The 56,173-nt window shown below is 67.3% G+C and carries 55 protein-coding genes (2 of these 55 only partly in view); 24 read left to right on the top strand and 31 right to left on the bottom strand.

Features of this window, described 5'->3' with window-relative positions; all coding sequences use genetic code 11:
• Positions 1–524, top strand: partial view of a thioredoxin family protein gene (locus tag BV210_RS02285; RefSeq protein ID WP_077205078.1) — the 3' portion only. Its footprint begins 43 nt before the window's first position; 524 of the gene's 567 nt are visible here — the last part of the coding sequence; its start codon lies off the left edge, out of view; it ends in the stop codon at positions 522–524.
• 105 nt (positions 525–629) lie between these two features.
• Here the strand turns inward: BV210_RS02285 and BV210_RS02280 are convergent, their stop codons facing one another.
• Both BV210_RS02280 and BV210_RS02275 read right to left on the bottom strand, forming a co-directional pair.
• Positions 630–929: a hypothetical protein gene (locus tag BV210_RS02280; RefSeq protein WP_077205077.1), complete on the bottom strand. Its 300-nt coding sequence runs from the start codon at positions 927–929 to the stop codon at positions 630–632.
• 15 nt (positions 930–944) lie between these two features.
• Entirely contained in the window at positions 945–1,484 is a 540-nt protein-coding gene (locus tag BV210_RS02275; RefSeq protein ID WP_077205076.1) for a TQO small subunit DoxD, read from the bottom strand.
• A gap of 259 nt (positions 1,485–1,743) precedes the next feature.
• Between BV210_RS02275 and BV210_RS02270 the strand changes: the two genes are divergently transcribed.
• The 3 genes from BV210_RS02270 (at position 1,744) to BV210_RS02260 (ending at position 4,843) form a co-directional block, all read left to right on the top strand.
• Positions 1,744–2,412, top strand: coding sequence for an O-methyltransferase (locus tag BV210_RS02270; protein WP_077205075.1), 669 nt, complete (start codon positions 1,744–1,746; stop codon positions 2,410–2,412).
• A 110-nt stretch (positions 2,413–2,522) separates the two neighbouring features.
• Positions 2,523–3,116 (top strand): chemotaxis protein CheC, encoded by a 594-nt coding sequence (locus BV210_RS02265; RefSeq protein WP_077207939.1) that lies wholly within the window; start codon positions 2,523–2,525, stop codon positions 3,114–3,116.
• A 68-nt stretch (positions 3,117–3,184) separates the two neighbouring features.
• Positions 3,185–4,843: a long-chain fatty acid--CoA ligase gene (locus BV210_RS02260; RefSeq protein ID WP_077205074.1), complete on the top strand. Its 1,659-nt coding sequence runs from the start codon at positions 3,185–3,187 to the stop codon at positions 4,841–4,843.
• Positions 4,844–4,920: 77 nt separating this feature from the next.
• On the opposite strand, the gene BV210_RS02255 is transcribed toward BV210_RS02260, so the two are convergent.
• Positions 4,921–6,651, bottom strand: a complete 1,731-nt coding sequence (locus BV210_RS02255) for a Na+/H+ antiporter NhaC family protein (protein WP_077205073.1) — start codon at positions 6,649–6,651, stop codon at positions 4,921–4,923.
• Between the two features lie 59 nt (positions 6,652–6,710).
• Positions 6,711–7,574, bottom strand: coding sequence for an SDR family NAD(P)-dependent oxidoreductase (locus tag BV210_RS02250; protein ID WP_077205072.1), 864 nt, complete (start codon positions 7,572–7,574; stop codon positions 6,711–6,713).
• Between the two features lie 155 nt (positions 7,575–7,729).
• Between BV210_RS02250 and BV210_RS02245 the strand changes: the two genes are divergently transcribed.
• Positions 7,730–8,932, top strand: coding sequence for an acyl-CoA dehydrogenase family protein (locus BV210_RS02245; RefSeq protein WP_077205071.1), 1,203 nt, complete (start codon positions 7,730–7,732; stop codon positions 8,930–8,932).
• Positions 8,933–8,947: 15 nt separating this feature from the next.
• Here the strand turns inward: BV210_RS02245 and BV210_RS02240 are convergent, their stop codons facing one another.
• The 5 genes from BV210_RS02240 to BV210_RS02220 form a co-directional block, all read right to left on the bottom strand.
• Entirely contained in the window at positions 8,948–9,586 is a 639-nt protein-coding gene (locus tag BV210_RS02240; RefSeq protein ID WP_077205070.1) for a hypothetical protein, read from the bottom strand.
• On the bottom strand, positions 9,583–10,428 hold the full coding sequence (locus BV210_RS02235; protein WP_077205069.1) for an ABC transporter permease subunit: 846 nt from the start codon (positions 10,426–10,428) through the stop codon (positions 9,583–9,585). Before BV210_RS02235 ends, BV210_RS02240 begins: the two co-directional genes overlap by 4 nt.
• Positions 10,425–11,357 (bottom strand): ABC transporter ATP-binding protein, encoded by a 933-nt coding sequence (locus BV210_RS02230; RefSeq protein WP_077205068.1) that lies wholly within the window; start codon positions 11,355–11,357, stop codon positions 10,425–10,427. Before BV210_RS02230 ends, BV210_RS02235 begins: the two co-directional genes overlap by 4 nt.
• 100 nt (positions 11,358–11,457) lie before the next feature.
• Positions 11,458–12,507, bottom strand: a complete 1,050-nt coding sequence (locus BV210_RS02225) for a HAMP domain-containing sensor histidine kinase (protein WP_077205067.1) — start codon at positions 12,505–12,507, stop codon at positions 11,458–11,460.
• A 128-nt stretch (positions 12,508–12,635) separates the two neighbouring features.
• A complete protein-coding gene (locus BV210_RS02220; RefSeq protein ID WP_077205066.1) occupies positions 12,636–13,400 on the bottom strand; it encodes a DICT sensory domain-containing protein in 765 nt (254 codons plus the stop codon).
• A 232-nt stretch (positions 13,401–13,632) separates the two neighbouring features.
• On the opposite strand from BV210_RS02220, the gene BV210_RS02215 reads away from it, so the two are divergent.
• The 8 genes from BV210_RS02215 (at position 13,633) to BV210_RS02180 (ending at position 25,564) form a co-directional block, all read left to right on the top strand.
• Complete coding sequence (locus tag BV210_RS02215; RefSeq protein WP_077205065.1) at positions 13,633–15,537, top strand: 2-oxoacid:acceptor oxidoreductase subunit alpha; 1,905 nt, start codon at positions 13,633–13,635, stop codon at positions 15,535–15,537.
• 2 nt (positions 15,538–15,539) lie between these two features.
• Complete coding sequence (locus BV210_RS02210; protein WP_077205064.1) at positions 15,540–16,475, top strand: thiamine pyrophosphate-dependent enzyme; 936 nt, start codon at positions 15,540–15,542, stop codon at positions 16,473–16,475.
• A gap of 120 nt (positions 16,476–16,595) precedes the next feature.
• Entirely contained in the window at positions 16,596–17,024 is a 429-nt protein-coding gene (lrpA1, locus tag BV210_RS02205) for an HTH-type transcriptional regulator LrpA1 (RefSeq protein ID WP_077205063.1), read from the top strand.
• A 58-nt stretch (positions 17,025–17,082) separates the two neighbouring features.
• The gene (locus BV210_RS02200; protein ID WP_077205062.1) at positions 17,083–18,693 is read left to right on the top strand and encodes a bifunctional oligoribonuclease/PAP phosphatase NrnA; all 1,611 of its coding nucleotides are present in this window, start codon (positions 17,083–17,085) and stop codon (positions 18,691–18,693) included.
• A gap of 64 nt (positions 18,694–18,757) precedes the next feature.
• Entirely contained in the window at positions 18,758–19,561 is an 804-nt protein-coding gene (locus BV210_RS02195) for a CBS domain-containing protein (protein ID WP_077205061.1), read from the top strand.
• A gap of 64 nt (positions 19,562–19,625) precedes the next feature.
• The gene (locus BV210_RS02190; protein ID WP_077205060.1) at positions 19,626–21,326 is read left to right on the top strand and encodes a methylmalonyl-CoA mutase; all 1,701 of its coding nucleotides are present in this window, start codon (positions 19,626–19,628) and stop codon (positions 21,324–21,326) included.
• 113 nt (positions 21,327–21,439) lie between these two features.
• Complete coding sequence (locus BV210_RS02185) at positions 21,440–23,872, top strand: ATP-binding protein (protein ID WP_077205059.1); 2,433 nt, start codon at positions 21,440–21,442, stop codon at positions 23,870–23,872.
• Positions 23,873–23,944: 72 nt separating this feature from the next.
• Complete coding sequence (locus BV210_RS02180) at positions 23,945–25,564, top strand: long-chain-fatty-acid--CoA ligase (protein ID WP_077205058.1); 1,620 nt, start codon at positions 23,945–23,947, stop codon at positions 25,562–25,564.
• A gap of 11 nt (positions 25,565–25,575) precedes the next feature.
• Here BV210_RS02180 and BV210_RS02175 read toward each other — a convergent pair whose 3' ends face one another.
• Complete coding sequence (locus BV210_RS02175; protein ID WP_077205057.1) at positions 25,576–25,848, bottom strand: cox cluster protein; 273 nt, start codon at positions 25,846–25,848, stop codon at positions 25,576–25,578.
• Positions 25,849–26,038: 190 nt separating this feature from the next.
• Positions 26,039–26,521 carry a halocyanin domain-containing protein gene (locus BV210_RS02170; RefSeq protein ID WP_253741587.1) on the bottom strand — a complete coding sequence of 161 codons (483 nt, stop codon included), beginning with the start codon at positions 26,519–26,521 and terminating at the stop codon, positions 26,039–26,041.
• A gap of 208 nt (positions 26,522–26,729) precedes the next feature.
• Between BV210_RS02170 and BV210_RS02165 the strand changes: the two genes are divergently transcribed.
• Entirely contained in the window at positions 26,730–27,950 is a 1,221-nt protein-coding gene (locus tag BV210_RS02165) for a TIGR04347 family pseudo-SAM/SPASM protein (RefSeq protein ID WP_077205055.1), read from the top strand.
• A 16-nt stretch (positions 27,951–27,966) separates the two neighbouring features.
• On the opposite strand, the gene BV210_RS02160 is transcribed toward BV210_RS02165, so the two are convergent.
• The 3 genes from BV210_RS02160 to BV210_RS02150 form a co-directional block, all read right to left on the bottom strand.
• The gene (locus BV210_RS02160) at positions 27,967–30,315 is read right to left on the bottom strand and encodes a DEAD/DEAH box helicase (protein WP_077205054.1); all 2,349 of its coding nucleotides are present in this window, start codon (positions 30,313–30,315) and stop codon (positions 27,967–27,969) included.
• A 52-nt stretch (positions 30,316–30,367) separates the two neighbouring features.
• Positions 30,368–31,057, bottom strand: a complete 690-nt coding sequence (locus BV210_RS02155) for a halocyanin domain-containing protein (protein ID WP_077205053.1) — start codon at positions 31,055–31,057, stop codon at positions 30,368–30,370.
• A 96-nt stretch (positions 31,058–31,153) separates the two neighbouring features.
• Positions 31,154–31,591, bottom strand: coding sequence for a universal stress protein (locus BV210_RS02150; RefSeq protein ID WP_077205052.1), 438 nt, complete (start codon positions 31,589–31,591; stop codon positions 31,154–31,156).
• A gap of 131 nt (positions 31,592–31,722) precedes the next feature.
• Here BV210_RS02150 and BV210_RS02145 point away from each other — a divergent pair, with 131 nt between their 5' ends.
• On the top strand, positions 31,723–32,517 hold the full coding sequence (locus BV210_RS02145; protein WP_077205051.1) for an SCO family protein: 795 nt from the start codon (positions 31,723–31,725) through the stop codon (positions 32,515–32,517).
• Positions 32,518–32,544: 27 nt separating this feature from the next.
• On the opposite strand, the gene BV210_RS02140 is transcribed toward BV210_RS02145, so the two are convergent.
• Positions 32,545–32,838, bottom strand: coding sequence for a hypothetical protein (locus tag BV210_RS02140; protein ID WP_253741586.1), 294 nt, complete (start codon positions 32,836–32,838; stop codon positions 32,545–32,547).
• Positions 32,835–33,215, bottom strand: a complete 381-nt coding sequence (locus BV210_RS02135) for a helix-turn-helix domain-containing protein (RefSeq protein WP_077205050.1) — start codon at positions 33,213–33,215, stop codon at positions 32,835–32,837. Before BV210_RS02135 ends, BV210_RS02140 begins: the two co-directional genes overlap by 4 nt.
• Before the next feature lie 194 nt (positions 33,216–33,409).
• On the opposite strand from BV210_RS02135, the gene BV210_RS02130 reads away from it, so the two are divergent.
• Both BV210_RS02130 and BV210_RS02125 read left to right on the top strand, forming a co-directional pair.
• On the top strand, positions 33,410–34,093 hold the full coding sequence (locus BV210_RS02130) for a PHP domain-containing protein (RefSeq protein WP_077205049.1): 684 nt from the start codon (positions 33,410–33,412) through the stop codon (positions 34,091–34,093).
• On the top strand, positions 34,093–35,205 hold the full coding sequence (locus tag BV210_RS02125) for an asparagine synthase C-terminal domain-containing protein (RefSeq protein WP_371340831.1): 1,113 nt from the start codon (positions 34,093–34,095) through the stop codon (positions 35,203–35,205). Before BV210_RS02130 ends, BV210_RS02125 begins: the two co-directional genes overlap by 1 nt.
• 46 nt (positions 35,206–35,251) lie before the next feature.
• Here the strand turns inward: BV210_RS02125 and BV210_RS02120 are convergent, their stop codons facing one another.
• A complete protein-coding gene (locus tag BV210_RS02120; protein ID WP_077205047.1) occupies positions 35,252–36,238 on the bottom strand; it encodes a transcription initiation factor IIB family protein in 987 nt (328 codons plus the stop codon).
• A gap of 225 nt (positions 36,239–36,463) precedes the next feature.
• Here BV210_RS02120 and gatC point away from each other — a divergent pair, with 225 nt between their 5' ends.
• From gatC to BV210_RS02105, 3 genes are all read left to right on the top strand, one after another.
• Complete coding sequence (gatC, locus tag BV210_RS02115; protein ID WP_077207937.1) at positions 36,464–36,742, top strand: Asp-tRNA(Asn)/Glu-tRNA(Gln) amidotransferase subunit GatC; 279 nt, start codon at positions 36,464–36,466, stop codon at positions 36,740–36,742.
• A complete protein-coding gene (gene gatA / locus BV210_RS02110) occupies positions 36,742–38,070 on the top strand; it encodes an Asp-tRNA(Asn)/Glu-tRNA(Gln) amidotransferase subunit GatA (RefSeq protein ID WP_077205046.1) in 1,329 nt (442 codons plus the stop codon). The genes gatC and gatA overlap by 1 nt, the downstream gene beginning before the upstream one ends.
• 154 nt (positions 38,071–38,224) lie before the next feature.
• Positions 38,225–39,586 (top strand): NAD-dependent succinate-semialdehyde dehydrogenase, encoded by a 1,362-nt coding sequence (locus BV210_RS02105; RefSeq protein WP_077205045.1) that lies wholly within the window; start codon positions 38,225–38,227, stop codon positions 39,584–39,586.
• A 36-nt stretch (positions 39,587–39,622) separates the two neighbouring features.
• On the opposite strand, the gene BV210_RS02100 is transcribed toward BV210_RS02105, so the two are convergent.
• The 3 genes from BV210_RS02100 to BV210_RS02090 form a co-directional block, all read right to left on the bottom strand.
• Positions 39,623–40,702, bottom strand: coding sequence for a DUF2249 domain-containing protein (locus BV210_RS02100; RefSeq protein WP_077205044.1), 1,080 nt, complete (start codon positions 40,700–40,702; stop codon positions 39,623–39,625).
• 184 nt (positions 40,703–40,886) lie between these two features.
• On the bottom strand, positions 40,887–41,333 hold the full coding sequence (locus BV210_RS02095; protein ID WP_077205043.1) for a hypothetical protein: 447 nt from the start codon (positions 41,331–41,333) through the stop codon (positions 40,887–40,889).
• Positions 41,334–41,660: 327 nt separating this feature from the next.
• On the bottom strand, positions 41,661–42,548 hold the full coding sequence (locus BV210_RS02090) for a GNAT family N-acetyltransferase (protein ID WP_077205042.1): 888 nt from the start codon (positions 42,546–42,548) through the stop codon (positions 41,661–41,663).
• Between the two features lie 228 nt (positions 42,549–42,776).
• Here BV210_RS02090 and ctaD point away from each other — a divergent pair, with 228 nt between their 5' ends.
• Positions 42,777–44,576 (top strand): cytochrome c oxidase subunit I, encoded by a 1,800-nt coding sequence (ctaD, locus tag BV210_RS02085; RefSeq protein ID WP_077205041.1) that lies wholly within the window; start codon positions 42,777–42,779, stop codon positions 44,574–44,576.
• A 64-nt stretch (positions 44,577–44,640) separates the two neighbouring features.
• The gene (locus BV210_RS02080) at positions 44,641–45,021 is read left to right on the top strand and encodes a putative zinc-binding protein (protein ID WP_077205040.1); all 381 of its coding nucleotides are present in this window, start codon (positions 44,641–44,643) and stop codon (positions 45,019–45,021) included.
• A gap of 34 nt (positions 45,022–45,055) precedes the next feature.
• Here the strand turns inward: BV210_RS02080 and BV210_RS02075 are convergent, their stop codons facing one another.
• The 10 genes from BV210_RS02075 to BV210_RS02030 all read right to left on the bottom strand — a co-directional run bounded on the left by BV210_RS02075 (position 45,056) and on the right by BV210_RS02030 (position 53,135).
• Positions 45,056–45,289, bottom strand: a complete 234-nt coding sequence (locus tag BV210_RS02075) for a DUF2249 domain-containing protein (RefSeq protein WP_077205039.1) — start codon at positions 45,287–45,289, stop codon at positions 45,056–45,058.
• Between the two features lie 112 nt (positions 45,290–45,401).
• Entirely contained in the window at positions 45,402–45,875 is a 474-nt protein-coding gene (locus tag BV210_RS02070; protein ID WP_077205038.1) for a redoxin domain-containing protein, read from the bottom strand.
• 194 nt (positions 45,876–46,069) lie between these two features.
• A complete protein-coding gene (locus BV210_RS02065; RefSeq protein ID WP_077205037.1) occupies positions 46,070–47,017 on the bottom strand; it encodes an MBL fold metallo-hydrolase in 948 nt (315 codons plus the stop codon).
• A gap of 103 nt (positions 47,018–47,120) precedes the next feature.
• On the bottom strand, positions 47,121–47,816 hold the full coding sequence (locus tag BV210_RS02060; RefSeq protein WP_077205036.1) for a hypothetical protein: 696 nt from the start codon (positions 47,814–47,816) through the stop codon (positions 47,121–47,123).
• 32 nt (positions 47,817–47,848) lie between these two features.
• Positions 47,849–48,193 carry a MarR family transcriptional regulator gene (locus tag BV210_RS02055; RefSeq protein ID WP_077205035.1) on the bottom strand — a complete coding sequence of 115 codons (345 nt, stop codon included), beginning with the start codon at positions 48,191–48,193 and terminating at the stop codon, positions 47,849–47,851.
• A 25-nt stretch (positions 48,194–48,218) separates the two neighbouring features.
• On the bottom strand, positions 48,219–48,959 hold the full coding sequence (locus BV210_RS02050; RefSeq protein WP_077205034.1) for an NRDE family protein: 741 nt from the start codon (positions 48,957–48,959) through the stop codon (positions 48,219–48,221).
• Positions 48,960–49,019: 60 nt separating this feature from the next.
• Positions 49,020–50,516: an o-succinylbenzoate--CoA ligase gene (gene menE, locus BV210_RS02045; RefSeq protein ID WP_077205033.1), complete on the bottom strand. Its 1,497-nt coding sequence runs from the start codon at positions 50,514–50,516 to the stop codon at positions 49,020–49,022.
• Positions 50,516–51,547 carry an o-succinylbenzoate synthase gene (menC, locus tag BV210_RS02040; RefSeq protein WP_077207936.1) on the bottom strand — a complete coding sequence of 344 codons (1,032 nt, stop codon included), beginning with the start codon at positions 51,545–51,547 and terminating at the stop codon, positions 50,516–50,518. Before menC ends, menE begins: the two co-directional genes overlap by 1 nt.
• The gene (locus tag BV210_RS02035) at positions 51,547–52,497 is read right to left on the bottom strand and encodes a 1,4-dihydroxy-2-naphthoate polyprenyltransferase (protein WP_077207935.1); all 951 of its coding nucleotides are present in this window, start codon (positions 52,495–52,497) and stop codon (positions 51,547–51,549) included. Before BV210_RS02035 ends, menC begins: the two co-directional genes overlap by 1 nt.
• 104 nt (positions 52,498–52,601) lie before the next feature.
• Positions 52,602–53,135, bottom strand: coding sequence for a hypothetical protein (locus tag BV210_RS02030; protein ID WP_077205032.1), 534 nt, complete (start codon positions 53,133–53,135; stop codon positions 52,602–52,604).
• Positions 53,136–53,305: 170 nt separating this feature from the next.
• Here BV210_RS02030 and BV210_RS02025 point away from each other — a divergent pair, with 170 nt between their 5' ends.
• Entirely contained in the window at positions 53,306–54,727 is a 1,422-nt protein-coding gene (locus BV210_RS02025; protein ID WP_077205031.1) for a sodium:proton antiporter, read from the top strand.
• A gap of 6 nt (positions 54,728–54,733) precedes the next feature.
• On the opposite strand, the gene BV210_RS02020 is transcribed toward BV210_RS02025, so the two are convergent.
• A complete protein-coding gene (locus tag BV210_RS02020) occupies positions 54,734–55,609 on the bottom strand; it encodes a 1,4-dihydroxy-2-naphthoyl-CoA synthase (RefSeq protein ID WP_077205030.1) in 876 nt (291 codons plus the stop codon).
• 164 nt (positions 55,610–55,773) lie between these two features.
• Here BV210_RS02020 and BV210_RS02015 point away from each other — a divergent pair, with 164 nt between their 5' ends.
• Positions 55,774–56,173, top strand: partial view of a J domain-containing protein gene (locus tag BV210_RS02015; protein WP_077205029.1) — the 5' end (the start) only. Its footprint extends 503 nt past the window's final position; only the first 400 of its 903 coding nucleotides appear in the window; it begins with the start codon at positions 55,774–55,776; its stop codon lies beyond the right edge, outside the window.

Below are 56,173 nucleotides of genomic sequence, written 5' to 3'. Positions count from 1 at the left end.
AGTCGGCACCCGACTTCGAGTTGCCAGCCGCCAGCGGCGGCAGCCGTTCGCTGTCGGACTTCGCCGACCGCGAGGCCCTGCTGGTCGTGTTCACCTGTAACCACTGCCCGTACGCACAGGCCAAGTTCGACGAACTGAACCGTCTCGCGAGCGAGTACGACGACCTCGCCGTCGTCGGGATCAACCCAAACGACGCAGAGGAGTACCCCGACGACTCCTACGAACGGATGCAGGACCTCGTCGAGGACGGCACGATCCGGTACGACGCCTACCTCCGCGACGAGAGCCAGACCGTCGCCCGCGAGTACGGCGCGGTCTGTACGCCCGATCCGTTCCTGTTCGCCGTCGAGGACGGTGAGTTCCCCCTCGTCTACCACGGCCGCATCGACGACGCGCTGAATCCCGACGACGAGCCAACCGAGATGGAGATGCGCAACATCGTCGAGCGACTGCTGGCCGGGGAGGAGATCGACGACGAGTTCCGGCCCTCGCGGGGCTGTTCGATCAAGTGGACGGACGAGTGAACGGCCCGGCGCTGTCGCTCCTGGGTTAGTTCGGGACGCGAGCGGGGACGAACGAGGGTCGGTTCGAGGGTGTGACGCCGGGGTCACACCGGGGCTGTGCGCCGATCATTTCGCCGTCTGGGCGGTACCGGCCGTCGCGGTCTCACCGCCCATGGGGGCTGCGAGCCTGTAGACGCCGTACAGGCCCCAGACCAGCAGGCCGAGGCCGATCAGTCCGGCCCTGATCTCGGGCGAGACAGTCGGCGCGGCGATCACCTCGCCGGCCTCGGTGGTCACGGCAACCGGACTCGGGTTGCCGACGAACGTCTCGATCAGGCCGAGGACGACGGTGCCGACGACGATCAGCGCGCCGCCGACGAGCATCGCCGCCCTGTCGATCGTGGACATCGTGGATGTGGGTGTCATCTGTGGTCGCCTCTGTTAGCCGAGCAGGTACTTCAGGCGCGGGTGGTTCTGGACCAGATCCCAGTCCTCGATGTACCGGTCGAGGCCCACGACCCGGCCCGCGCCGAGGACGATCACCGTCACGAACAGCAGCAGGCCCATCAGGTCGCCGTTGACGAACCCGTGGCCGAAGCCGGCGTTCCCCAGGTAGAAGAACGCCATCAGGAACGCGCCCCAGAAGGCCGCGAACCTGACGAGCACTCCGAGGAGCAGGGCCAGCCCGATCATCGTCTCGCCGAACGGGATCATGAAGTTCACGAACCACGCGGCGTTGTTGCCGAACCAGACGGTGATCGGGGCCACGACGGTCCCCTGGGTCGCGCCGGTCAGCCAGCCGGTCGCCGTGAACGGCTCCGCGCTCGTCCACAGGTTCGCGTACTTGGTGATCCCCGCGTGGAAGAACCACCAGCCTGTCAGGAGCCGCAGCATCGCGGCCCAGTAGCCGGTCCAGGACCCCGACAGTTCGAGTGAGACGTCCTCACCGAGGACGCCTCGGGTGTCGACGTTCGTTGGCATTGTTGTAGCACCTCTACAGTTGAACCTAGACGACCGGTATATATCAAACGAACATGCTGTTTTCAGGCCGTAAGAATCCCCGAAACAGGAGGCTAACACGACCGAACGGCGTAAATTCCGCCCCGAATACGTTCGGGCCTGTCGTGATGTTCCGACAGGCGGTCGGAGATCGTACTGGTTCACGGTCGTGGTTGGCAGTGAAGACCCACTGCGACCAGCGAGGACCAGTCCTTTTGTCCACCGCTCCGAATCCCCGGACATGCCCGACATCCTCCCCGACGCGACGGCGGAGTTCGCCCGCGCCATCGGTCCCGAACCGGACGACGTGATCCGAGAGATGGACGCACAGGCCGAAAGCGAGGGGTTCCCCACGGTCGGCCCTGCAGTGGGTGGGTGGCTCCAGCTGCTCGCCCGCCTGGTTTCGGCCCGCCGCGTCTTCGAGTTCGGCTCCGGCTTCGGCTACTCGGCGTACTGGTTCGCGCAGGCGCTCCCCGACGACGGCGAGATCGTCCTCACGGAGGTCGACGCCGAGGAACTCGATCAGGCCCGCGAGTACATGGCCCGGGGCGGGTTCGACGACCTGGCCAGCTACGAACTCGGTGACGCTATCCGTACCGTGGGCGAGTACGCCGGTCCCTTCGACGCGGTCCTGATCGACAACGAGAAACACCGCTACCGCGAGGCCTTCGAGGCCGTCCGTCCGAAGGTCGCCGAGGGCGGTGTCGTGATCGCTGACAACGCCGTGACGGCCGGTCCCATCGACTTCGAGGCGCTCTCGGCGCTGGTGAAGGGGGAAGATACGGGCGACGTGAACGAACACACCGCGGGCGTCGCGGACTATCTGGAGCGGGTGGGCGCGGATCCGGCCTTCGAGACGGCGCTGATTCCCCTGGGTGAGGGGATCGCGGTGAGCCACCGCGTGGACTGACCGCCACTGCGGTTCCGCCGCGTGAATTACAGCATTTGATACTCGCTGGGCATCAGTTATATACGGCGGCTCGGAAGGTTCCCCAACCCGGGTTTCACATGAGCGAGTTGATGATCGACATACGGAAGCTGAGTATTTTCAACAAGATGGCCAAGGAGGGTGGGAACACGGTCGCCAACCACATGAGCCAGATGACCGGGATGAACACGGAGATGGAGATCACGAAGATCAACTTCATCGACATCCCGGACATCAAGACACACGTCGGTGACGACGAGCAGATCGGCATCTACATCGAGATGCAGGAGCCGCCACACGGGCACGTTCTCTTTCTGTTCAACGCCGACAGCGCCAAACGGCTGGCCGCCGGCATGCTCGGTGACATGGGCGGGACCGATCCCGACGCCGAAGGCTTCACCGAGATGGAAAAGAGCGCGATCCAGGAGATCGGCAACATCATGACAAGCGGGTTCATCGACGGCTGGGCCAACGTCCTGGAGACGACCATCGACATGTCGACGCCCAACTTCACGTTCGGGCCGGGCAGCGGGACCGTCGACGAGATCATCGGCGACCGCGACAACGACATGGCGCTCATGTTCGACTCCCGGGTCCACGCCCAAGACGAGGACATCAACGTCAAGGTGTACACCTTCCCCCAGCTCGAAGAACTCGTCGGGCTGATGCAACGGCTCGAAGTCTGACCACTCTTGACGTTTTTCCATCAGTTCTGAGGGGAACTATCATATGATGTGCGCCGTTGGGTTACCGCATGCCAGGAGGCACTGACCAGACACTGCGGCCGTTCCTGTGGCGTGCGGAGAATCTCTATTCCGACACCGAGATCGTCTCCCGCACCCACGAGGGAGTCGAACGGTACACCTACGACGAGTACAGCGACCGAACCGCACAGCTGGCTCACGCCCTGACCGACGCCGGCATGGGCGAGGGCGACCGCATCGCGACGTTCTGCTGGAACCACCACCGTCACTTCGAGACCTACTTCGGCATCCCGACGCTGGGCGCGCAACTCCACACCATCAACCCGCTCCTGCCCGACGAACACATCCAGTTCATCGTGGAGAACGCCGAGGACCGGGCTATCTTCGTCGACCCGTCGCTGGCCGAGAAACTTGCCGGCGCGTACGACGCGGACTCCTTCGACAGCGTCGAGCAGTTCGTGATCATGGGCGACTCGGTCCCGGACCTGCCCTTCGACGCCGTCGCCTACGAGTCGTTCATCGAGGGTCACGACACCGAGTACGACTGGCCGGTCGTCGACCAGGATCAGCCCGCCGGGATGTGTTACACATCAGGCACCACGGGCAAGCCCAAGGGCGTCGAGTACACCCAGCAGATGCTCTGGAGCCATACGATGGCGACCATGACGCCCCAGGGGCTGGGCATCGAGGACGACGACGTGGTGATGCCGGTCGTCCCGATGTTCCACGTCAACGCGTGGGGCATGCCGTTCTCGACGACGGCCGCCGGCGCGAAACACGTCTACCCCGGCCCGTCGCCCGAACCCGCGGACATCGCCCAGTTGATCGAGGAGGAGGGCGTCACCATCACGGCCGGCGTGCCGACCGTGTGGCTCGGTCTGCAGGAGTACATGCAGGCCGGCAACGAGGTCGACCTCTCGGAACTCGACACCGTCATCATCGGCGGCTCCGCGGCCCCGAAGGCCATGATCGAGTGGTTCGACCAGTACGACGTCTCCGTCACCCACGCCTGGGGCATGACGGAGATGTCGCCCATCGGCTCGGTCGCCCACCTCAAATCCGGGTTGGCCGAAGAACTCTCCTACGAGGAACAGATCGACCGCCGCGCGAAGCAGGGACTGATCGTCCCCGGACTGGAGTTCAAGGTCATCGACGACGAGGGCAACGAGGTGCCCTGGAACGGCGAGGACTTCGGCGAACTGTACGTCCGCGGCCCGTGGGTCACGCAGGAGTACTTCGAGCGCCCCGAGGCCAACGAGAACGACTTCGAGGGCAACTGGCTCAAGACCGGCGACGTGGTGACCGTCGACGAGGACGGCTACATCAAGATCGTCGACCGCGCCAAGGACGTGATCAAGTCGGGCGGGGAGTGGATCTCCTCGGTCGAACTGGAGAACGCCATCATGGCCAACGACGACGTGGCGGAAGCCGCCGTCGTCGGCGTCCCCCACGAGCGCTGGCAGGAACGGCCCGTGGCGTTCATCGTCCCTGTCGAGGGGGCCGACCCCGACGCGGTGGCTGAAGAGTTGCGCGAGCAGATCGGCGAGGACTACCCCAAGTGGTGGCTCCCCGACGACTTCATCCAGATCGACGAGGTGCCAAAGACCGCGACGGGCAAGTTCTCGAAGAAGGACCTCCGCGAGGAGTACGCCGACGAGGACCTCGTCGAGGGCCAGGTGCCCGAAGACGCCGCGCCCGACGGCGAGTGATCGGCTAACCCCCAACCGTTTCTTTCAGATCCGACCCCGACGGCGATGTCCGTCGTTCGTCGGACTGCCGTCCGTGTTCAGTACGGGATCACCTGGAAGCCGGTCGGCAGGAACAACCCGCCCAGCAGGAAGAGCAGAGCGGAGACGCCGGCGGTGACGAGGGCGTAGGGTATCTGGGTACGGATGTGGACCATGTGGTCGCTCCCGCTCGTCGACGAGGCCAGCACCGTCGTGTCGCTGATCGGCGACGCGTGATCGCCGAAGATGCCGCCGCTGAAGACGGCACCGAGGACCAGCGGGAGGTTCGCGCCGGTCGCGAACGCCAGCGGGATCGCGATGGGGAACATGATGCCGTAGGTCGACCACGAGGAGCCGTCGGCGAAGCTGACGAAACTCGTCACGGCGAAGACGCCGACCGGGATGATCCAGGCCGGCAGGCCACCGAAGACGTTGGTGACGAAGGAGGCGATCCCGAGCAGCGAGACGGCGTTCTGGATGGAACTGGCAAAGGCCAGGATGACGGCCGCGAGGAGGATCCCCTTGAACCCGACGAGCATCGCGTCCGTGGCGTCTTCGTTCGAGGGAATGTCGCCGCGGAGTCGGTACAGCCCGAACGCGACGACCAGCGCGGCGAAGGATGCGATTCCGAGTTGCACGCCGCCGATGTCGAACGCCCACGGGCCGCTGGGCGGGAGGATCAGCTCCCAGGCACCGATCGAGAAGAGCGTGGTCCCGGTCTTCCCTTCGACGTAGATGACGGGACCGCCACGCCAGAACATCGCGCCGAGGCCGACGACGACCATCGTCAGGATGGGGATAGCGAAGTTCCGCCAGTCCGGCGTCGCGCCCTCGTACATCTCGTACTCGTCCATCTCCTCGGAGATCATCGGGTCGGCGTCCTCGCCGACGACGCCCTCACCCGCACGGGCGCGCTCTTCTTCGCGTTTCATCGGTCCGAAGTTGGGGATCACCTGCCAGGCCACCAGTCCGGCGATGGTCAGCGCCACCCAGGAGTAAAAGCCGGTGAACAGCGTGTTGAAAAACAGCGGCCAGACGGCCCCCGTCGCGGCGCTGACGCTCTCGCCGCCGGTGCTGACGAAGTCGGACATCCGACTCGGGAGCAGGCCCTGCTGGTAGGCCTCGACGATCCCGCCGCCCATGAACCCGACCATCGCCGCGCCCCACGTCGAGTAGAAGGCCAGTCTGGCGGCCGGCGATCCGGCCGAGTCGACGTAGTACGCGAGTTTCGCCCGCGAGACGTCGTAGGCGTCGGTCAGCGGGCGCATCATCGACCCGACCACGAGACAGTTGAAGTAATCGTCTATGTGCACCGCGATACCCGCCAGAAACGCGGCCTTCTCGGCGTCGGCCGGGGATTCGACCCGGTCGCTCAGCGCCTCCAGGACGCCCTGAATCGCGCCCGCCCGGATCATCAGCCCGATCGTGCCGCCGATGGCGAAGATCGCGAGCAACACGTTCTCGACGTACCACGGGCCGAACATCGGCGCAGTCGCCATGATCTCGGGGACGAGTTTCAGCCCGAACACCGACCCGAGGACGACGCCGCCGACGCCGATCGTCCACGGGTCACCCTCGTCCTGCGGGTGTATCGTCCCGAGGTCGCCGCCCACCGTCACCAGGTCGGCCGGGACGCCGACCGCCTGCGGGTGGAGCGCACCCAGAATCACGCCCGCGGCGACGATGCCGGCGAAGAGACCGATCAGCGCGTCCCGCGTGTACCAGGCGAGACTGATCGCGAGCAGTGCGGGCACTATCGACCACGCGCCCGCAGCGACGCCCTGTACCATGGCCCCTCGTTTGACCCACGGCTGATTTATGCTCTCTGATAGTGATAGTGTGCCCGCGTTCAATCGAGCAATTCGTCGAACCGCTCGCCCAACTTCTCGACCGTCCAGCCCTCGGGGTCGACCATCGAGTTTTCGTCTCTCGGATCGGCGACGAGCGACACCATGTCGCCCTGCGCGCGCACGGTCTTCCCGTTGACGCCCTCGGCGGCCTCGCTGATCAGGTAGCCGACGACGGGCGCGACTTTCTCCGGCGGCATGTCGTCCTCGCCGAAGGGGCGTTTCTCCTCGGGGATGTCCTCGATCATGCGAGTGTAGGCGACGGGCATGAGCACGTTCGCGCGGGCCTCGTAGCGGGGGAGTTCCGCCGACGCAGTGCGGATCAGTCCCAGTACGCCGGCCTTGGCCGCCGAGTAGTTGGCCTGCCCGGCGTTGCCGAGCGCGGAGGGGCTGGTGACGCCGACGAAGGCTCGCTCCCGGTCGGCGTCTTTGGAAGTCTCGTCCCAGTGGCGGGCGAGGTTCCGGAGCAGGGCGAAGTGGCCGCGAAGGTGCACGTCGATCACGGTGTCCCAGTCCTCCCCGGTCATCTCCGTGAGGTAAGCGTCGCGCAGCACGCCCGCGAAGTTGACGGCGGCGTCGACGTGGCCGTACTCCGCCACCGCGTCCGCGATCAGTTCCTCGGTGTAGTCCAGATCGGTCACGTCACCGAAGTGGGCCATCGCGGTACCGCCAGCGTCGCGGATGGCCGCGACCGTCTCGTCGGCAGGCTCCGAACTCTCGCCCTCGCCGCCGAGGGAGGTCCCGAGGTCGTTCACGACCACCGTCGCGCCCTCGCTGGCGAGGTGTTTCGCAGTCGCTTCGCCGAGGCCGCGACCCCCGCCAGTCACGATACAGACCGTCCCGTCGAGCGGACCTGTGTCCGTCATCGCCGGAGTAGCTGTTCGGCTCCGGTATAGGAATGTCGACACGATCCGGCGGGGCCGACCCCCCGCTCCACACCGGGATGGAAACTAGAACCGAGTTTACAATTTACGATGTTCCAGTCAACTTTTGGTTGTGGGGCACTCGTTAACTGACGGTCATGGAACTGCTAACGGACGACGTGGTTCCGGACGGTGCCCGCGACGTGAAACAGGAGGCCCGGGAGTTCGCTGCGGAACACATCGAGCCAGTGGCTGCGGACTACTACGAGTCCGGCGAGTACCCGTGGGACGTGCTGGAGGCCGGGATGGACGCTGGGCTGGTGGCCCAGGACATCGGCGAGGAGTACGGCGGTCGCGGGCTCTCCCTGCGGGAGGTGCTGGCGATGGCCGAGGAGTTCTACCGCGCCGACGCCGGGATCGCGCTGACCCTCCAGCTCGCGAGTTTCGGCGCGGAGATGCTCGAGGAGTACGGCGAAGACTGGCAGAAAGAGGAGTATCTGCGCCCGGTCGCCGAGAACGAGCAGTTGACCGGGCTGGCGGTGTCCGAACCCGAGACCGGGAGCGACCTCGCGGGGATGGAGACGACGGCCGAGAAACGCGAGGCGCGAAGCGCCTCGGAACGGAGCGGCACAGCCGCGGAGAAGGACGGCGACGAGTGGGTGCTGAACGGCGAGAAGTACTGGATCGGCAACGGCGTCGAGGCCGACTGGGTGACGCTGTACGCCCGGACGGACGACGACGAGGACGACAGGTATGGAAACTTCTCCCTGTTCATCGTCCCCACCGACGTCGACGGGTACGAGGCCGAACACATCCCCGAGAAGATGGGCTTTCGCGCCTCCAAACAGGCCCACATCCACCTGAACGACGCCCGCATTCCCGAGGATCACGTCATCGGGACCGAGGGGACCGGTTTCTACATGCTCGCGGACTTCTTCAACCACGGGCGCGTGGTGGTCGGCGGGCACGGCCTCGGCCTCGCGGCGGCGGCCATCGAGGAGGCACACGAGTTCGTCCACGGCCGGCAGGCCTTCGGCCGCGACGTGAGCGAGTTCCAGAAAGTTCAGCACATCCTCGCGGACATGCGGACGGAGTTCGAGGCCGCCCGGTCGCTCAACTGGCGGGCCGCCGAGAAGGTCGCGAACGACGACAACTCCGGGTTCTGGGCCGCACAGGCCAAAGTCAAGTCGACCGAAACGGCGACGATGTGTGCCGAACGCGGCATGCAACTCCACGGCGGCCGATCGGTCCTCACCGAGAACCGGATCTCGCGGGTCTACCGGGACGTTCGCATCCCCGTGATCTACGAGGGTGCAAACGAGATCCAGCGCAACCTGATCTACGGGCAGTGGAAGCAGTAGGCCCGTGGCCTCCGATCAGGGCCGCGACCGGAGGTAGCCCCCGCTTCCCACCGTGACGACGCCGACCAGTATCGACAGGAACCGGAGCAGGTTACCACCGTCGGTCAGGGGTGGCTGGCCGAGTCTGGTCTCCATCAGGTTGTACTCGTTCTCCTCGCGCGGTTCCGGAGGCTGATCGGCCGTTCCGTTCGCTTGCGCGTCGGCCGTGTCGCCGCCGGCAGCCTCGGAACCGCCCGTCCCGCCGACTTCGCCGCCCTCGTCGGGCGGCCGCCGCTCGCGGACCGGTCGCTCGTCGACCGACGGGAAGTCGGGGTCGTCCGGCCGCTCGATGGCGACGGCTCTCGGGCCGAACCCGGACCGAACGTCCTCCTCGGAATCGGCCCGGTACTCGAAGTCCGACGCACCCGTTCCCGCCGGGGCTCGATAGTGTCCGTCGTTGCGGAGCGACCGTTCGTACAGTTCTTTCCCGCGGTCCGAGAGGTTCTCGTAGGCGATCACGGTCACCCCTCGCTCTTCGAGTTCCGACTCGCTCATCGTGAACTCGCCGCGGATGTCGTGGAAGAGGACGGACTGGACCGGGGCTACCGCCGGCGCGATCAGCAGGACGGCTCCGACGACGAGCAGCGCGACCGAGATCTTCGAGCGGTCGATCACTGCAGATCACTCCGTTGGAACCGCAGGTAGCCGAGTACGAGCGGGAGCACCAGCCACGCCGCGAACACGACGAGGGCGAACTCGTCGGTGAGGTACACCGGGAGCGACTCCCGTGCCTCCTCGGTCAGTCGGAGCGGGTCCCGCTGCATCGCCGCGGGATAGACGAGGTTGACCGCTTTCTGGTAGGCGATGTATGGGCTGACGTAGTCGACGGCGGCGTAGAGATGCAGGTTCCGGTCGAACCCGAGGATCGTGTCGTGAATCAGGCTCACGATCCGGGAGAACCCGAAGGTGGTGTTCAGGATGACGAGCACGAAGTACGAACCGATGGCGGCGGCGATGGACTGACTCCGACTGGCGGCCGCCGAGGAGAAGGCGACGGTCAGGGCGACGAACGCCCAGGCGTACAGCAGCGAGACGGCCAGCACGCCGACGGCGACGCCGACCGGCAGGACGCCGTACTTCGCGACCGTGACGCTCGTCGCCGCGACGAACATGAACAGGACGATCGCGCTGACCACGCCCAGTCGACTCAGCAGTTTTCCGACGAACACGTCCCGTCGGGTGTTCGGGAACGCGAGCAGGAACTTGATGCCGCCGCTGGCCCGTTCGCCGGTGATCGACATGTAACTCGCCACGATGGCGACGATGGGGACGAGCAGGCCGACCAGCGCGACCACCAGTCCGTACGCGTTCTGGGCCTCGCTTTTCGGCGACGCTGTCCCCATGCTCACGTACGCCACCATCGCCGCGAGGATGGCGAGACAGACCGCTACACCCCAGAGCGCGCCGGATCGCCGCACGCTCGTGAGGTCCTTCGAGAGGACGCTCTGGACGCTCACTGGACCACCTCCGCGGCCGCCTCGTTCTCGCGGCCGCCCTCGGTCAACTCGTTGAACAGCGTCTCCAGCGACACGGTCGAGGAGAGCACGTCGACCACGTCGGCGCGCTCGGCGACGTGTGTAATCACGTCGACCTTCCGGGCGGGGTCGGCACACGTGACCGACAGCGTGTGCCCGTCGACGGCCACGTCGACCACGCCGTCGAGGGCCTCGACACCGAGATCGGTCGGCGGGGCCGCACACTGTAGTTCGAGTGTCGCGTGCCCGCCCACGCTGTCGCGCAGGCCGTCGATGCTGTCGACCGCGACCAGTTCGCCCTCGTTCATCACGCCGACCCGGTCGCTGACCGCCTCGACCTCCGCGAGGTGGTGGCTGGAGAAGAACACCGTCGTCCCGTCGGCGGCCACGTCGGCGACGACTTCCCGCATCGTCCGGATGCCGTTTGGATCCAGCCCGGTCGAGGGTTCGTCGAGGATCAGGAGGTCGGGGTCGTCGATCAGCGACATCGCGAACGCGAGGCGCTGTTGCATCCCCTTGGAGTACCCCTTCGCCATCCGCTCGGCGTCGTCGGTCAGGCTCACGAGATCGAGCAGGGTCTCGGGGTCGTCGTCGGCGTCTTTCGTCCGGATCGCCCACTCCAGATACTCCCGGCCGGTGAGCGGATCGTCGAAGCCGTAGCCCTCCGGGAGGACGCCGACGCGCTCGCGGATCTTCGCCGGGTGTTCTTGGGCGTCCATACCGAACACCTCCGCGGTGCCGCCGGTGGGTCGGATGTAGTCCAGCAGGAGGTTGATCGTCGTCGACTTCCCCGCGCCGTTGGGGCCGAGGAAGCCGAACACTTCCCCGTCCTCGACGGTCAGATCGAGGTCGACGACGGCGTCCACGTCGCCGAAGGATTTGGTCAGCCCGCGCGTCTCGATGGTGGCCACGCTCAGATCACCCCCGAGAGCGGGCGTTCGGGATCGGTCGTCGATGCTGTGCGTGGAGGGGGGCCGGTTTGGGGACCGTCCATACCGGGATTCGTGCAGACTAATCGATATGTTTTCCGGTCTCCGCTCGGGCCGTCGGCAGGCGGAGGTCGACGACCGCGCCGTCGTCCTCGCGGATCGCCATCTCGCCGCCGTAGGACTCCGTTATCGCCTTGACAGTCCAGAGGCCGAGGCCGCTCCCGTGCTGGAGCTGGGTGATGTCCCGATCGCCCAGCACCACCTCCCGCTCCACGTCCGGGATGCCGGGGCCGTCGTCCGCGACGGTGAGAGCGGTCCGACCGCCGTCCCGGCGGGCCGAGACCGTGATCCGTGGCTCCTCGCCCGCGTACTCCAGGGCGTTCTCGATCAGGTGATCGAGCGCCGTCTCCAGGTGTTCGTCCGCCCGGACCGACAGTCCCTCGGGAACCTCGACCCCAATCGTCGCGTCACCTTCGGTGTCGGTGACGACGCTTTCGACGAGGTCCCGGAGGTCGACGGACGCGGCACCGGAGTCGTGTTCGACGGCCTGCTGGTACTCCCTGAGCGTGTCGTTGAGTTCGGCGAGTCCCTCGGCTTTCCGCCGGAGCTTTCGGGCCATCTCGGCGAGGTCCGCGTCCTCGACCCGCTCGGCGAGCACCTCCGCGAGGCCGACGATGACCTGCGTGTCGTTGCGGAGGTTGTGCCGGGTCAGCCGGTTGAGGACGGCCAGCTTCTCCCGTTCCGTGGCGAGTTCGCCGGCCCGGATGCGCCGCACGTCGTTGACGCCGATGAGAACGTGTGCCACCGCACTGACGCCGAGGACCACCGCGGCGACGAACGTCGGCACTGTCGCGCCCGGATACGCGACCACCAGCGCGAGGACGGTCCCGAGCGCGACGAGTCCGAGGAGGTTCCAGCCGGCGACCCGGAGCGCACGATTCCCGGAGAGATCGCTCCGTGCCAGCCAGCCACCGCCGACGACGAGCAAGAGTCCGAGCACCACGCCGATGGCGGCCACGAGAGTGCCGTACAGGCCGAGACCGCCCGCGATCAGCGCTCCGGCAGGGGGAGCGAAAATGCCGACGCCGGTCAGGGAGATCGACCCGCCGGCGAGCAATCGCTTCGCGTTCATGATCGCGTGTGGCCCCTGGGCAGGATGGCCCAACGAACCTGATGTGTTGGATCAGAGATACGAACCATGTCGATAACTAGGCGTCAGACGGTGACAAGGGTTCGTACCGGCTCAGTCGTCGAAACGGCTCACTGCTCGACGACGCCGTAGGCCGACTCCAGATGGTCGACGATCCAGTCGACGGTGTCGGGGTCGTACGTCCAGAAGCCGTAGAATTTTCGGGGGTCGCGCTCTTCGGCCAGCAGGGCGCACTTGTTTCCCGCCTCGCCGTTCTGGTCTCCGGGTTCGCCGGTTTCCGTCGGCGTCGCGGACGCCCCACCGTCGAACACCACGAACCAGCAGCGCTCGATTTCGTTGGCGCGCTCGATGTGGAGAGTGAAGCCCTCGTGCTCCGGTGGTTCTTCGTCGGGGGTGGCGTAGGTGTGGACGTCGAGGTTCTTCGAGGCCAGTCGTTCGTAGACCGGCAGTTCGCCGCGCAGCGTCGAGAGGTACTGGAAGCCGGCGTGGAGCGTCCCGTCGCCGACCCGCCAGGCGCGGTCCTCGATCTCCCGGGAGGCGGCCACCATCTGTTCGATGCTCCAGGAGGTGAACATGGTCTCGTCCATGTGATCGAGGATCGGCTGGTACGGGCTGTCGGAGAGCCCCAGCGCACCGTCCGTGCCGTCGAGCATCCGCTGGAGGTCGGTGATGCTCGTCGCCGTCAACACCTCCTCGGCCTCGCTCAGCGTGACGAACTGGCCCGGTTTGCCGCTCGGCGTCGTCTCTCGCCTGACCGTCACGTTCCGGTCTGCGAACCGCTCGCGAAACTCCGCCGCCACGTCCGAATCCGCGTTGAAAACCGTCAGCGTCTTCTCGTGGTCCTCGACTCCCGCGATCAGTTCCGAAAGTGACATTCGCTTCGTAACTACCACGTTCTCGGCGCGTAAATCGTTTGCGAGGCAGTGACGCACACCCGTCCATCGGAAACCGGAGACACGCCGGAACCCCGATTCGGCCGACTTCGGGATCGCTGGCCGTCGCTATGCCTCCAACTGTCATGATTAATACATGGTAACACGTCGCAAACTCTTTTGTCCCGGCGCGACGTTTTCCCGCTAGGGCGGCCGATTCGGCCACCGATCTATCATGACAGAACTAATGTGGCGCATCGCTGGCGGGTCCGGCGACGGGATCGACTCGACCAGTCAGAACTTCGCCAAGGCACTGATGCGTGCGGGACTCGACGTATTCACACACCGACACTACCCCTCCCGGATCCGGGGCGGCCACACCTACGTCGAGGTACGGGCCGACGAGGACCCCGTCCGGTCGCGGGGCGACGGCTTCAACTTCCTGCTGGCGCTGGGCGACAGTTTCGCCCGCAATCCACAGGAAGGGTCCGATACCGTCTACGGCAACGAGGAGATCAAACCTCTCTCGGAGAATCTGGACGATCTCAACGAGGGCGGTGTGATCGTCTACGACGAGGGCCTGCTCGACGAGGAGACGCTGGAGCGGGCCGACATCGACCTGGAGGCGATGGCCGAGGAGAACGACTGGCACGTCTACCCGCTGGACCTCCGGGGCCTCGCCCGCGAACACGGCCGGGAGGTGATGCGCAACACCGCCGGCGTCGGCGCGACCGCCGCCTTGCTCGACATGGACCTCCAGCACATCGAGGCGCTGATGGAGGACGCCATGACCGGCGAGGTGCTGGAGGCGAACCTCGACATCCTCGAACGTGCTCACGAGTCGGTGAACGAGGAGTACGAGTTCACCCACGACCTCCGGACCCCGACCGGTGACCACGACGAACAGCAGGTCCTGATGTCGGGGAGCAACGCCGTCGCCTACGGGGCCATCGACGAGGGCTGTCGGTTCATCTCGGGCTACCCGATGACCCCCTGGACCGACGTGTTCACGATCCTCTCCCAGCACCTCCCGAAGTTCGGCGGCATCGCCGAGCAGGTCGAAGACGAGATCGCCGCCGCCTCCCTCGCCGTGGGGGCGTCCCACGCCGGCGTCAAGGCGATGTCCGGCTCTTCGGGCGGCGGATTCGCGCTGATGTCCGAACCGCTCGGGCTGGCGGAGATGACCGAGACGCCGATCGTCCTGATCGAGGCGATGCGGGCCGGCCCCTCGACGGGGATGCCCACGAAACCCGAGCAGGCCGACCTCGAGCACATCCTCTATACGAGTCAGGGTGACTCCTGCCGGATCGTGTTCGCGCCCGCGAACGTCCGGGAGTGTTACGACCAGACTCGCGCGGCCTTCCGACTGGCCTACGAGTACCAGCTCCCGGCCATCGTCATCATCGACCAGAAGCTCTCCGGCGAGATGCGCAACGCAGACGAGTCCTTCTTCGATCGGGAGCCCAACGCCGATCCGGGTAGCGTCCTCACGGAAGAGGAGATCCGCGAGGCGGCCCACCACGAGTCGGGGAAGTTCAAGCGCTATCAGCACGACACCGAGAACGGCGCGAGTCCGCGCGCGATCCCCGGACAGAAGGACGGTCGCTTCCTCGCGTCGGGTAACGAACACACGCCGGAGGGCCACATCAGTGAGAGCCCGACCAACCGCGTCGCCCAGATGGACCGGCGGATGTCGAAACTCGACTCGATCCGGGCGGAACTGGACGACGGCGACTCGTCCCACCAGACCCACTACGGCCCCGAGGACGCCGAGTACGGGCTGCTGGTGTGGGGCAGTCAGCAGGACACCGTCTTCGAGGCCGTCGATCAGTTGAACGAGGCCGGCGAGTCCGTGAAGGCGCTTGGCGTCAGCGACCTCATGCCCTACCCCGAAGACGAGGTGTCGGCGTTCCTCGAATCCGTCGAGTCCTGCCTGGTGGTCGAGATGAACGCCTCGGCGCAGTTCCGGGGGCTGACCCAGAAGGAACTCGGCCGGTTCGGGCCGAAACTCAACAGCCTCCTGAAGTACAACGGCGAGGCCTTCGAGCCCTCCGAGGTCGTCGAGGGCTTCGAGCGCATCGTCTCCCGGGACGCCGCGATCCCGGAGGGAACCAAGTTCGTGCCCGCGGCAGGTGACTAACCATGAGTGTATTCAGCGCAATCGGCGAGGAACGGGAGATCGACCGCGACGAGTTCACACCCGGCATCGAACCGCAGGCGACGTGGTGTCCGGGCTGTGGCGACTTCGGCGTCCTGAAGGCGCTGAAACAGGCCATGCCCGAGATCGGCCGCACCCCCGACGAGACCCTGCTGGTCACCGGGATCGGCTGTTCGGGCAAGCTCTCCTCTTACTTCGAGAGCTACGGCTTCCACAGCATCCACGGCCGCTCGCTGCCCGTGGCCCGGGCCGCCAAACTCGCCAACCCCGGCCTCGAGGTGATCGCGGCGGGCGGTGACGGCGACGGCTACGGTATCGGCGGCAACCACTTCATGCACACCGCCCGGGAGAACCACGACATGACCTACATCGTGTTCAACAACGAGATCTTCGGGCTGACGAAGGGCCAGACCTCCCCGACCAGTCCGAAGGGGCACAAATCGAAGACCCAGCCCCACGGCAGCGCCAAGGACCCCGTGCGGCCCATGTCGCTGTCGCTGGCCTCCGGATCGTCCTACATCGCCCGGACGGCGGCGGTCAACCCCAACCAGGCAAAGGAGATCCTGATCGAGGCCATGGAACACGACGGGTTCGCCCACGTCGACTTCCTCACCCAGTGTCCCACCTGGAACAAGGACGCCAAGCAGTACGTCCCGTACACGGACGTGCAGGACGACGACGAGTTCGACTTCGACGTGACCGACCGGCGTGAAGCCGCCGACGCCATGTACGAGGCCGAATCCCGCCTCCACGAGGGCGAGGTACTGACGGGGCGGTTCTACGTCGACAGCGACCGCCCGTCCTACGGCGAGGAGAAACGCGCCACCGACGAGATGCCGGACGATCCGCTGGCGGAGCGGTACCTCGACGAGGACAGCGAGTGGGAGCGCTCGGCGGACCTGCTCCACCACCACCGCTGAGGACGACGCGTTTCGCGCACACCGAACACCCGGTTTCCGTCTGTGAGCCGAAACTTTCGGCCTGTTCGACCCGTTTTCGGGTTCGGAAGATATTTTTTCCCGGACGCAAAACCTACCCGTATGGCAGTCGAGTCCACGGAGGAGCGAATCCTGTCCGTCCTCGAAGAGGACGCACAGGCCTCCTACGCAGAGATAGCCGAGCGGGCCGACGTCTCGAAGCCCACGGTGCGGAAGTACATCCAACAGCTCGAAGAGGACGGTGTGATCGTGGGGTACTCCGCGGACGTGGACCCGAAGAAACTCGCGTCGAAATCCATCGCGCTGGTGGGGATCGACGTGGAGAGCGAACGCTACGTCGAGGTGACCCGGGACCTCAAGGAGATCGACGCGATCGACGCCCTCTACACGTCGAGCGGTGACCACATGCTGATGGCGGAGGTGCACGCCCCCGACGGCGACGCGCTGGGCGACGTGATCAACGAGGAGATCGTCGACCGCGACGGCGTCGCCGCCGCACACCCTTCCTTCCTCCAGGAACGACTGAAGTAACCCGGCTCCGTGGACGCGGTGCGTACTGTTTATACACGCTCGTCCGTCATGGAAGGACATGGATACCCGGCTGGTCGTGGGGTGTGGATCGGTCGGTTACGATCTCGTCTCGGCGCTCGCGGACAGGCCGGGCGAGCTATCGGTTCTCGAGGAGAGCGAGCGACGCGTCGAGCGCCTGCGCGAGGAAGGTATCGCCGCGTCCCACGTGGACCGTCTCGACGCCGCGACGCTGGGTGATCACGCCGACGGCGTCGACACGGTCGTCGTCGCGGGCGACGACCCCCGGGAGAACTACCGCCGGGCGACCGTCGCCAGCGAGGCTATCCCCGACGCCATGCTGTTCGCCTTCGCTGGTCTCGAACCGGACGAGGCCGTCCTCTCCCAACTGCGGTCGCTGACGGACACGCTGGTCGAACCCGGGACCGTGACTGCCGACTTCCTGGGTCGTCGGATCGGCGACGAGGGGCTCCAGACCCGGAAACTCCGCCAGGCCTTCTGGGACATCGAGGAGCCCCTGGCCATCGTCGCCCACGACAATCCCGATCCCGACGCCATCGCGAGCGCGGTGGCGCTCGAACGGGTCGCGTCGGTGCTGGGCGTCGAGGCCGAGGTGTGTTACTACGGGGAGATATCCCACCAGGAGAACCGTGCGTTCGTCAACCTGCTGGAGTACGACCTGACACAGCTTGACCCCGACGCCGACCTCGACCGGTTCGGCGGGTTCGCGCTGGTCGATCACTCCCGGCCGGGCGTCAACGACCAGTTGCCCGAGGACACGCCCGTCGACATCGTCATCGACCATCACCCACCGCGAGCGCCGGTCGACGCACGGTTCGTCGACCTCCGGAGCAACGTCGGCGCGACCAGCACCCTGCTGGTGCAGTACCTCGACCAGTTCGGCATCGCCATCGAGGCCGACGTGGCGACCGGCCTGCTCTTTGGCATCCGGATCGACACGAACGACTTCAGCCGGGAGGTGTCGACGGCGGACTTCGAGGCGGCCGCGACGGTCGTCCGGACCGCGGACATGGGCGCGCTCGACCGGATCGAGTCCCCGTCGATCAGCGGCGACACGTTCGACACGATCGCGCAGGCCATCTCCAACCGCCACCGCCGGGGCCCCGTCCTGACCAGTTGCGTCGGCGAGTTGAACGACCGGGACGCCCTCGCACAGGCCGCCGACCGCCTGCTGAACCTGGAGGGGGTACAGGCGACCGTCGTATACGGCCTCATCGACGGCGTGATCTACGTCTCCAGTCGCGCCCGCGGGACCGACCTCGACCTGGGCGAGACGCTGCGGTCGGCGTTCGACCAGATCGGCAGCGCCGGCGGCCACGCCGACATGGCCGGTGCACAGATCCCCGTCGTCGACACCGCTCTGGACCCGGCGAGCGACGGCGAGACCCCCGGCGATGACGAGCCCAGCGCGGACGCGACGGCGGTGGGCGGGGACGGCGACGCGGACGCGGCGACCCCGGATGCGACCGCAAACGGTGACGACGCGAGCCCCGACGCCGACACAGACGGGCTCGTGGGAACAGATCTCGCCGGCGATCTGGAGGAGTTCGTGGCCGAGCGGTTCTTCGAGGCGCTCCGGGAACGGCCGCCGGACGAGCGGACGGGGCTGTTACTGGGCGGCACGTTCACGGAGCAGGAGCCGGGCTGGTGATCGCTCGGCGGTCGGGCGGCCGTCGGCGAAGGGGTTATCCCGGCGCGGGGAGATGTCACGGGTGATGGATTCCGAGGACGAGAAGCCACGCGTCAAAGACTACATGACCCGGGACGTGGTGACCGTCTCGCCGGACGATTCGGTCGAAACCGTCGCGCGTCGAATCGCCGACAGCGACGACACCCACAGCGGGTTCCCGGTCTGTGACGGCCGTCACGTCGAGGGGTTCGTCAGCGCCCGCGACCTCCTGCTCGCGGAGGACCACGACCCCATCTTCAAGGTCATGACCCAGGATCTGCTGGTCGCCCACCCGGAAATGAAGCTCAACGATGCCGGCCGCGTCATCCTCCGGTCGGGCATCCAGCGGCTCCCCGTCGTCGACGACGCCGGCAACCTCGTCGGGATCATCTCGAACGCCGACGTGATCCGCAGCCAGATCGAACGCGCCACCCCCGGCAAGGTCGAGAAACTCCAGCGCACCCTCGAAACCATCCACGGGATCGAGGCCCGAGAGGACCGTCGCGAAGTCTCCCTGGAGAAACTCACACCGACCCAGAGCAGGGTCTACGCCGACGAACTGGAGGGGCGACGCTACGAACTGGAACGCGGTCTCGCGGAACCGCTGGTCGTCATCGACAACGACGGAGAGGTTCTCCTGGCCGACGGCCACCACCGCGTCAAGGCCGCCGACAGCCTCGGGATCGAGGAGATGGACGCCTACCTCATCGTCATCGACGAGCGGGTCGACCTCGGGATGGCCGAGACCGCACGGAAGGAGGACCTGAACTCGATCGACGACATCGAGGAGGTCGAGTACGCCCACCACCCGCTGGTCGAGACGACCAAACGGTTGCAGGACGACGCCTGAACGATCTGTAGAGCGACTGCCTGTGGCCGAACTGTTAAGCGCGTCCCGTGTGTAATTGTCTGGCATGTACGACGAGGACGACCTCGCTGCCATTCGGGAGCGCCGCGAGGAGTGGGAACGCGAGACGCGCGACCCAGTACTCGACCGGCACGGCGAGCGAAAGGATCGGTTCGCGACCGTCTCCAACCACGAGGTCGACCGCCTCTACACCCCCGAGGACGTGGCCGATCTGGACTACGGCGATGATCTGGGCTTTCCCGGCGAGGAACCCTACACCCGGGGCGTCTACCCCACGATGTACCGCGGCCGGACCTGGACGATGCGGCAGTTCGCCGGCTTCGGGACCGCCGAGGAGACCAACGAGCGCTTTCACTACCTGATCGACGAGGGCCAGACCGGACTCTCCGTCGCGTTCGACATGCCCAGCCTGATGGGACTGGACAGCGACGACCGGATGAGTCAGGGCGAGGTCGGCCGGGAGGGCGTCGCCGTCGACACGCTCCGGGACATGGAGATCCTCTTCGACGGGATCGACCTCGGTGAGGTCTCGACCTCCTTCACGATCAACCCGAGTGCGCCGGTGATCTACGCGATGTATCTCGCACTCGCGGACGATCAGGGCGTCCCCCGCGAGGAGATCCGCGGGACCCTCCAGAACGACATGCTCAAGGAGTTCATCGCCCAGAAGGAGTGGGTCGTTCCCCCGGCGGCCTCGCTCGATATCGTCACCGACGTGATCGAGTTCGCCGTCGCGGAGACGCCGAAATTCAAGCCCGTCTCGATCTCCGGCTATCACATCCGCGAGGCCGGGTCGACCGCAGTCCAGGAACTGGCCTTCACCCTCGCCGACGGGTTCGCCTACGTCGAGGACTGTCTCGACCGCGGACTGGATGTCGACGAGTTCGGGCCACAGCTCTCCTTTTTCTTCAACTCCCACAACTCCATCTTCGAGGAGGTGGCGAAGTTCCGGGCGGGCCGTCGGATCTACGCCCGGCTGATGGACGAGTGGTACGACGCGGAGTCAGACGCGACGAAGCAGATGAAGTTCCACACCCAGACGGCGGGGCAGTCGCTGACGGCCCAGCAGCCCATGACCAACATCGTCCGCGTGACGATCCAGGCGCTGGCGGGCGTACTGGGCGGCACCCAGAGCCTCCACACCAACAGCTTCGACGAGGCGCTGGCCCTGCCGAGCGAGGAGGCGGTCCGGGTCGCCCTGCGGACCCAGCAGATCATCGCCGAGGAGTCCGGCGCGGCCGACATCGTCGACCCGATGGGCGGGAGCTACGCCATCGAGGCCCTGACCGACGAGGTCGAAGCCGAGACGATGGCCTACCTCGAAGAGATCAAAGCGATGGGCGACGGCTCGGTCCGGGACGGTGTGCTAACGGGGATCGAAGACGGCTACTTCCACCGCGAGATCCAGGACTCGGCCTACGAGTACCAGGAACGCGTCGACGAGGGGGAGGAGGTCGTCGTCGGCGTCAACGAGTACACCATCGCCGAGGACACCTCGCCGGACCTGTTGCGGGTCGACGAGACGACGGGCGAGCGCCAGCGCGAGCGCCTGGCCGAGGTGAAAGACGAGCGCGACGACGAGGCAGTCGAGGACGCGCTTTCCGACCTGCGGACAGCCATCGAGAACGACGAGAACGTGATGCCCGCTATCGTCGACGCGGTGAAAGTCTACGCCACGATGGGCGAGATCATGGGCGTCTTCGAGGAGCACCACGGCTCCTATCAGGAGGCGCTCGGACTGGCCTGATCGACGTCGGTGGTCGCCCGCGCATGTCGAGCCCCCTACATTGAAGCGGTCGCGGCTCCTCGGGGGTGCCATGATCGAACGAGTGGCGGCCGGACGCGTCGGTCCAGACCACGATGACTGACCGCATCTCGGTTTGTGTCGTCGCGGAGGCCGCGGACGCGACCGAGCGGGTCCGCCGGGCGCTCGCCGCCGTCGCAGACGGGGACGTGACCGTCGTGGAGCGGGACGCGTCCGCCGTGGAGTCGGACGCCTCGGCGCTGGACTGCGTCGTGGCCGTCACACCCCAGTCCGACGCGGACTGGGAGCGACTCGCCGACCGCGGAACTCTCCCCCTCGTCGTCCTCGCGGCCCCCGACGAGGCGGCCGCGGTCCGCCGCCGCGCCGAGGAAGGAGGCGTGACCGACGTGGTCGTGACCGACGAGGACCGGTTCGCTGCGCTGGCGAACCGCGTGCTGGGCGTGGTCCGGGGTCGCCGGTCGATGGAGGACCCGGGGTCGGCGGCCGACACTGGGCCGGACGGGCGGTACCTGCGCGACCTCTACGACGTGGCGACCGACGAGACGCTGACCTTCGAGGAGAAGGCCGACCGCATCCTCGGGATCGGACTCGACAGGTTGGGCGTCGAAAACGCGCACTTCTCGACGATCGACCGCGAGCCCGAGCGGTACGAGGTGGTCGCGAGCGTCGGCGAACTGCCCATCGAACCCGGCGAGTTGCTGGAGTTGCCCGAGACGTTCTGTCGGCGGACGATCCAGTCCGAGGAGGTGTTGACGATCGCTCACGCCGCCGAGGAGGGGTGGGTCGGCGATCCGGCCTACGAGGCAACCGGCGTGGAGTGCTATCTCGGCGCTCGCATCACCGTCGGCGGGTCGCTGTACGGCACCGTCTGCTTCATGGACCGCTCGGCACACCCCTCGTTCGACGAGGCCGAACGGGCCTTCGTCAGCCTCGTCGCGCGGTGGCTCAGCCACGAACTCGAACGGGCGCGCCGCGAGGACGCTCTCGATCGGCTCCACGACGGCACCGCCGACCTGCTTCGGGCGCGGACGGCGACCGCGGTCTGTGAGACGGCCACAGAGGTGACCGCGACGGTGCTTGACGCCCCCCGAAGTCGGGTCTGGCTGGTCGACGACGAAGCCGGGACGACGCTCCGCCCGGCCGCGAGCCACGGCTGTTCGGACGACCCCGGCCGGATCGACCGTAGCGACGACCGCGGAGAAAAACTCTGGACCGCACTCGACACGGGCGAGACCGGCCGGTACGGCGGCCTGTCCGAGCAGGAGTCGGATCGAGACTCCGACGGTGATCGGACCCCCTCGGGTAATCCCGGGGAACTGGACGGCTGTGGTTTCGGCTCCCTGACCCGGAGCGCACTCGTCACACCGCTCGGAACCGAAGGGGTCCTCGTGGCGGGCTCGGAGACGGTCGATGCCTTCGACGGCATCGACAGGTCGATGGCGGGGATGCTCGGCTCGAACGTGGTGGCGGCCCTCGACCGGACCGACTGGATCGAGCAGTTACAGGGTGCCCGCGAGCGGTTCCGGCGTATCTTCGAGTCGGCAAGCGACGGCCTCCTGCTGGTCGACGACGAGGCCGACGAGATCGTCGACTGCAACGACCGGATCTGTGAGCTACTGGGGTACGACCGGGCGGCGCTCCGGACGATCGCGCCCTCGACGATCTGTCGCGACGACCTCGACGCCTTCCGGCGGCTGCTCGACCGCACCCACGACAACGGCCGCGCGCGGGCCGACGAACTCGTCTGTCGGACGGGAGACGGCGGTCACGTACCGGTCGCCGTCTCGGCCGCCGCGCTGGAACTCGACGGCGAGGAGTACGTCCTCGCCAGTCTGCGAGACGTGCGCGACCGCAAACGCCGCGAACAGGCGCTGAGCGTGTTCAACCGCGTCCTCCGGCACAACATTCGCAACGACATGAACGTCATCGTCGGGCGCGCCTCGATCCTCGAAGCGTCGCTCGACGACGAGGACGATCTGACTCACCTCGCTCGCATCATGGAGACCGCACGCAATCTGGCGGATCTGGGCGAGAAAGCCCGGACGTTCGGCCAGCTGGACGAGCGCGATCCCGACGCCGACAGCGTCGAACTCGGGCCGTTCGTCGACCGGGTCGGCGAGTCCCTGGTCGAAGAGTACCCCGACGCGACAGTGACGGTGCGGGGTGATCGCGAGGCCGTCGCCGCCGTCGATCCGACGCTCGACGTGGCCGTCCGGGAACTTCTGGAGAACGCCATCAAACACGCCCGGACCGACGAACCGACCGTCGACGTGGCCATCACGCGGGCGGCCGACGGCGTGACGGTCAGGATCGCCGACGAAGGGCCGGGCCTCCCCGACCAGGACCACGCCGTGCTGGAAGGGGGGCTGGAGACGCCACTGGACCACGGGAGCGGACTGGGGCTCTGGCTGGCCGACTGGGTCGTCACCGCCGCCGGCGGGTCGATCTCGGTGCTCGAAGCGGACGCGGACGGCACCGTGATCGAACTGTCGCTCCCGGTCGGCACCGACGCGTCCCGCGACCGCTGAGCGCTTCCGGGTTCCCACCGCGCGGATCCGTCGGAAACTACTATTAGGTTTACCCTCGTTGTGGCAGGCACGATGGAGAAACCACTGCTGGTCACGGACTTTCTGGACCGGGCGCGACGCCACTACGGCGACGAGGAGGCCGTCGTCGCGACGACCGGGGAGCGGTACAGCTACGACGAACTCGGAGAGCGAGCCGACGGGTTTTCCGCATTTCTGCAGGATCGGGGCATCGAGAAAGGGGACCGCGTGGCGGTACTGGACCCCAACACGCACTACCACCTCGAAGCCGCCTACGGGAGCATGCAGATCGGTGCCGTCCACACGCCGCTGAACTACCGGCTGGTCCCCGACGACTTCGAGTACATCCTGAGCGACGCCGAGGTCGACGCCATCTACGCCGACCACGAGTACGCGGACCGGATCGAGGCCGTCAGGGACGACGTGCCGACCGAGACGTTCGTCACCAACGACGTCGACGCGGTCGACGGCGACTGGGAGTCCTTCGACGCGGTGATCGAAGACGCCGGCACCGACTACGACCGGCCGGAGATGAGCGAGGACGACGACATCACGATCAACTACACCTCCGGGACGACCGGCGATCCGAAGGGTGTCGTCCGGACCCACCGGACCGAGACGATCCACGCCTACCTCGTCTCCGTCCACCAGGAGATTCGCGACGACGACGTCTACCTCTGGACCCTGCCGATGTTCCACGTCAACGGCTGGGGGCACATCTACGCCGTCACGGGCATGGGCGCGACCCACGTCTGCACCCGCGGCGTCGACGCCGAGTGGATCTTCGACACAGTCGCCGAGGAGGACGTCTCCTACATGTGCGGTGCACCGACGGTGTTGAACATGCTCTCCGATCACTACGAGAGCGAGGACGGTGACGTGACGACCACCGGCGACAACCCCGTTCGCATCGCCACCGCCGGGAGCGCACCGCCCGAAGCCACCATCCGGAAAGTAGAGGACGAGTTCGGCTGGCGACTCAAACACGTCTACGGCGCGACCGAGACTGGCCCGCTGATCACCACCTCCGACGCCCCCCGGCTGCTCGACGCGGACAGCGATTCGCGGTTCAAGATCAAGAAGCGACAGGGCCTCGGCTACCTCGGGACGGACGTGCGCGTCGTCGACGAGGACGGCGAGGAAGTGCCGTGGGACGACGGGACCATCGGCGAGGTGGTCGTCCGCGGCAATCAGGTGATGGATCGCTACTGGAACAAACCAGAGGCCACCGAGGAGGCCTTCACCGACCGGATCGAGGGCTACTACCACACCGGCGACCTCGCCGTGGTCGACGAGCACGGGATGATCTCGATTCAGGACCGCAAGAAAGACATCATCATCTCGGGCGGGGAGAACATCTCGAGCATCGAACTGGAGGACACCCTCTACGAACACGACGCGGTGAGTCAGGTCGCGGTGATCCCCTCGCCCAGCGAGGAGTGGGGCGAGACGCCCAAGGCCTTCGTCGTCCCGTCCAACGACGACCCCGAGAACCCGCCGGTCTCGCCCGAGGAACTCAAGACCTTCTGCGAGTCGCAACTGGCCGGCTACAAGGTCGTCCACCGGTTCGAGTTCGTCGAGGAGCTCCCGACGACGGCGACGGGCAAGATCCAGAAGTACGAACTCCGCGAGCAGGAGTGGGACGACGAGGACAGCATGGTCGGCCAGGGGTGAGGACCCGGAACTCAGGCGTCGGGGTACCGTTCGGAGACGTAGATCACCAGTCCGAGGAGGATTCCCAGGCCGATGGCGACGGTGATCATGCCGTAGAGTGCGGTGCCGAAGGCGTTGGGCGGCAACTGGATGAACCCGAACAGCTCCGGGTCGAGGTCCTCGGGGCGGGCGTTGCCGAGGATGAAGCCCATCACGCCGGCGATGGCGACGATGGCGGCGTAGATGAACAGGACGACGCGATTGCCCGGCCGGCCGCTCGGTGTCTGGGTCGCGGTGTCTGCCATTGGCTCCGGTTGGAGACGAAGGTAATTAGCCGTTTCACATCGTAGTGGGCAACGATGACCGAAAAAGACCTGCTCTTTCTCGTCCTCGCAGGGATCGCGCTGATGATGTTCGTCACGGGCTTCGTGCTGGTCGTGAGTTAGCGGACGCTGTCCGATCGTATCGGGCGGGAAAGAAAGCGAGCGTCGCAGTCTATTCGACGATGATCGCGCCGTGCATCCCCAGCTGCCGGTGGGGCGTACAGTAGTAGGTGTAGTTGCCGGCTTCCTCGAACGTGTACGAGAAGTTGACGCCGGGACTGGTGTACCGCTCGCTCTCGAACGTGCCGTCGGTCGCGACGACGTTGTGCTGGAGGTCTCCGCCCCAGGCCCACTCGACTGTCGTACCGGTCGAGATCTTGACCGCCGCAGGATCGAACGCGTAGTTCTGCTCGCCGGCCCCGACGCTGACGGTCACGGTGTCGTTCCCGGTCTCGTCGACTGCGTTACCGTTGTACAGCCGCGCGTCGTTGTCGTTCAGGTAGGTGTCGACTTCGCTGGGAACGCTGGCAGTCGCTTCCCCGCCACCGTCACCGCTCGTGGTGGTGGTGTCGCCACCGCCGTCTCCGTCGCCGTTTCCGCCACCGCTACAGCCAGCCAGCGCGCCGGCCACTGTCACCGCTCCGATTCCACGCACGAACGTACGTCGCTCCATCTCAATGGTCACCTCACTCTGATCGTGAGGGTTGGATACGGGTAAATAAACAGTCCCGTTCCCACGGTTTGAGAACGCACAGTGGCGGTTTGTGAACGTGTTCCCTTCGATCAGGTATGTCGCCGAGCCTGGAGCAAAGCGCCCGCAGTATCGTGGGTCGTGATCGGTCGCCGACGAACGGGGTGGGCCGATGATCTCCGTCAGTAAACTCCTCTGCGACCTCGACGCCGAGGGGGACGGCCTCCGGTACGACGCCGCCGACGAGTCCGACCGCGAGCAGATCCGCGAGGAGAAACAGCGCCGCCCCGTCGTCGTCTGGAACACCACCAAGCAGTGCAACCTCTACTGCGACCACTGCTACGCCGCCGCCGACACCGAGACCGCGCCGGGCGAACTCTCGACCGCGGAAGGCAAGCGCCTGCTCGACGACCTGGCCGACTACGGCGTCCCCGTCGTCCTCTTCTCGGGCGGGGAACCGCTGGTTCGGGACGACCTCGAAGAACTCGTCGCCTACGCCGCCGACAGCGGGATTCGCCCCGTGCTCTCGACCAACGGGACGCTCATCACGGAGGAACGCGCCCACGATCTGAAAGACGCCGGCCTGCAGTACGCCGGCGTCTCCGTCGACGGGCTCCCCGAGCGCAACGACGCCTTCCGCGGGGAGGAGGGCGCGTTCGACGCAGCGCTCCGGGGCATCGAGGCCTGCCAGTCCGCGGGCCTCAAGACCGGCCTCCGATACACGATCACGAAACACAACGCCGACGACCTCGAAGACGTGGTCGAGTTGCTCCACGACGCCGGGCTCGACCGGTTCTGTTTCTACCACCTGGACTACGGCGGCCGCGGCAACGAGATTCAGGACGTGGACCTCACGCCCGAGGAGCGCCGCGAAGCGGTCCAGACGGTCTGTGACATGACCCGCGAGTACCACGCCCGCGGCGAGGAGATCGAGACCCTGCTGGTGGGTAACTACGCCGACGCCGGCTACCTCGTCGAGTACGCCCGCGAGCATCTGAGCGACGCCGCCGCCGAGCGGATCTACCGCTACCTGCAGATCAACGGTGGCGACCCGACCGGCGAGCGCGTCGCCGACGTTGACTACCAGGGCAACGTCCACCTCACCCAGTTCTGGCAGAACTACTCGCTGGGTAACGTCCGGGACCGCCCGTTCGGTGCGATCTGGGACGACGAGTCCAACCCACTCCTCCAGAAACTCCGGAACCGCGAGGACCACCTCACGGGGAAGTGCGCGGACTGTGCCTACCAGTCGGTCTGTCGCGGCGGCTCGCGACTGCGCGCGCTGTCGGTCCACGACGACCCCTTCGCCCCCGACCCGCAGTGTTACCTCCACGACGACGAGATCGCCGGCGAGAGCCCGATGTTCGACACCGGGCCGGAACCGGCGGACTGACCGGCCTCCCGGCCCCTCATCCTTCGACTTCCTCCAGCAGGAAGAGTGCGAGGTCCTTGTCCAGCGGGTCGTTGGCGTTCCCGCAGTGGGGCGACTGGACGCAGGCCGGACAGCCGTCCGAACACTCACACGAGGCGACCATCCGCCGGGTCGTCGAGAGGAGCGACCCGATATCGGCGTAGGCGCGTTCCGTCAACCCGACGCCGCCGGGGTAGCCGTCGTAGACGAAGATGGTCGACTGGTCCGTGTGGGGGTGCAGCGGCGTCGACAGCCCGCCCACGTCCCGGCGGTCACAGAGGAGTTCGGCGGGCATCATGGCGATCGTGGCGTGCTCGGCGGCGTGGATGCCGCCCCCGAAGGCCTCGTCGGTGTTCGCGATTCCCTCCCGATCGCCCGCCCGCTGGCGCATCTCCGTCTCCACCGGTTCGGGGACGGTGAAGTAGAAGGCGGTCGTCGAAAGCGTCGTCTCGGGCAGGTCCAGCCCGAACCGGCCGAGGGGTTCGCCGCTGGAGCCGTCCCGGCGCTCGTAGCCCGTGATCTGCTTGCGCATCGTCACGTCCGCGAGCCGCAAGGTGCTGTCGGACCGCCCCGGCAGCGTCGTCTCCGCGCGGTCTTCCTCGACGGTGATCGTCTTGTCGTGGAGTACCTGCGTGTAGTAGTCGGCGTGGGTCTGGGAGAGTTCTGCGACGCCCAGATCGAGGTCGAGATCGACCACCTCGTAGCTGCGGCCCTGATGGTGGTAGATCGCGCCCGGGTGGGCGTCCCGGAGGGCGTCGCCGAAGGGGAGTTCCGCGATGGTATCACCGCTCGCGCGGTCCCGTAGCTTGACCTGCCGGTCGTCGACGGTCCGGAGGTTCATCTCGTGCTGTGGGCTCCCGTCGCCGTCGTAGAGCCAGCGGATGCCGGCGTCGGTCTCCCGTCGGTCGAGGTCGCCGGTCTCGGTCAACTCGGCCACGACCTCGGGGAACACCGCGCCGAAGTGGCGGTCGTCGGTCGGCGTGAGCCACGTCTCGCGGGCGGCCGACAGGACGTGGCCGGGCATCAGGTTTCGATTCCCCGGGTTCGAGATGGCGCGTTCCGGTTCGCCCTCGAAGAACTCCACGGGATTCGTCGCGAAGTACTGGTCGAGCTGGTCCTCGCCGGCGACCATGACCACGAGGCTCGGGTCGGTCCCGCGGCCGGCGCGGCCGGCCTGCTGGAAGGCCTGCATCCGGGTGCCGGGGTAGCCGTCGAGCAGGACCGCGTCGAGGCCGCCGATGTCGACGCCGAGTTCGAGCGCGTTCGTGCTCCAGACGCCCCGGATCTCGCCGGACTGGAGCCCGTCCTCCACCGACCGGCGGCGCTCGCTCGTCAGCGCCGCCTGGTAGGCCGTCACGCCGTCGGCCGCCTCGCGGTCGCCCCGCCGGCGCAACTCGTCGGCGCTCTCCGTGGCGTAGCGCTCGGCGGTCTGGCGCGAGCGGGTGAACACGACGGTCTGGAGTCCGCGGCTCACGAGGTCGACGAACAGCCGCTTCGTCTCGGTGTGGCTGGACTTCCGGCGGCCGCTTCCCCAGCCCCTGTTCTCCTCGTACTCCGGCGGATTCCAGACCAGCCAGTGGGTCGGCCCCGTCGCGCTCTCGTCGGTCGTAATCGCCGCGAACGAGGACTCTGGCCGCCCCGTCACCGTCGCCGCGTGTTCGACCGGATTGCCGATGGTCGCCGAACAGCAGACGTACTGGGGTGAGGCGTCGAATCGATCACAGACCCGATTCAGTCGGCGGATGACGAGTCCGATCTGACTGCCGAACACGCCGCGGTACTCGTGGACCTCGTCGATCACCACCGTTTCGAGGCGCTCGAAGAACCAGTCCCAGAGCCGGTGGCTGTGGGGCAGGATGCCGTAGTGGAGCATGTCCGGCGTCGTCAGCAAGACGGTGGGCTGGCGCTCCCTGATCGCCTCTTTCTCGGATTTCGACTGCCGGCCGGTGTACTGGGCGACCGTGACGCGACTGCCGAAGCCGAGGCCGTGTGCGAGGTCCTGCAGGGCGTCGGTCTGGTCCTCGATGAGTGCGACCTGCGGGGCGACGTAGAGGGTACAGCCAGTGTGATCGAGCGCGCGTTCGAAGGCGGGGACGGTGTAGGCGAGGCTCTTCCCGCTCGCGGTGTCGGTCGCCAGCACCACGTCGTCGCCGGCCCGGACGCGCTCGACGGCGTCTGCCTGGTGGCGGTAGAGCCGCTCGATTTCCCGTTTCTCGAGGGCGGTAGCCAGTCGATCCGGGAGGTCGAGATCGGCGAAGCTGGCCTCGCGGCCGGGGACCGTCTCGTGGTGGGTGATCTGCCCGTCGTAATAGGGGCGCTCGCGGAGCCAGCGGATCGTCTCGTCCACGACTGCGCTACCGGCGCGACGGTGCTAACCCTTTCGTCGGCCGGCGAGTCGATCAGTCCTGTGAGTCGATCCGCTTGAGTTCGCCGTCGCCGGAGTTGCCGCGGCCGCCGACCTTGTCGCGGTTCATCGCGAGGTGGACGGCGAACAGAATCGGCGAGAGCACGCCGAGCACCAGAGCGACGCCCATCGCAAGCAGGCTGTCGGTCAGGACGAGTTCGCCGCCGCCGTGGTCACCGCCTTCGCCGCCCGCACCGGCTTCGGCGTCGCCGACGACGACGACGCCTTGCATGACGCCGGCGTGGGGCTCACAGAGGTACTTGACGACGCCGGTTTCCTCGAAGGTCTGCTCGTAGGTCGTCCCCGTCTCGCTGGTCGGGTCACCGCTGGAGAAGTCGCGGTTTTCGCCGACGACGTTGTGACGGCCACCTTCCCACTCCCAGGTGATCGTCGTGCCGGGATCGACCCGGACCGCGGGCGGGTCGAACACGAGGCTGTTGCCACCGACCGCGATGGTGATCGAGTCCTGCCCGGTCTCGTCGACGACGGTGCCGTCGAAGTTGGTCGTCTCCGACAGCCACCCGTCGAACATGTCCTCCGGTGCTGGCGTCCCTTCCTGTGCCGTCGCCGTCCCGGTCGCACCTGCCGCGACGCTCGTGGCCGCCGCGCCTACCGCCGCAGTCCGCAGAAAGCCGCGACGACTGGTCGCCGACCCGTCGGAATCGCTCGAACGTTCTGTCTCCATACCCGTCGGTTTTTCACCATCCTGTATAAGCCCGACTAAACGTACCAGGGCTTGTGAATGGTTTCCATGGTGTCCCGCCAAGGTCCGGAGCGCCCGTCAGCGGACGATCGTGACGGGACAGTGGGCGCGTCGGAGGACCGTCTCGGCGACGCTCCCGAGCAAGATCCGGGAGACGCCCGAGCGACCGTGGCTTCCCATGACGACGTGATCGATCGGTTCGGTGTCGGCGAACTCCACGATGCTGCGGGCCGGTTGGCCCATCACCGTCTCGGTCGCCAGCGTAACGTCGTAGTCGTCGGCCATCGACTGGAGATTCTCGAACAGTTCTTCCGCGTTCTCTTTTTCCGTCTCGTACCAGTCTTCCCAGTAGCCCGGGAGTGAGGCCTCCATCGGCGCACCGTAGCCCGCCTCGACGAAATCGATGACGTGCAGGACGGTGATCGTCGCGTCGTCGGCGTACTCCTCGAGGGCGAACTCCACCGCCTGCTCGGACAGCGGTGAGGCGTCGACTGGCACCAGTACGTGATCGGTCATGTCTCGTTCTAGGTGCTCGTCCGGATTAAGCCCTCGCGAGATTCCAGCCAACCGGGAACGCTCGTGTCTCCGGCGCGCACGAGCGGACGGGAACGCGACACTTTAGCCCGTCCGACCGAAACCCCCTCACAATGGACAGACGACAGTACATCCGGACCGCGCTCGGCGCGACGGCAGGGACGGTCGCAGTCGCCGGCTGTCTCGGTGGCGGTGATTCCTCGGACCAGAACCCGAACACGAAGCTCCCGAAACAGGAGATGGAGTTCGACCCGGAGGACGTTCGGTTTCCGGCGTGGGGACAGCAGATTCCCGCCGTGACACTCCCGGACGCCCTGGGTGGTGGCGAGCAATCGACCACAGAGTTCGACGAGCCGCTCGCGCTAACCTTCGTCTTCAGCAACTGCGAGACGGCCTGCCCGCTGTTGACGCAGGCACTCGTGTCGGCTCAGGGGAAGGCCCTCGACGAGGGGTGGGGCGACGCGGTCGAGTTCGCCGAGATAACCTTCGACCCGGCCAGAGACACGGCCGAACGATTGCGGACCTACGCACAGGAACGGAACGTGAATCTCGAGGCCGGCAACTGGACCTTCCTCCGTCCCGAGACGGAAGCGCGGGCGAAAGCGACCGTTCAGGAGGAGCTCGGCGTGTACTTCGAGAAGACCGGCCCCGGATCCCACGGGACGGCGACTGGTTCGACGGCGACCGGTTCCACACCGACCGCGACCGAGGAGTCAGCGTCGACGCCGTCCACGGCGACGGAGACGGAACCCGCAGCGGACTCCGGGGGGTACATGTTCAACCACCGATCGCTGATTCTGCTGGTCAACGCCGACGGCTACGTCGAGCGGTTCTGGAACGGGGACGACGCCACCTCGACGGCCGCCAACGAGCTCCCGGACGCGATGAACCGGCTCAGAAAGGCCTGAGTGCGTTCGCGGCCGCCGACGGGCCAGCTACCGCGCGTACAGCGAGTAGACGATGACGCCGAACCCAAGCGCCATGAGGCCGGTCTCGGCGATGATGGCGTACTCCCGCTGGAGCGACAGGCCGAGGTCGAACACGCCGGCCAGCATGCTCCCGAGGGTCACGAGGGCGAAGCCGAACGCGAGCAACCCGAGGGGGCGCGCGCCGGTCCGCTGGTAGGCCTTGTACGAGAAGTAAGTGATCATCGCGCCGAGGACGAGCGTCACCGTCTTGAGTGCGGTGATGACCGTCGGCAGGTGAAAGAGGGGATAGAGTTCGATCACGTTTCTTTGCGCACCTCCGACCACAGATCCCGCAGTCGTTCGTCGGCGGTCCGTGGGACTCGGCTGATCCCGACCTCGAACGTCCGGTCGCCGTCGTCGAGGCCCACGACGACCTCCTCGAAGTCCACCTCGTACTTGCTGGCGTGTTGCCCGTCGGGGCGAATCTCCATGCCTTCGCGCAACAGCGACGCTTCGGTCAGCAGATCCAGCTTCCGGTAGGTGGTCGAGAGCGGCACGTCACAGACCTCCGAGATCTCTTCGGCTGTCATGGGTTCGTCGAGGTTGCGAACGATGGCTCGACACTTGGGGTCGTCCAGCGCGTCGAGCACGTCCTGTAGATCCGGTTGGTCCTCGTCCGCGAACGGGTCTCGGACCATGTGTCCGCTACTGGCGGACGAACGCTTATAATATCGTCGACACGGGCCCGGCCAAAGCGCCCGTACGTCCCGGTCTGACCGTCTCTGCCGGGGAACATGTTCGAGCGTCGCGGCCGGTCGTGAGACGCCGCGGCCGGCGGTCGTTCGACTCTCGGACCGGTTGGCTTTTGATAGGGCCGGGTCAATGGGGGGACGTGCTCGCCGCCGAGTTGCACTCCCACTCGTCGCTGTCCCACGACGGCCGTGACCCGATCGAACTGCTTCTGGGTCAGGCCGAGGCCGTCGGCCTGGACGCACTCGCCGTCACCGACCACGACGAGATCGAGGCCAGCCTCGCGGCCGTCGAGAAAGCCGAAGAGTACGACCTCGTCGGCATCCCCGGGATGGAGGTCTCGACGGCCGCTGGTCACGTCCTCGCGCTCGGAGTCCGGGAAGCGGTCCCGCCAGGCCTCTCTTTCGGGGAGACACTGGATCGCATCCGCTCGCTCGGCGGCATCGCCGTCGTCCCACACCCCTTCCAGGAGTCCCGCAGCGGCGTCCTCGCGAACATCTCACAGGAGACGCTGACCGCCGCCGACGCCATCGAGGTGTACAACTCCCGCCTGCTTACCGGCCGGTCGAACCGACAGGCCGAGCGGTTCGCCCGCCGCAACGGCATGCCCATGACCGCCGGGAGCGACGCCCACATCAGCGAGATGGTCGGACAGGCCGTGACCCGCATCGACGCCGCCGAACGTAGTGTCGACGCCATCCTCGACGCGATCCGCGAGGGCCACACCACCGTCGAGGGCAAACGGACGCCCTGGCGGATCAGCTTCCGGCAGGCCGCCGGTGGCGTGAAGCGCCGCGTCCAGCGCCGCCTCTCCGATCTGCGATGATCGACAGTGCCGACCTGGCGACCGTCCGCGAGGCACTCGACGACGGCGACCCACTGCCCGGCACCCGTGGGTTCGCCGGGGAACTCGCCGACTCAGGGGAACGGCAACTCGTCCGCGACGTGCTCGGTCGCCGCCCCTGTTTCACCGAGGCCGACGATCCGACCCGGTGGAGTTTCGACCCGACTGACCTGTCCGATCCCGATCCGGTGCCCGCGGGCCACGTTCGCACCGCCGGGGGCGACGAGCAAGTCTGGACGCTCCCGGACCCGCCTGCCAGTGACGACGAGGACGCAGCCATCAGGGCGGTCCGTAACGCCGTCGCAGCGAGTACCGAGGCGGTCGACACCGCTGGGCTGGCCGTCGCCTTCTCGGGCGGCGTCGACTCGGCCATCCTGGCAGCGCGGCTGGACGCACCGCTGTACGTCGCGGGCTTCCAGGACAGTCACGACGTCGAAGCCGCCCGCACGGCCGCCGACGCGCTCGGGCGGGACCTCACGGTGGTCGAACTCACCCACGACGATCTCGAACGTGCGGTGCCGGACCTCGCCCGCGCCATCGGCCGGACCAACGCGATGGACGTCCAGATCGGCCTCCCGCTCTATCTGGTGGCCGACCGCGTCGCCGCCGACGGCTACGACCGGCTCGCCGTCGGACAGGGAGCCGACGAACTGTTCGGCGGCTACGCCAAGGTCGCGAAAGCGCCGGAGGACCCCCGCGTCGACGCCGGAACGGTCCGGGGAGCGCGCCGCGAGGTCCTGACTACGCTCCCCGAGCAACTGGAGCGGGACGTGCTCGCTCTGCGGGCCGCGGGCGTCGACCCCGTCGCGCCGCTGCTCGACGACCGGGTGGTCGAGGCGGCGCTCCCGCTCCCCGGCCATCTACTCGTGGCCGACCCCGGCCCTGACGAGGACCGGGGCGACGCCGAGCGGAAGGTCGCGCTCCGCCGAGCGGCGGCGGAGTGGCTCCCCGCGAAGATCGCCGAGCGGGACAAGAAGGCCGTTCAGTACGGTAGTCTGGTCGCGCGGGAACTCGACCGGTTGGCCCGGCAAGCGGGGTACAAGCGTCGGATGGACGACCACGTCACGAAGTACGTCCGGTCGCTGGTCGACTAGCCGTCGCGTGCGGGTCGTGACGACAGCGAGAAGAGCGTGGAGACGGTTACTGCGCGACGGTATCCTCGGCTTCCAGCAGTTCGTGGTAGCGGTTGCGGATGGTGACCTCGGAGATGGAGGCGACCTCGGAGACCGCCGACTGGGTCACCTTCTCGTTGGCCAGCAGCGAGGCGGCGTAGACGGCCGCCGCGGCCAGCCCGACCGGGGACTTCCCGGAGTGGACGCCCTGCTCTTTGGCCGAACTCAGCAGTTCCCGGGCCCGGCGCTCGACCTCCTCGGAGAGGTCGAGATCCGAGGCGAAGCGGGGGACGTAGCTCTCGGGATCTGCGGGCTGGATCTCCAGGTTCAGTTCCCGGACGACGTAGCGGTAGGTGCGTGCGATCTCGTCCTTGTCGACCCGGGAGACCGATTCGATCTCGTCGAGACTGCGGGGCGTGCCGGCCTGTCGGGCGGCGGCGTACAGCGAGGCCGTCGAGACGCCCTCGATGGACCGACCGGGGAGGAGGTCCTCGTCGAGTGCCCGGCGGTAGATGACCGAGGCGGTCTCGCGGACGTTCTCGGGGAGACCCAGTGCGGAAGCCATGCGGTCGATCTCGCCGAGTGCCTGCTTGAGGTTGCGCTCCTTGGAGTCGCGGGTGCGGAACCGCTCGTTCCAGGTGCGCAGCCGCTGCATCTTCTCGCGCTGGCGCGAGGACAGGGAGTTGCCGTAGGCGTCCTTGTCCTGCCAGCCGATGTTGGTCGAGAGCCCCTTGTCGTGCATCATGTTCGTGGTCGGGGCCCCGACCCGGCTCTTCTCGTCTTTCTCCTTGGCGTCGAAGGCGCGCCACTCCGGTCCGGGATCGACTTCGTCCTCGGAGACGACCAGTCCACACTCCTCACAGACCGTCTCGCCACGCTCCGAGTCGGTCACGAGCGAACCGCCACACTCCGGACAGACGACCGGCTCTTCGCGCTCCCGCTCCTCCGTCTCATCTCCGTCTTCGCGCGTGCGCTCGCGCTCGCCCGTATACTCTCTGATGGTGGTGTCTGTCATTGGTTGGATCGGCGGGCGCTGGTGCCCGGAAAACTCTCTAATGCGTTATTATGTCGTGGCTCGGCCGACTTAAAGTTTTCGGCCTTCTGAGACTTCATGCGTACCGTTTTCGGCCGTTGTACTGGCGCCTTCGTGCGAGCGTGCGAGCGTGTGTCGGCGAGCGACGGCAACACGCGAAAGTCGGGTATCGAAACCCTTACCGCCGGTCCGGGCCTCGCCGCGAACATGAGCGATTCGGCCGTCGAACCCGAGGACGTGCGCCACGTCGCCTCGCTGGCCCGCGTCGACCTCGACGACGAGGAGGTCGACCGGTTCGTCGAGCAGTTCGCGGACATCCTCGACTACTTCGAGACGCTGGACGAGGTCCCCGAGGTCGACGAGGAGACCGACCTCGCGAACGTGATGCGGGCGGACGAGGTGCGCGACTCCCTCGATCAGGACGAGGCACTGGCTAACGCCCCCGAGAGCGAGGACGGTTTCTTCAAGGGCCCGAAGGTCTCGTAATGTCACACAACGCCTACATCACCGACGAGCGGATCGAGGGCGACGCCGACGGCCCGCTGGCCGACCGGACCGTCGCCGTCAAGGACAACATCTCGACCGAGGGCGTCCGGACGACCTGCGGGTCGGCGATGCTCGACGACTACGTCCCGCCGTACGACGCGACGGTCGTCGAGCGCCTCAAATCGGCCGGCGCGACCATCACCGGGAAGACCAACATGGACGAGTTCGGGATGGGGACGACGACCGAGACGTCCGCGTTCGGCCCGACCGAGAACCCCGCCGCGCCGGGCCACGTCCCCGGCGGCTCCTCGGGTGGCTCTGCGGCGGCCGTCGCGGCCGGCGAGGCCGACCTCGCGCTCGGAACGGACACCGGTGGCTCCGTGCGCTGTCCCGCCGCGTTCTGCGGCGTCGTCGGCCTCAAGCCCACCTACGGCCTCGTCTCGCGATACGGGCTGATCGCCTACGCCAACTCGCTGGAGCAGATCGGCCCCATCGCGCCGACGGTCGAGGAGGCTGCGGAGTTGCTGGAGGTCATCGTCGGCCCCGACGAGCACGACGCGACGACTCGGGAGGCAAGCGAGGCGCGAAGCGCCTCGGATACGCGAGCGGGCGAAGCCCGCGAGCGCGAGGAGGGCGCACCCACCGACTACGCCGCCGCCGCGGACGGTGACGTCGAGGGCATGGAGATCGGCGTTCCGACGGAACTGGTCGAAGGGGCCGACGAGGAAGTCGTCGAGACCTTCTGGGACGCCATCGACGACCTCGAAGCCCAGGGTGCAAGTTACCACGAGGTCGACCTGCCGTCGGTCGAACACGCCGTCGAGGCCTACTACGTCATCGCCATGTCCGAGGCCTCCTCGAACCTCGCGCGGTTCGACGGCGTCCGGTACGGTCCCAGCCCCGACTACGAGGGCAACTGGAACGAGGAGTTCGCGAAGGTGCGCGAGGAAGGCTTCGGCGAGGAGGTCAAGCGCCGCATCCTGCTCGGCACCTATGCTCTCTCTGCAGGCTACCACGACAAGTACTACAAGAAGGCCCAGGACGCACGTGCGTGGGTGAAGCAGGACTTCGACGAGGCGCTGGCCGAGGCGGACGTGCTGGCCTCGCCGACGATGCCCGTCCCGCCGATGGAGATGGGCGAGAGCCTGTCGGATCCGCTGACGATGTACCTGGCCGACGCCAACACGACGCCGGTCAATCTGGCGAACCTCCCTGCCATCTCCGTGCCCGCGGGCGAGACCAGTGAGGGTCTCCCCGTCGGACTGCAGTTCGTCGGGCCGGCGTTCGGGGAGACGGAGATTATCCGGGCTGGAAGCGCGCTGACGTAGCGACTGCGAGGGGCGTTCCGATCCGTCTGTTTTTCCGGTCAGTCTGTTCTGGATTCGCGGGTCGGGTTCGCACCTCGGTCCGTTCGCGTGGCCCGACTGGTCGGGGGAATTCGGCTGAACGTATATACGTCCGTGTCACCGCGTATTACGTCCCATGGACGTAATCGACCCGTCGACCGGCGAACGGATCGACACGTACGAGGAAGACTCCGAGCAGGACGTGGAGGCGTCGCTGAACCGGGCGACCGAGGCGTTCGAGGCGTGGCGCGACCGGCCGATCCGGGAGCGCGAGGAGCTGCTCGCGGCCGCGGGCGAGGTCCTCCGGGAGAACGAGCGGGAGTACGCCGAGACGATGACCCGGGAGATGGGCAAGCCCATCGAACAGGGCGTCGCCGAGATGGAGAAGTGCGCGTGGGCCTGTGACCACTACGCCGAACACGCAGACGCCTACCTCGCGCCGGAGGGCCACCCGAGTCCGGCGGGGGCGTCCGTCGAGACGGTGTACGAACCGCTCGGGCCGGTACTGGCGGTCATGCCCTGGAACTTCCCGTTCTGGCAGGTGTTCCGGTTCGCCGCGCCCTACCTCACGGCCGGGAACGTCGGCCTGCTCAAACACGCCTCGAACGTGCCGGGGTGTGCACGCGCCATCGAGGAGGTGTTCCGCGAGGCCGGCTACCCGGAGGGCGTCTTCCAGTCGCTGCTCGTCGGGTCAGACGCCGTCGAGGACGTCCTGACCGACGACCGTGTCCGGGCGGCGACCCTGACCGGGAGCGGGCCGGCGGGGCGGGCGGTCGCCGCGACGGCCGGCGACCAGCTCAAGAAGACCGTGCTGGAACTGGGCGGCAGCGACCCGTTCGTCGTGCTGGACGACGCCGACCTCGACGCGGCCGCCGAGACCGGTGCGTGGGCGCGCAATCAGAACGGCGGCCAGTCCTGCATCGCGGCCAAGCGGTTCGTCGTCCACACCGACGCCTACGACGACTTCCTCGACCGGTTCGTCGACGAGATCGAGTCGCTCACCGTCGGCGATCCGATGGCCGAGGGTACCGATATCGGACCACAGGCTCGCCAGGGCCTCATGGAGGACCTCCACGAACAGGTCGAGGACAGCGTCGAGGCCGGCGCGACGCTCGTCACCGGTGGCGAGCCGCTGGACCGCGAGGGGGCCTTCTACCCGCCGACGGTCCTGACCGACGTGCCCGAGGGGTGTCCCGCCGACAGCGAGGAGACGTTCGGCCCAGTCGCCGCGGTCTACGAGGTCGACGACGAGGACGAGGCCATCGCGACGGCCAACGACACGAACTTCGGGCTGGGTGCGAGCGTCTGGACCGAGGACCGAGAGCGCGGCAATGCGCTCGCCCGCCGGATCGACGCCGGCTGCGTCTACGTGAACCAGCTGGTCAAATCGGACCCGCGAGTTCCCTTCGGCGGCGTCGGGGACTCGGGCTACGGCCGCGAACTCTCCGGGCCGGGGATCAGGGAGTTCGTCAACCGCAAGACGGTGTGGGTAGAGTGACGGCGGTATCGGGGTCGGTCTCGTCCCCTGCCGTCGTCAGAACGGGGGCTCCGTCCCGCCGGCGGTCGAGGTGTCCGCGGCCGAGGAATCCGCGGTCGAGCCATCGGTGCTCGTCTCCGTCTTGCCGATCAGCACCCTGAACTCGCCGGGGTCTTTGGCCCGGTACTCCCAGTGGAACTCCGGCCCCGCCTCGGCCTCGAACTGGTGGTACAGCGGCTTGGGGTCGTGGTCGTTGACCAGCACGAACCCGTGCCCGCCGGTCAACTCGTCGTAGGCCGCGAAGATCTTCTCGTGACGCTGGGCCGGCGGGAGGTCCCGCACGTCGAGTTCCTCGGTGACCGCGAGCCCGTCGCCGCCGGCCGACGATTCCGGGTCCCCGTCGCTCGACGACTCGTCGCCGGTGTCCCCCTGTTTCGTGATCCGGACGCGACACCGGCCCGGTTCGGACTCGACGACGTTCCAGTCGAACGCGTCGCCGTAGCGCCCGTGGAACTCGCGCTGGAGGGGCTTGGGTTCGTGCGGGGCGATCAGTTCCATCGTCCCACCCTGGGGGATCATCCCGTACCGGTGGTGGATCGTGGGGTGTCGCTCCTGTTTCGGGATGTCCCGCACGTCGTATCGCGTGACGACGTCCTTCTCGGTCGCCTCGGTGTCGCCGGTCTTGCGGATCTCGACGCGCCACTCCCCGCCGCCCTCGCTCGCGTACGCCCAGTCGACCACGTCGCCGTGCATCGACCGGAGTTCGTGGTACAGCGGCTTGGGGTCGTGGTCGTTGACCAGTACGAACCCCTCCGCCGATTCCAGTTCGTCGAAGATTCCGAGCAGGGCCTCGTGACGCCGCTGCGGTTTCAGGTCACGTACGTCGATGGAGCCGAGCGACCCGTCCAGCGCGTCTCCGACGGTCAGCCGGAGTTCCCGCGGTTCCGCGTCGGGGTCTTCGTGCTCCCACTCCAGCGCGTGGTCCCGTTCGATCTGGTAGCGAACCAGCTGGGGGTCGAGGTCCCGGTCCGAGACGATTTCGAACTCGTCGCCGGCTTCGGCCCCCGCCAGCAGGTCGAACAGTCGCTCGCGCCGCTCCGACTCCGGCCAGTCGCGGACGTCGATCTCGGTCGTCATGCTCGTATCGAACGGTATCGGGGCGGAGGGATGGGTACTGTGCCGAAGGGATTCGGCCTCCGACGACTCGCACTCGGGCCGTACGTGCTGGAGATCCGGCTCGGGGTTCGTGGTCGTCGGGCTTCGACGTGGGCCGTGCTGACCCGCTACCGTGCGGTTCGCCAGCCCGCGGCGGCGACGGGGGCTACAGCACCGCCGCCTGCAGAAACCCCGCGAACAATATCCCGAACCCGCCGATTTCGCCGACGATCAGTAGCACCATGGACCCGTGCACGACGAACGGCGGGAGCTCGAAGCGGCCCAGAACGTGTGGCGTCCGGAACTGGTTGTCCGTGTCCTGCAGGAGGCCGTGGACGACGTAGGTGCCGATGGCGAACACGAAGAAAAAGAGCGTGACGCCGACTCCGAGGAGTTCGAGCCACTGCGGATACTGGCTCACCAGAGCGAACTGGTACAGGATCAGCGCCGCGAACGAGTACAGCAGTGACGCCCGGTGTGCGGTGTTGACGTAGTAGTGTGCGCTGGCGTCCTCGCTCGTCCACATCTGCGCGTACTTCCAGACACCGGTGACGAGTCCGACGAGGAACAGCCCGCCGCTCGCGCCGAGCGCCAGCGTCGCCGAGGCCTCCATCACCGGTCACCCCCATCGGTCGATACACCCTCGCAGTCCCACCGTTGGACAGTCATGTGTGTGACCATTTCGTCGGGACGGGAAAGAGGCACGGTCGAACTGGTTCGAGGGCCGCGACGCCGGACCGGCCCCGTCGGCAGCCGCCACCGATCAGTCGTCTTCCCGAGGCAGATGTGTTCCACACTCCGGACACGCCTCGTCGGTGATCGTCACCTGCAGGTCACACTCGGGACAGTAGTCCCGGTAACACGCGGGATCGCCCATACCCATCGTTGCCGGCCGAGACTGATAGCTATTGGTACCGAGTGTCGGAGACCGGTGGCCACCTCAGAGATAGCTGGCGTCGTGATCGTCCTTCGCGGCGTGGACGTTTCCGCAGTTGGTGCACTCGGACCGCTCCATCTCGTCGACCTGCACGTCGAGGGAGCCGCAGTTCCCGCAGTAGAACCCGTACCGATCGTCGAACTGGGAGTCGCTGTACGCCGGGAAGAAGAGCGCTTCCCGACCTGTCTGTGGATCGTCACGGTCGAGGTACTTCTCCTCGCCGTCGTCCGTCGTCACCACGACCTGCCCGTCGCGCTCCTCGGCGTCCGGGAAGTCGGTGACCGCCCAGCTCTCGTCGTCAGTGTCGACGTCCGGGTCCGAGGCCGATCCCCCGCCAGTCTCCGTTTCGGTCTCCGCCTCGGCGGCCGAGCGGTCGGACTTCTCGCTCTCGGTCGCCGATTTCTCGAACACGTACTCGACGAGCGTCTGGTCGGCGATTTCGATCCGCCGCTCGTCGACCTCCTCGTAGCCGAACGCGTCGAAGAACTGGTGACCCGCCTGATTGGCCTGTAGCGTGGCCGCCTGCGGGTCGTCGACGCCCGCCTCCTGGAGGTGCTCGGTGACGGTCTCGAACAGACCCGTTCCGATCCCTCGGCCCCGGTGCTCGGGGTCGACGAACAGCCAGCGGATCTCGCCGTCCCCGTCGTCGACGGTGGCCTCCGCGTAGCCGACCACCGTTCGGTCGCCGTCCCCGCCCTCGATGGCGTCCTCGGCGACGACTGCGACACGGTCGTCGGCGTCGGCGACTTGTCCGATGCGGTCGGGGCCGAACCGGTCGTCCGTGATGGTCCGGATCTGGTCGGGCGACAGACTGTAGGCGGAGGTGATTGCGCTCCGTACAACCTCGTGGATCCGCTCGCCGTCGTCCGCGTCGGGGTCGCGTAGCTCCATACCGATCGTTCGTCTCCCAGCCGAATAAATGAGTGGCCGGCGCTCGCCCGAAACCACGCTCAGACGTCTGTGACTGGTATCCAGCTCGAAACGTTGCGCGGCTAGCACATATCGACGCGGACGAAAGCCGTCCCGGGAGTCGCTCCCGCGACGCCGGGACGATATCCCACCAGTGCGAATATATTCGTGGCAATTTCCATGGCGAAGTCGTCGGAACCTGGCCGTAGAATGGCAATTCCATCGTGGACGAGTCTGGTACTGATGGGGGTCGTACTCGTCGGTGCCGTCGCGTGGTTGCGTCGACTGGAGGACTGGCGCTCGTACTCACCCGTCGGCTCCGGTGACGGGGAGGGACTGTTCGGTGAGGCGGGGCACGGACACCGGGAGAAACCGGGCGGAATCGTCCGGTGGCTCACCACCGTCGACCACAAGGACATCGGCCTGCTGTACGGGGCCTTCGCCGTGTTCGCGTTCGCGTGGGGCGGCGTCGCCGTCCTCCTGATGCGGGCCGAACTGATCGGGCCAGGCGAGGACATCCTGAGCGCGTCGCTGTACAACGGCCTGCTGACCAGCCACGGGATCACGATGCTGTTCCTGTTCGGGACGCCGATCCTCGCGGCGTTCTCGAACTACCTGATCCCGATCCTGATCGGCGCCGACGACATGGCCTTCCCCCGGATCAACGCCATCGCGTTCTGGCTGCTCCCGCCCGGCGCGCTGTTGATCTGGGGCGGTTTCTTCCTCCCGAGCATCGACCCGGCACAGACCGCCTGGACGATGTACACGCCGCTGTCCCTCGAACAGCCCAACGCCGGTGTGGATCTCATGCTGCTGGGACTGCACCTCACGGGCGTCTCGGCGACGATCGGCGCGATCAACTTCATCGCGACCATCCTCACCGAGCGAGGCGAGGACGTGGACTGGGCGACCCTCGACATCTTCTCCTGGACCGTCCTCGTCCAGTCCGCCCAGATCCTGTTTGCCTTCCCGCTTTTGGGGAGCGCCCTGATCATGCTGCTTCTGGACCGGAACTTCGGGACGACCTTCTTCGCCGCCGACGGCGGCGGGACGATGCTCTGGCAACACCTGTTCTGGTTCTTCGGGCATCCCGAGGTGTACGTCCTCGTCCTCCCGCCGATGGGGCTGATCAGCTACATCCTGCCCAAGTTCACCGGCCGGAAGCTCTTTGGCTTCGAGTTCGTCGTCTACTCCACGCTCGCGCTGGGCGTCCTCTCTTTCGGTGTGTGGGCCCACCACATGTTCGCGACGGGGATGGACCCGCGGCTGCGCGCCTCGTTCATGGCCGTCTCCATCGCCATCGCGATACCGAGCGCGGTGAAGACGTTCAACTGGATCGCGACGATGTGGAACGGGAGTCTCCGCCTGACCGCACCCTTCCTGTTCTGTGTCGGGTTCGTGTTCAACTTCATCATCGGCGGCGTCACCGGCGTGTTCGAGGCCTCGATCCCCGTCGATATGATCCTGCACGACACCTACCACGTCGTCGCGCACTTCCACTACGTCATCATGGGCGCAATCGCGTTCGCGGTGTTCGCCGGCATCTACTACTGGTTCCCGCTGGTGACCGGCCGGATGTACCAGCGGACCCTGGCGAAGTGGCACTTCTGGCTGACTCTGCTCGGGACGAACCTCACCTTCTTCCCGATGGTGATCCTGGGCTACGCCGGCATGCCCCGGCGGTACGCCACCTACGCCGTCGAGATCGGCCCGATCGACCTGTTCACCCTGCTCCACCAGCTCGCGACGCTGGGCGCGTTCGTCCTGGCGATCGCACAGATAATCTTCCTCTACAACATCGTCACCTCCTGGCTCGAAGGCCCGCGAGTCGCCGACGACGACCCGTGGGATCTCGCCGAGACGGGCCAGAAGAGCCGCGAATGGGACTGGTTCGGTAACGAAGGCCTGCCCGCGATGACCGACGGCGGTGAGCGAACCGAAGATTCGCGACCCTCGTCGGACCCTCGGTCCGACGGCGGTGAGCCGAGCGACGACTCGGAGTCGTCGTGAAGGCGACGTGACCGAACATCGTTCGGGACAATCGATTCACGGCCGGCCGGTCGATGTCGATTCGATGACAGCGAGTTACGACGACCTGCCGCTCGTTTACTCCTGCTCGGGGTGTTCGAGCGCCGCACAGATGGCGAACGACCTCGCCGTGCGACTCGACCGCGAACGCGTCGCGGAGATGTCCTGTATCGCCGGCGTCGGTGGCGACGTGGGCCCGCTCGTCGACACCGCGACCTCGGGCCGCCCGATGCTGGTCATCGACGGCTGTCCACTGGAGTGTGCCCGCGAGAGTCTCGAACAGCACGACGTGACGCCGAACCGCCACGTGAACCTCGCCAAACAGGGGGTGCCCAAGGAGTACCACACGGACTACGACGAGGAACGGGCCGCTGTGCTGTTCGAGGACCTCGTCGAGACAGTCGAGGACATGGAAGCCCCCGCCTGAACTCCGCAAATCTCAGGCACCAGCGACCGTCGAACTACTTCTTCGGGAGCGTCGCGACGAACTCGTTCGGACCGACGCGGTCGACGGTGTACGCCTCGGCGTCGAAGGAGTCGACTTCGGCAGCCATCTGGTGGTACAGCGGCGTCGGTTCGTGGTCGTTGACCAGCGTCAATGCCTCGCCGCGTTCCAGGTCCTCGAACGCGTCGAAGATCTTCGGATGTCGCTGTGGCGGCGGGATCTCACGGAGGTCGAGTTGATGGTCGGCCATTACGTCCGTTCCGTCTCGTCGCTCCCCCGAGACAGTTATCGCGAAGATGTCCGGCAACCGGCGTCGGAACCCGCTCCCGATCGGGTCTTCCGAAGAACGGCGTCGGCCTGGCCTACGCGGATCGGACGGCGTCGAGGAGGTCGTCGTAGTCGGGTTCGTTCGTCGGGTCGTCGGCGGTCCAGCTGTAGGTGATCTCACCGTCGTCGTCGAGGACGAACACCGATCGGTTGGCGATGCCGTGCAGGCCGAGGTCCTCGATGTCCATCTCGAGGTCGTACGCGCGGATGGCCTCGCCGGACATGTCGCTCACGAGGTCGAACTCGATCCCGTGCTCCTCGCGGAACGCGCCCTGCGAGAACGGCGAGTCGGCGCTCACCCCGAGGACGGTCGCGCCAGCGTCGCGGAAGTCGTCGAGTCGCTCCTGCAGGGCGACCATCTCGTTGGTACACGGTGGCGTGAACGCGCCCGGGAAAAAGGCGAGGACGACAGGCCCGTCACCCAGTCGGTCTTCAAGCGCGAACGATTCGTGGTCACTCGTGCCGAGCGTCGCCGAAAAGGTCGGTGCGGTGTCTCCGGATTCGGACATCACCGTATTCTTCGGTCGGAACCCTCATTAAACCAACTGCGAATATCCTCGTCAGTCGTCCGTACACGTCGTGTGTCCGTAAATTTGCGATGTGGCTACGTATCCGAACCGACGTGCTTGCGAACCACTCGGCGCCAATCGACTCCGGGATATCGGCCTCCCGGAAAGACCGTCGTGGTGGCTCCCTGAGTGTCTCACTCCGCGGTCTGGCGTTCCCGGTCGTCGACAGCCCCGTCCCGCTGGTCCAGATAGGCCACCGCGCCCGAGAAGTTCATCCGAAGTTCGCCGTACTCCAGATCGTCGCTCCAGTCCGCCGGCACGTCGTTGCGGTCAAGCAGGTGTTTGAACGCGGCGCGGTCGTCCTCGCGCTCCCGACGGGCCTGTGCGACACGGGCGACCCACGCCTTCAGTACGTCGGCGTAGGCGTCGAGCGCACCGTCGGCGGGGCGCGGGCCGAAGTGACTGTACAGCAGCGTCTCGGCGTCGATCCCGCGGAGGGTCTCGACGTCGGCGAGACACTGGTCGAGGTCGAACGTGGGCGGCGGCGTCGCCACGCGGGCGGTGTCGAGCGGTTCGTAGAAACAGCCCAGCACGTCCGCGGTGAACACCGCGTCGTCGGCCGGATCGTGGTACATCACCTGGTGGGTCGCGTGGCCCGGCGCGTGGTGGACGATCAGTTCGCGGTCCCCGAGATCGACTACGTCACCGTCGGTCACCGTTCGGATCCGGGCCTCTGGGACCGGATCCGGTGCCTCGTAGAACTGCCAGCCGGACTCGCCGACGACCCGTTTCGTCCCGCTGACGAGCATCGACGGATCCACGAGGTGGGACGCGCCCCGTTCGTGGACGACCACCTCCGCGTTCGGGCAGGCGGCGGCGATCTCCGCGGCACCACCGGCGTGATCGAGGTGGACGTGGGTCAGCGCGAGCACCTCGATCTCCTCGCGGGCGATCCCCAGTTCGTCCAGCGCGGCCAGCACACGGTCGGTGTGTTTGCCGATCCCCGATTCGACTATCGTCGGCCGCTCGCCGTCCAGCACGTAGACCGACGTGTGCCCCGGCGCTTCGTAGACCCCGGGATCGACGTAGTACAGGTCGGTACAACTCCCCGTCTCGACACGACTCACGTCACCAATCCCCATGGTGTCCGTTAAATTCGTCCACGATAATGAATGTAATGAAGGGAGCAACCCTCAGACCGTCGCTGCGTGGCGATTCAAGTTGTCCGATTGTCATTATCTCGGGTCAGTCACTGATCCGGCGTTCGATGCGGAGCCGGTGGCCACGAGCCAGCAGCACGAGGCCGACCAGCGCGCCCATGGCGGAGAGGCCCCAGCGGCCGGGGACGCCATCGGTGCTCCCGATCCTGCTAACGTAGTAATACTGGTCACCGTCCCGGAGAAGTCGACCGGTTTCGATTTCGAGCGTCGAGCGCGCCGTCCCCGACCGGACGGCTCGGGAGACCGGATCGCGAGCCGACTCGACGTCATCACCGACGCTTTCGAGAACGGTCCGGGGGGAGACGGGTTCGTACGACAGCGTCGTCGAGTCGTTGCGCTGCTCGACGACTCGTCGGTAGTACTCCCCGTCGAGACGGACGAACGGCTCTCTCGGGGGCGAATCGTACCGGGTGGCGGTGATGCTGACGTTCCCGGTTCCGGCTACGTGTGCTTCGAGGGTACACCGCCACGGAGTCGAGACGGTGAACGTGGAACAGGCGATACCGTCGACACCGCTGACCATCGAGACACCGGCAGCACCGGCGTCCGCGAACCCGATCCGGTCGGACAGGACAGTGACCTCGGAGGCGCGGTACTGGTGTCGCGGCCCACCCAGATCGAACGCCTGGACGGCGAGCGGGTTCAGCACCAGCAGGAGTCCGACGACGAGATAGAAGCCGGTGCGCGTTCGTTCGGTGGGGGACCAGCCACGGGCGACCATACCCGCCGGTTCTCACACCAGCCGGATGACAGTTACTCCTCGTAGGCGAGGTTCATGACCCACTGGGAGAAAGCGTCGGAGTGGGGGTCGACTTCCTCGTCGCCGATGAACGGGGAGAGCATGTCGCCGGCCATCAACAGGGAGAAGTCGAGATCGCGTGGCGCGGGGGTGAGGTGGTAGGTGTTGTGGCCCTCGTAGATTGTCTCCTCGCGCTGGATGAGCCCCTTGTCGGCCAGCGACTCGACGATACGGCTCCCCTTGCGGGAGGAGACGTCGAGTTCCTTCCAGAACTCGCTCTGGTGAATGCCACCGGTCTCCCGGACGAGTTCGAGGCCGCCGCGCTCGTCCTCGGTGAGTTCGGATTCGGGCGTAACCATACCCACCTCTGGGACCGTCTGTGGTTTAAATTTGGCTTTCGACGCGACGATACTCCGTCTCGCAGGGCGGCCCGTCCGCGAACCGGTAGCGACTCCCTTCCGAGCCGATGGTCAGAAGCGACGACGAACGCGTCCCGAACCGATCCCGGTGAATACAGACGCCGTACTCGTGGTCGGCGATCACGTCGGCGGCGCGCTCGATCCACGCGCCGGCTTGCTCGCCGGGTTCGGGCCGGAGTTCCGTCTGTACCGCGGCGGCGTTGTCGGCCTGCTGGCGACTCTCCTCGGGGCGTTCCTCTGGAATCCGTACGTCCCCGGCGGCGCCGACGTTGACGACGACGTGGACGCCCGGCTGGAAGTTCCGGACCGCGAGCTGACCGTCCCACTCCAGCAGGAGAGCGGCGTTCTCGTCGGCGACGACGAGGTTGAACCCGTCGAACTCGTGGTCGCGGACCTCGCTCTCCACGAAACGGGCGGCCGCTTCCGCGCTCTCCTTCCGCAGGGCGTCACGGGTGAGCAGGCCGCGGGAGCGACCGCCCGCCAGTTCGGCGTCGGTCCAGCGGTTCGTGATGCCGACGAACAGGCCGTGTTCGTTGTGTCCGATCCAGGTCCCGCCGGCCTCGGAGTCACGCGGTGCGACGACTGCAGGGTCGTCTTCGAGCCGTTGCGGTGGCTCCGAGGGGCGGTCGACCATCTCGTCGCGGTTGGCCGCGACGGCGACGGGCGTGTCGGCGAACACCTGCCAGGCGAGAACGAGTGTACACACGGGCCTCCGTAGTGGCTCCGGCCGCTTAAGCGGTCGGTGAGCGGGCGGTACCTCCTCCGGTCACTCCCGGCGGTCGCGCAGGCGCTCCCGCACGGCGTCCCGATCCACAGTGCCCGAGGCTGTTCGCGGGAGTTCCTCGGCGAACCCGACCGTCCGCGGGAGTTTGAACCCGGCCAGTCGCTCCCGGCAGTGGATCTCGATCTCCTCGGTCGACGGGGATCGCCCCGCAATCGGCACCACCAGCGCGGCGACGCGCTCGCCCCACTCCTCGTCGTCCAGTCCCACCACGGCGGCCTCTTCGACCGCAGGGTGGTCCCGGAGGACCGCGACGACCTCGCCGGGGTCGACGTTCTCGCCCCCGGTGACGATCCGGTCGTCGAGGCGGTTGTGGATCCACAGCCGCCCGTCCTCGTCGCGGGACCCCACGTCGCCGGTGTGCAGGCCGAGCTCGCCGAACGCGGCCTCGGTCACCTCGGGATCGAGATACCCCGGCGTCACCGTCGGGCCGGAGACGACGATCTCGCCGGTTTCGCCCGGTGCGACCGGATCGCCGTCCTCGTCGACGACCGTCACCGTGGTGTTCACGAGCGGCTGGCCGACGGTTCCTTCGTGGGAACTTGTCTGTTCGGGCGCCGCCGTGGCGATCTGAGAGGCCGTCTCGGTCATCCCGTAGGTCGGGTGGGCTGGAACGCCGAGGTCCCGACAGCGCGCGAGCAACTCGTCCGTGGCGGGTGCGCCCCCGAGCAGGACGAACCGCAGCGACTCGGCGGGGGACCAGCCCGCGTCGAGCAACCGCGAGAGCATCGTCGGGACGAGCGAGACGCCCGTTATCCCGTACTCGTCGAGGACGGCCGCGGTCGCTTCTGCGTCGAACTCGCGCTGGATCGCGACCGTCGAACCGTACAGCGCCGACCGGACGACCGGTGCGAGCCCGCCCATGTGGTAGGTCGGGAGACAGCAGAGCCACCGATCACCCGGCGAGACCCCCAGACGGAAGGCCGAGGCCGTCGCACTCGCGACGAGGTTCCCGACGGTCAGCCGAACCCCTTTCGGCCGGCCGGTCGTCCCCGACGTGAACATGATCAGCTGTTCCGTGTCGGCGGTCAGCGACGCCGGTTCGACGGGTGCGCCTTCCACGTCGCTCAGCGCTTGCACGTCGTCATCCTCGGACTCGTCGACCGACGCCACGGGACCGTCGAACACGTCGCGGGCCGTCCCCGCCGTCTCTTTCTCACAGACCAGTACGTCTGGATCGGTGCGGGCGATCCGCTCGGTCAACTCGGTGGGCGTCAGCCGGACGTTCAGCGGGACGACGGTGGCACCGAGTCGCATCGCGGCGAAAAAGAGGTCGGCGAACGCCGGCCGGGTGTCCAGCAACAGGGCGATCCGGTCGGGGTCGGCTCCGGCCAGCGCGGCGAGGGCAGTCGCCTTGCGGCCCACCGCGGCGTCGTACTCGCGGTACGTTCGAGACGCGTCGCGGTCGGCGTCGATCACGGCGATCCGGTCGGGTGTCGCGGCGGCGCGGGCGGCGACGAGGTCCTTGGTCGGCCAGTCCATCACTCGTCCCCGAGATAGACGCCCAGCCCCTTGGCCTGTGGGACTTCGATCTGCCCGTCCGCGACCGTCGCGGGATCGGGGCCGAGGTCGTCGGCCAGCCAGTCGGCGGTCGCCAGCCCGCAGGCCGGAATCTCCGGCACGGCGGCGGCGACGTGGACCGCGGCGGTGCGCGCGACGACGCCGTCGATCGTCGTCGATATCACGGGGGTCACGCCGGCCTGTCTGGCCTGCCGGGCGGCGTTTCTCGCCCTGTCGGGGCCGCCCAGCGCCATCGGCTTGAGGACGAGGTAGTCGGCCGCCTCGGCGGCCAGCAGGTCGGTGACGGGGCGCTCGACCAGCGACTCGTCGAGCGCGATGGGCACCTCGTTGCCCCCGTTCCGGAGGCCCGCGTGGGCGGCCACTTCCTCGGCCGGCATGGGCTGTTCGACGTACTCCAGATCGAGCGGTTCGACGGCGTCGAGTGCGTTCTCGGCCTGTTCGCGGTCCCACGCGCCGTTGGCGTCGGCCCGGAGCTCCACGTCGTCGCCGACGACCTCTCTCACCCGCCGCAGGCGGTCGGCGTCCGCCTCCACGGACCGTGCGCCGACCTTGACCTTCACGCAGTCGAAGCCGTTCTCGACGGCCTCGACCGCCAGCCGTGCGGTCGTCTCGGCGTCCGCGTCGCCGACGGTCGCGTTCACGGGTACCCGGCGGACGAGTCGCTCGTTGCCGAGATAGCGGTACAGCGGCGTGTTGTTCAGCTTCGCCCGGGCGTCGGACAGCGCCAGCGCGAGCGCGTGGCGGGCCGCCGGCGCGGAGGTCTCGCCGAGTGTGACCCCCCAGTCCTCGTCGCGGGCGAGTTCGGGGGCGTACTCCAGGGCCTCCCGGCAAGTCTCCAGCGACTCGGTCCAGCCGGGAAGCGGCGCGGCCTCGCCCACTCCCACCTGATCGGCGTACTGGATCCTGACGAGGAAGCCCTCGCGCTCCTCGATCTCGCCGCGAGCAGTCGAGAGCGGGCGTGCCAGGGTCAGGTGGTAGGGTTCGATGTCGATCATGCGAGTGCGAGACCGGCCGCGAACAGCGCCGAGTGGGCCGCCAGCAACTGCCCGGTGCGTTCGAGCGCCGGGTTCAGGGCCGCGCCGTCGGTCCGGTCCAGGATCGTCGCCCCGACTTTCACCGCCAGCGGGAGCGTCACGAGGGGCGCGAGCGCGGGGAGTCCGAAGGCCGGATCCAGCGCGAACAGGACGGGCACGACGTAGGCCATCCCGGTCATCGCCAGCCACTCGATCCGGCTAAACGTGTAGCCGAACATCACTGCCAGGGTCCGCTTGCCCGCGTCGGCGTCCTCCTCGCGATCCCGGATATTGTTCGCGATCAGGATCGCGGTCGAGAGCCCGGCCGCCGGGAGACTCGCCACCAGCGCCGCGGCGGTGACGGTCCCCTCGGGGATCCCCATCGCGAGGGGCTGGACGGTCGGGAGGGAGGTTGCTGCCTGCACGTAGTAGGTCCCGACGACGGCGATCACGCCGAAATAGAGGAAGACGAACAGGTCGCCGAGCCCGCGGTAGCCGTAGGGGTAGGGACCGCCGGTGTAGGCCACGCCGGCGACGATGCTGGAGAGCCCGACCACGAGGATCGGGAGGCCGCCGACGTAGACGAGATAGAGCCCCACGACGACCGCCAGTGCGTACGTCGCGGCCATCGCCTGCTTGACGCGGGCGGGTTCGATCAGACCGCCGGCGGTCACCCGGGTGAACCCCTCGCGGTCTGCCGAGTCGGTCCCCTTGACGGCGTCGTAGTAGTCGTTCGCGAAGTTGGTCCCCACCTGCAGGAGGAGCGCACCCAGGAGCGCGGCGATAGCTGCAACTGGCGCGAATACGTTGGCGTGTAGCGCCAGCCCCGTCCCGACGACGACCGGGGCCCCCCCCGCGGGCAGGGTCTGCGGTCTCGCGGCCATCAGCCACGCTTCCGTGCGCGATACCTCCGCGTCTGCCGTTGCCATCGTGTTCATCGTAGGGTGTCCAGCCGTGTGAAGGTTAGCCCTCCGGATGCGACGGCGGGACACGCCGGTCAGACGGGGGCCCGACGTACGACGACGGACGCCTCTCAGAGCGGCAACTGGAGCCCGCGAGCGTCCGGGTCCCGCAGTCGCTGGACGGCGTGGCTGACCTTCCGACGGACCAGCGATTCCCGTTCGACCGGCACGTCGACGCCGGTGAGGTGCCGGCGCATCTGCGCGGCCCCACGCTCGTGTTCGATGTCGGTCTGGCGGGCGTGTGCGATGGGGTGGCGGAGCCAGTTCGGCTCGTCGTGGGCGTACAGGTCGACGCGGTCCCGTTCCTGCGCGAACAGCACGACGTGGAGCTGTCGGTCGGCGAACGGCGACTGCCGGTAGACCCAGCTCCCGTCGGCGGGCGTCCCCACCGGCGTGAAGTGATAGAGTGCTATCGGATCCCACCCGAACCCGAGTTCGGCGAGTTCGGCTTCGAGGTCCTCGACGGGACAGCGGGCCGTGCCGGCGTAGCCGGCGGTCCGGACGCGGGTCACCGGTTCGCCGACGGTCTGTGCAGCCCGGTCGATCCACGGTCCGACGGCGCTCCGGAATCGGTAGCCGAGTCGGCGCTGGATCTCGGTGGTCATCGGATGCAGATACGACGGCCAGTCGGAAAACGGTCGGCTCAGGGTCACGACGTTTGGGACTCCTGTGGTTGCGGATCGAGTGTGCGTCCGTTCCGACTCCGTCCCCGATACCACCGGAGTGACGTGCCGCGTCCGAGGTGTTACACGGATATACGGTGACGTGGGGACGGATGGTCGAGACATACTTCGTCGGTCTGGTCATCGTCGGCATCGCCATCTTCGCGGCCGTCCTCCTCCCCCGTCTGCTGATGGACCAGCCACTCTCCTTGCCGATCATCTACGTCGCCGCCGGCTTCGTCCTCTTCTCGCTGCCACACGGCGTGGGGTTCCCCGATCCAGCCGGCACACCGGCCCTCGCCGAGCACCTGACGGAACTGGTCGTCATCGTCTCCCTGATCGGTGCCGGGCTGAAGATCGACCGCCCGTTCTCCTGGCAGGGCTGGGGGACGACCTGGCGGTTGCTGGGGATCACGATGGTGCTCACCATCGCCGCGGCTGTCGTGTTGGGGCGGGGCGTCCTCGGACTGGACATCGCAACCGCTGTCCTGCTAGGAGCCGTGCTGGCGCCGACCGATCCCGTGCTCGCCTCCGACGTGGACGCCGGCGAACCTCTCACCCACGTCGAGAAAGCCGAGGCCGAGAGATACGACGACGTCGATCCGGTCCACGACGGGACCGATCCGGACGATGACGACGCCGTCGAGTTCGACCCGACGCGCGTCGACCACGACGAGGTGGCCGAACCGGCCGAGGATCCACAGGAGCGGTCGGTCCGGTTCGCGCTCACCTCCGAAGCCGGCCTGAACGACGGGCTAGCCTTTCCCTTCACGAATCTCGCCATCTTGCTGGCCGCCGCGGCGAGTCCGGCCTCGTTCTCCTGGCTCGGCGAGTGGCTCGGCTACCACGTGGCCTACGAGATCGTCGTCGGGGTCGTCGTGGGCTACGCGCTGGGCTATGCCGCCGGACTCGTCGTCTTTCGGCTCCCGGCCTCCTCACACGTCGCCGACGCGATGGCGGGCGCGGAGGCGCTGGCGGCGACGCTCGTCGTCTACGGTGTCACCGAACTGCTCGGCGGCTACGGTTTCATCGCGGTGTTCGTCGCCGCGCTCGTCCTCAGACACTTCGAGTGGGAGTCCGACTACCACCGGACGCTCCACGACTTCGCCGTCATGGTCGAGCGCCTGCTCATGGCCGTCGTCCTCGTCCTGTTCGGCGGTGCGATCGCCGGCGGCCTGCTCTCGCCACTGACACCCGTCGAGATCGGGCTCGGACTCGCGATGTTGCTGGTGGTCCGTCCAGTCGCTGGCTTGCTCGGCCTGCTGGGCTCGAAGCTCTCCTGGCCTGCCCGGGCCGTCGTCGCGAGCTACGGCATCCGCGGGATCGGCTCGTTCTACTACCTCTCCTATGCCCTCAACGAGGCCACCTTCGCCGAAATGGAACTGGTTGTCGCCGCCGACAGACTCTGGGCGCTCGTCGGCTTCGTCGTATTGTCATCGGTCGTCCTCCACGGGATCACGGCCAGCCCCGTCATGCGGGCCTTCGACCGCTGGGAGGACCGCACCGCGACCGAACCCGAACACGCCTCCGACTGAGCCGGCTCAGTAGTGCCAGGGGAAGTCGGAGAAGTCGGGTTCCCGGCCCTCGACGAAGGCGTCCCGGCCCTCCTGGGCCTCCTCGGTCATGTAACCCAGCCGGGTCGCCTCGCCGGCGAAGATCTGCTGACCGACCAGCCCGTCGTCGGCGAGGTTGAACGCGTACTTGAGCATCCGGATCGCGGTGGGGGACTTGGTGTTGATCGCCTCGGCCCAGGCCAGCGCGACTTCCTCCAGTTCTTCGTGGGGAACCACTTCGTTGACCATGCCCATCTCCTCGGCCTCCTCGGCGTCGTAGGTCTTCCCGAGGAAGAAGACCTCGCGGGCCTTCTTCTGGCCGATCTGCTGGGCGAGCAGGGCCGAGCCGAAGCCGGCGTCGAAGGAGGCCACGTCCGGGTCGGTCTGGAGGAACTTCGCGTGTTCCTCGCTGGCCAGCGTCATGTCACAGACGACGTGCAGCGAGTGGCCGCCGCCGACGGCCCACCCCGGCACCACGCAGATGACGGGTTTGGGCATGAAGCGGATCAGCCGCTGGACTTCGAGGATGTGCAGGCGCCCGGTCTTTCCTTCCTCGTCGTACTGATACCCGTCCGGCCCCCGCACGGTCTGGTCCCCACCGGAACAGAACGCCCAGCCGTCGTCCTTCGGCGAGGGGCCGTTGCCGGTCAGGAGGACACAGCCGACGTCGGTCTGGCGCTTGGCGTGGTCCAGCGCGACGTAGAGTTCGTCGACGGTCGGCGGGCGGAAGGCGTTCCGAAGCGCCGGCCGGTCGAAGGCGATGCGGACCGCGCCGGTGTCGGCCGCGCGGTGGTAGGTGATGTCCTCGAAATCGAACTCCTCGACCGCTTCCCAGCGGTCGTCGTCGAAAAGCTCCGAGACCATACGCCGACTCGGGTCGGTGTCGCCAAATAGGTTCCCGGTCGGCCGCTATCACCCGCGAGAACGTGGGGTGAGATTTATCATCGCGCTCCCGTTAATTCGTGTGAACGAACCCCACCGACCCCCTGCTCGGTGTGCCCCGCAACCACCCCAACCAGACCCCTCCGATGCACGCCCAACCCACGTTCTACGACGTGCTCGACGTCTCGCCCGACGCGTCCCGCGAAGAGATTCGGGCGGCCTACCGCGAGAAGGCCAAGGAGACTCATCCCGACGTGAGCGACGCCCCCGACGCCGAGACACAGTTCAGACGCGTCACGCGAGCCAAGGAGGTACTGACCGACCCCGAGGAACGCGCTCGCTACGACCGGCTCGGCCACCGCCAGTACGTCGACGGTTCGGGTTGGGCTGACGAGTCCGGTGGGTCCGACCCCACCGATCACTCGTCCCGTCGTGACGCCGACCGAACCGCAACTCAGTCCGGCGGGAGCGGGTCTGCCGACGCCCGCGGATCCACGACGGCCAGCGACACCGGTGGATCCGCGGCGGCCGATACCGCGGGGACGT

Source organism: Halorientalis sp. IM1011, assembly GCF_001989615.1.
Lineage (GTDB): Archaea > Halobacteriota > Halobacteria > Halobacteriales > Haloarculaceae > Halorientalis.
Note: the sequence above shows the minus strand (reverse complement) of the source record. Positions and strands in the feature narration are given on the sequence as shown.

What these genes read in the sequence shown, in the direction of transcription:
- BV210_RS02145 (WP_077205051.1), top strand. Translation starts at nt 31,723, where the DNA reads ATGGACAGACGACAGTACATCCGGACCGCGCTCGGCGCGACGGCAGGG.
- BV210_RS02270 (WP_077205075.1), top strand. Translation starts at nt 1,744, where the DNA reads ATGCCCGACATCCTCCCCGACGCGACGGCGGAGTTCGCCCGCGCCATC.
- BV210_RS02260 (WP_077205074.1), top strand. Translation starts at nt 3,185, where the DNA reads ATGCCAGGAGGCACTGACCAGACACTGCGGCCGTTCCTGTGGCGTGCG.
- BV210_RS02105 (WP_077205045.1), top strand. Translation starts at nt 38,225, where the DNA reads ATGGACGTAATCGACCCGTCGACCGGCGAACGGATCGACACGTACGAG.
- BV210_RS02245 (WP_077205071.1), top strand. Translation starts at nt 7,730, where the DNA reads ATGGAACTGCTAACGGACGACGTGGTTCCGGACGGTGCCCGCGACGTG.
- BV210_RS02020 (WP_077205030.1), bottom strand. Translation starts at nt 55,609, where the DNA reads ATGGTCTCGGAGCTTTTCGACGACGACCGCTGGGAAGCGGTCGAGGAG.
- BV210_RS02075 (WP_077205039.1), bottom strand. Translation starts at nt 45,289, where the DNA reads ATGGCCGACCATCAACTCGACCTCCGTGAGATCCCGCCGCCACAGCGA.
- gatC (WP_077207937.1), top strand. Translation starts at nt 36,464, where the DNA reads ATGAGCGATTCGGCCGTCGAACCCGAGGACGTGCGCCACGTCGCCTCG.
- BV210_RS02190 (WP_077205060.1), top strand. Translation starts at nt 19,626, where the DNA reads ATGTACGACGAGGACGACCTCGCTGCCATTCGGGAGCGCCGCGAGGAG.
- BV210_RS02200 (WP_077205062.1), top strand. Translation starts at nt 17,083, where the DNA reads ATGGATACCCGGCTGGTCGTGGGGTGTGGATCGGTCGGTTACGATCTC.
- BV210_RS02090 (WP_077205042.1), bottom strand. Translation starts at nt 42,548, where the DNA reads ATGGAGCTACGCGACCCCGACGCGGACGACGGCGAGCGGATCCACGAG.
- BV210_RS02025 (WP_077205031.1), top strand. Translation starts at nt 53,306, where the DNA reads ATGGTCGAGACATACTTCGTCGGTCTGGTCATCGTCGGCATCGCCATC.
- BV210_RS02165 (WP_077205055.1), top strand. Translation starts at nt 26,730, where the DNA reads ATGATCTCCGTCAGTAAACTCCTCTGCGACCTCGACGCCGAGGGGGAC.
- BV210_RS02195 (WP_077205061.1), top strand. Translation starts at nt 18,758, where the DNA reads ATGGATTCCGAGGACGAGAAGCCACGCGTCAAAGACTACATGACCCGG.
- BV210_RS02215 (WP_077205065.1), top strand. Translation starts at nt 13,633, where the DNA reads ATGACAGAACTAATGTGGCGCATCGCTGGCGGGTCCGGCGACGGGATC.
- BV210_RS02030 (WP_077205032.1), bottom strand. Translation starts at nt 53,135, where the DNA reads ATGACCACCGAGATCCAGCGCCGACTCGGCTACCGATTCCGGAGCGCC.
- BV210_RS02275 (WP_077205076.1), bottom strand. Translation starts at nt 1,484, where the DNA reads ATGCCAACGAACGTCGACACCCGAGGCGTCCTCGGTGAGGACGTCTCA.
- BV210_RS02065 (WP_077205037.1), bottom strand. Translation starts at nt 47,017, where the DNA reads ATGGGGATTGGTGACGTGAGTCGTGTCGAGACGGGGAGTTGTACCGAC.
- BV210_RS02035 (WP_077207935.1), bottom strand. Translation starts at nt 52,497, where the DNA reads ATGGCAACGGCAGACGCGGAGGTATCGCGCACGGAAGCGTGGCTGATG.
- BV210_RS02225 (WP_077205067.1), bottom strand. Translation starts at nt 12,507, where the DNA reads ATGAACGCGAAGCGATTGCTCGCCGGCGGGTCGATCTCCCTGACCGGC.
- BV210_RS02080 (WP_077205040.1), top strand. Translation starts at nt 44,641, where the DNA reads ATGACAGCGAGTTACGACGACCTGCCGCTCGTTTACTCCTGCTCGGGG.
- BV210_RS02265 (WP_077207939.1), top strand. Translation starts at nt 2,523, where the DNA reads ATGATCGACATACGGAAGCTGAGTATTTTCAACAAGATGGCCAAGGAG.
- BV210_RS02070 (WP_077205038.1), bottom strand. Translation starts at nt 45,875, where the DNA reads ATGTCCGAATCCGGAGACACCGCACCGACCTTTTCGGCGACGCTCGGC.
- BV210_RS02120 (WP_077205047.1), bottom strand. Translation starts at nt 36,238, where the DNA reads ATGACAGACACCACCATCAGAGAGTATACGGGCGAGCGCGAGCGCACG.
- BV210_RS02255 (WP_077205073.1), bottom strand. Translation starts at nt 6,651, where the DNA reads ATGGTACAGGGCGTCGCTGCGGGCGCGTGGTCGATAGTGCCCGCACTG.
- BV210_RS02175 (WP_077205057.1), bottom strand. Translation starts at nt 25,848, where the DNA reads ATGGCAGACACCGCGACCCAGACACCGAGCGGCCGGCCGGGCAATCGC.
- lrpA1 (WP_077205063.1), top strand. Translation starts at nt 16,596, where the DNA reads ATGGCAGTCGAGTCCACGGAGGAGCGAATCCTGTCCGTCCTCGAAGAG.
- ctaD (WP_077205041.1), top strand. Translation starts at nt 42,777, where the DNA reads ATGGCAATTCCATCGTGGACGAGTCTGGTACTGATGGGGGTCGTACTC.
- BV210_RS02250 (WP_077205072.1), bottom strand. Translation starts at nt 7,574, where the DNA reads ATGACGGACACAGGTCCGCTCGACGGGACGGTCTGTATCGTGACTGGC.
- BV210_RS02180 (WP_077205058.1), top strand. Translation starts at nt 23,945, where the DNA reads ATGGAGAAACCACTGCTGGTCACGGACTTTCTGGACCGGGCGCGACGC.
- BV210_RS02155 (WP_077205053.1), bottom strand. Translation starts at nt 31,057, where the DNA reads ATGGAGACAGAACGTTCGAGCGATTCCGACGGGTCGGCGACCAGTCGT.
- BV210_RS02220 (WP_077205066.1), bottom strand. Translation starts at nt 13,400, where the DNA reads ATGTCACTTTCGGAACTGATCGCGGGAGTCGAGGACCACGAGAAGACG.
- BV210_RS02060 (WP_077205036.1), bottom strand. Translation starts at nt 47,816, where the DNA reads ATGGTCGCCCGTGGCTGGTCCCCCACCGAACGAACGCGCACCGGCTTC.
- menE (WP_077205033.1), bottom strand. Translation starts at nt 50,516, where the DNA reads ATGGACTGGCCGACCAAGGACCTCGTCGCCGCCCGCGCCGCCGCGACA.
- BV210_RS02210 (WP_077205064.1), top strand. Translation starts at nt 15,540, where the DNA reads ATGAGTGTATTCAGCGCAATCGGCGAGGAACGGGAGATCGACCGCGAC.
- BV210_RS02095 (WP_077205043.1), bottom strand. Translation starts at nt 41,333, where the DNA reads ATGGAGGCCTCGGCGACGCTGGCGCTCGGCGCGAGCGGCGGGCTGTTC.
- BV210_RS02280 (WP_077205077.1), bottom strand. Translation starts at nt 929, where the DNA reads ATGACACCCACATCCACGATGTCCACGATCGACAGGGCGGCGATGCTC.
- BV210_RS02150 (WP_077205052.1), bottom strand. Translation starts at nt 31,591, where the DNA reads ATGACCGATCACGTACTGGTGCCAGTCGACGCCTCACCGCTGTCCGAG.
- BV210_RS02185 (WP_077205059.1), top strand. Translation starts at nt 21,440, where the DNA reads ATGACTGACCGCATCTCGGTTTGTGTCGTCGCGGAGGCCGCGGACGCG.
- BV210_RS02100 (WP_077205044.1), bottom strand. Translation starts at nt 40,702, where the DNA reads ATGACGACCGAGATCGACGTCCGCGACTGGCCGGAGTCGGAGCGGCGC.
- BV210_RS02055 (WP_077205035.1), bottom strand. Translation starts at nt 48,193, where the DNA reads ATGGTTACGCCCGAATCCGAACTCACCGAGGACGAGCGCGGCGGCCTC.
- BV210_RS02135 (WP_077205050.1), bottom strand. Translation starts at nt 33,215, where the DNA reads ATGGTCCGAGACCCGTTCGCGGACGAGGACCAACCGGATCTACAGGAC.
- gatA (WP_077205046.1), top strand. Translation starts at nt 36,742, where the DNA reads ATGTCACACAACGCCTACATCACCGACGAGCGGATCGAGGGCGACGCC.